The sequence below is a fragment of the Halorussus sp. MSC15.2 genome (genome assembly GCF_010747475.1).
Classification (GTDB): domain Archaea; phylum Halobacteriota; class Halobacteria; order Halobacteriales; family Haladaptataceae; genus Halorussus.
Genome location: NZ_VSLZ01000011.1, coordinates 1 through 49082, shown reverse-complemented (window position 1 = coordinate 49082; position 49082 = coordinate 1). Strand labels below are relative to the sequence as shown.

Annotated in this window: 41 protein-coding genes; 25 read left to right on the top strand and 16 right to left on the bottom strand. The window is 54.2% G+C overall.

The genetic code is table 11. From position 1 onward, the window contains the following. The first annotated feature begins 585 nt into the window (after window positions 1-585). From FXF75_RS21580 to FXF75_RS21560, 5 genes are all read left to right on the top strand, one after another. Entirely contained in the window at window positions 586-948 is a 363-nt protein-coding gene (locus FXF75_RS21580; RefSeq protein WP_163524132.1) for a hypothetical protein, read from the top strand. Window positions 949-1291: 343 nt separating this feature from the next. After that, complete coding sequence (locus FXF75_RS21575) at window positions 1292-2119, top strand: hypothetical protein (protein ID WP_163524131.1); 828 nt, start codon at window positions 1292-1294, stop codon at window positions 2117-2119. A 273-nt stretch (window positions 2120-2392) separates the two neighbouring features. Continuing rightward, window positions 2393-3337, top strand: coding sequence for a hypothetical protein (locus FXF75_RS21570; RefSeq protein WP_163524130.1), 945 nt, complete (start codon window positions 2393-2395; stop codon window positions 3335-3337). 372 nt (window positions 3338-3709) lie between these two features. Continuing rightward, window positions 3710-5596, top strand: coding sequence for an AAA family ATPase (locus FXF75_RS21565; protein ID WP_163524129.1), 1887 nt, complete (start codon window positions 3710-3712; stop codon window positions 5594-5596). Beyond that, the gene (locus tag FXF75_RS21560) at window positions 5593-7125 is read left to right on the top strand and encodes a hypothetical protein (protein WP_163524128.1); all 1533 of its coding nucleotides are present in this window, start codon (window positions 5593-5595) and stop codon (window positions 7123-7125) included. The genes FXF75_RS21565 and FXF75_RS21560 overlap by 4 nt, the downstream gene beginning before the upstream one ends. 73 nt (window positions 7126-7198) lie before the next feature. Here FXF75_RS21560 and FXF75_RS21555 read toward each other — a convergent pair whose 3' ends face one another. Together FXF75_RS21555 and FXF75_RS21550 are read right to left on the bottom strand one after the other, a co-directional pair. Next, a complete protein-coding gene (locus FXF75_RS21555) occupies window positions 7199-8062 on the bottom strand; it encodes a hypothetical protein (protein ID WP_163524127.1) in 864 nt (287 codons plus the stop codon). Between the two features lie 123 nt (window positions 8063-8185). Beyond that, window positions 8186-8875, bottom strand: a complete 690-nt coding sequence (locus FXF75_RS21550) for a ferritin-like domain-containing protein (protein ID WP_163524126.1) — start codon at window positions 8873-8875, stop codon at window positions 8186-8188. A 407-nt stretch (window positions 8876-9282) separates the two neighbouring features. Between FXF75_RS21550 and FXF75_RS21545 the strand changes: the two genes are divergently transcribed. Together FXF75_RS21545 and FXF75_RS21540 are read left to right on the top strand one after the other, a co-directional pair. Then, window positions 9283-10185: a hypothetical protein gene (locus tag FXF75_RS21545; protein WP_163524125.1), complete on the top strand. Its 903-nt coding sequence runs from the start codon at window positions 9283-9285 to the stop codon at window positions 10183-10185. Between the two features lie 692 nt (window positions 10186-10877). Continuing rightward, window positions 10878-13151: a hypothetical protein gene (locus tag FXF75_RS21540; RefSeq protein WP_163524124.1), complete on the top strand. Its 2274-nt coding sequence runs from the start codon at window positions 10878-10880 to the stop codon at window positions 13149-13151. A gap of 64 nt (window positions 13152-13215) precedes the next feature. Here the strand turns inward: FXF75_RS21540 and FXF75_RS21535 are convergent, their stop codons facing one another. Further along, window positions 13216-14085 carry a hypothetical protein gene (locus tag FXF75_RS21535; protein ID WP_163524123.1) on the bottom strand — a complete coding sequence of 290 codons (870 nt, stop codon included), beginning with the start codon at window positions 14083-14085 and terminating at the stop codon, window positions 13216-13218. A 348-nt stretch (window positions 14086-14433) separates the two neighbouring features. Here FXF75_RS21535 and FXF75_RS21530 point away from each other — a divergent pair, with 348 nt between their 5' ends. Next, the gene (locus tag FXF75_RS21530) at window positions 14434-15291 is read left to right on the top strand and encodes a MutH/Sau3AI family endonuclease (RefSeq protein ID WP_163524122.1); all 858 of its coding nucleotides are present in this window, start codon (window positions 14434-14436) and stop codon (window positions 15289-15291) included. Between the two features lie 70 nt (window positions 15292-15361). On the opposite strand, the gene FXF75_RS21525 is transcribed toward FXF75_RS21530, so the two are convergent. After that, window positions 15362-17242: a DNA cytosine methyltransferase gene (locus FXF75_RS21525; RefSeq protein WP_163524121.1), complete on the bottom strand. Its 1881-nt coding sequence runs from the start codon at window positions 17240-17242 to the stop codon at window positions 15362-15364. Window positions 17243-17795: 553 nt separating this feature from the next. Between FXF75_RS21525 and dcm the strand changes: the two genes are divergently transcribed. Beyond that, complete coding sequence (gene dcm, locus FXF75_RS21520; RefSeq protein WP_163524120.1) at window positions 17796-19046, top strand: DNA (cytosine-5-)-methyltransferase; 1251 nt, start codon at window positions 17796-17798, stop codon at window positions 19044-19046. 124 nt (window positions 19047-19170) lie between these two features. Continuing rightward, a complete protein-coding gene (locus FXF75_RS21515; RefSeq protein ID WP_163524119.1) occupies window positions 19171-20019 on the top strand; it encodes a MutH/Sau3AI family endonuclease in 849 nt (282 codons plus the stop codon). Window positions 20020-21408: 1389 nt separating this feature from the next. On the opposite strand, the gene FXF75_RS21510 is transcribed toward FXF75_RS21515, so the two are convergent. Together FXF75_RS21510 and FXF75_RS21505 are read right to left on the bottom strand one after the other, a co-directional pair. Then, window positions 21409-21921 (bottom strand): hypothetical protein, encoded by a 513-nt coding sequence (locus FXF75_RS21510; RefSeq protein ID WP_163524118.1) that lies wholly within the window; start codon window positions 21919-21921, stop codon window positions 21409-21411. Window positions 21922-22135: 214 nt separating this feature from the next. Continuing rightward, entirely contained in the window at window positions 22136-22546 is a 411-nt protein-coding gene (locus FXF75_RS21505) for a hypothetical protein (RefSeq protein ID WP_163524117.1), read from the bottom strand. A 436-nt stretch (window positions 22547-22982) separates the two neighbouring features. Between FXF75_RS21505 and FXF75_RS21500 the strand changes: the two genes are divergently transcribed. Further along, a complete protein-coding gene (locus tag FXF75_RS21500; protein ID WP_163524116.1) occupies window positions 22983-25910 on the top strand; it encodes a UvrD-helicase domain-containing protein in 2928 nt (975 codons plus the stop codon). 212 nt (window positions 25911-26122) lie between these two features. On the opposite strand, the gene FXF75_RS21495 is transcribed toward FXF75_RS21500, so the two are convergent. The 4 genes from FXF75_RS21495 to FXF75_RS21480 form a co-directional block, all read right to left on the bottom strand. Then, window positions 26123-26815, bottom strand: coding sequence for a hypothetical protein (locus FXF75_RS21495; RefSeq protein WP_163524115.1), 693 nt, complete (start codon window positions 26813-26815; stop codon window positions 26123-26125). A gap of 117 nt (window positions 26816-26932) precedes the next feature. Beyond that, the gene (locus FXF75_RS21490) at window positions 26933-27439 is read right to left on the bottom strand and encodes a hypothetical protein (protein ID WP_163524114.1); all 507 of its coding nucleotides are present in this window, start codon (window positions 27437-27439) and stop codon (window positions 26933-26935) included. A gap of 15 nt (window positions 27440-27454) precedes the next feature. Beyond that, on the bottom strand, window positions 27455-28201 hold the full coding sequence (locus tag FXF75_RS21485) for a hypothetical protein (protein ID WP_163524113.1): 747 nt from the start codon (window positions 28199-28201) through the stop codon (window positions 27455-27457). Beyond that, complete coding sequence (locus FXF75_RS21480) at window positions 28167-31616, bottom strand: hypothetical protein (RefSeq protein ID WP_163524112.1); 3450 nt, start codon at window positions 31614-31616, stop codon at window positions 28167-28169. Before FXF75_RS21480 ends, FXF75_RS21485 begins: the two co-directional genes overlap by 35 nt. 333 nt (window positions 31617-31949) lie before the next feature. On the opposite strand from FXF75_RS21480, the gene FXF75_RS21475 reads away from it, so the two are divergent. Then, window positions 31950-32189, top strand: coding sequence for a hypothetical protein (locus FXF75_RS21475; RefSeq protein ID WP_163524111.1), 240 nt, complete (start codon window positions 31950-31952; stop codon window positions 32187-32189). A gap of 1380 nt (window positions 32190-33569) precedes the next feature. Here the strand turns inward: FXF75_RS21475 and FXF75_RS21470 are convergent. From FXF75_RS21470 to FXF75_RS21455, 4 genes are all read right to left on the bottom strand, one after another. Further along, window positions 33570-34469 (bottom strand): hypothetical protein, encoded by a 900-nt coding sequence (locus tag FXF75_RS21470; RefSeq protein WP_163524110.1) that lies wholly within the window; start codon window positions 34467-34469, stop codon window positions 33570-33572. Between the two features lie 90 nt (window positions 34470-34559). Then, window positions 34560-34955 (bottom strand): helix-turn-helix transcriptional regulator, encoded by a 396-nt coding sequence (locus tag FXF75_RS21465; protein ID WP_163524109.1) that lies wholly within the window; start codon window positions 34953-34955, stop codon window positions 34560-34562. 148 nt (window positions 34956-35103) lie between these two features. After that, window positions 35104-35496 (bottom strand): hypothetical protein, encoded by a 393-nt coding sequence (locus FXF75_RS21460; RefSeq protein ID WP_163524108.1) that lies wholly within the window; start codon window positions 35494-35496, stop codon window positions 35104-35106. Continuing rightward, complete coding sequence (locus FXF75_RS21455; protein WP_163524107.1) at window positions 35493-35942, bottom strand: helix-turn-helix transcriptional regulator; 450 nt, start codon at window positions 35940-35942, stop codon at window positions 35493-35495. The genes FXF75_RS21460 and FXF75_RS21455 overlap by 4 nt, the downstream gene beginning before the upstream one ends. Window positions 35943-36295: 353 nt before the next feature. On the opposite strand from FXF75_RS21455, the gene FXF75_RS21450 reads away from it, so the two are divergent. Further along, window positions 36296-36553: a winged helix-turn-helix domain-containing protein gene (locus FXF75_RS21450; protein WP_163524106.1), complete on the top strand. Its 258-nt coding sequence runs from the start codon at window positions 36296-36298 to the stop codon at window positions 36551-36553. 464 nt (window positions 36554-37017) lie between these two features. Further along, window positions 37018-38172 (top strand): hypothetical protein, encoded by a 1155-nt coding sequence (locus FXF75_RS21445; protein ID WP_163524105.1) that lies wholly within the window; start codon window positions 37018-37020, stop codon window positions 38170-38172. 376 nt (window positions 38173-38548) lie between these two features. Here FXF75_RS21445 and FXF75_RS21440 read toward each other — a convergent pair whose 3' ends face one another. Next, complete coding sequence (locus tag FXF75_RS21440) at window positions 38549-39280, bottom strand: hypothetical protein (RefSeq protein ID WP_163524104.1); 732 nt, start codon at window positions 39278-39280, stop codon at window positions 38549-38551. A 412-nt stretch (window positions 39281-39692) separates the two neighbouring features. On the opposite strand from FXF75_RS21440, the gene FXF75_RS21435 reads away from it, so the two are divergent. From FXF75_RS21435 to FXF75_RS21425, 3 genes are all read left to right on the top strand, one after another. Continuing rightward, entirely contained in the window at window positions 39693-40130 is a 438-nt protein-coding gene (locus FXF75_RS21435; RefSeq protein WP_163524103.1) for a hypothetical protein, read from the top strand. A gap of 582 nt (window positions 40131-40712) precedes the next feature. Beyond that, window positions 40713-41693 carry an LVIVD repeat-containing protein gene (locus FXF75_RS21430; protein WP_163524102.1) on the top strand — a complete coding sequence of 327 codons (981 nt, stop codon included), beginning with the start codon at window positions 40713-40715 and terminating at the stop codon, window positions 41691-41693. A gap of 2 nt (window positions 41694-41695) precedes the next feature. After that, window positions 41696-42934 (top strand): LVIVD repeat-containing protein, encoded by a 1239-nt coding sequence (locus FXF75_RS21425; protein ID WP_163524101.1) that lies wholly within the window; start codon window positions 41696-41698, stop codon window positions 42932-42934. Between the two features lie 562 nt (window positions 42935-43496). On the opposite strand, the gene FXF75_RS21420 is transcribed toward FXF75_RS21425, so the two are convergent. Beyond that, window positions 43497-43730 carry a hypothetical protein gene (locus FXF75_RS21420; protein WP_163524100.1) on the bottom strand — a complete coding sequence of 78 codons (234 nt, stop codon included), beginning with the start codon at window positions 43728-43730 and terminating at the stop codon, window positions 43497-43499. 240 nt (window positions 43731-43970) lie between these two features. Here FXF75_RS21420 and FXF75_RS21415 point away from each other — a divergent pair, with 240 nt between their 5' ends. The 8 genes from FXF75_RS21415 to FXF75_RS21380 all read left to right on the top strand — a co-directional run. After that, entirely contained in the window at window positions 43971-44225 is a 255-nt protein-coding gene (locus FXF75_RS21415) for a hypothetical protein (RefSeq protein ID WP_163524099.1), read from the top strand. A gap of 226 nt (window positions 44226-44451) precedes the next feature. Then, entirely contained in the window at window positions 44452-44817 is a 366-nt protein-coding gene (locus tag FXF75_RS21410; RefSeq protein ID WP_163524098.1) for a hypothetical protein, read from the top strand. A gap of 127 nt (window positions 44818-44944) precedes the next feature. Then, window positions 44945-45499 carry a hypothetical protein gene (locus tag FXF75_RS21405; RefSeq protein WP_163524097.1) on the top strand — a complete coding sequence of 185 codons (555 nt, stop codon included), beginning with the start codon at window positions 44945-44947 and terminating at the stop codon, window positions 45497-45499. Window positions 45500-45803: 304 nt separating this feature from the next. After that, entirely contained in the window at window positions 45804-47171 is a 1368-nt protein-coding gene (locus tag FXF75_RS21400) for a DUF3383 domain-containing protein (RefSeq protein WP_163524096.1), read from the top strand. A 13-nt stretch (window positions 47172-47184) separates the two neighbouring features. After that, on the top strand, window positions 47185-47574 hold the full coding sequence (locus FXF75_RS21395; RefSeq protein ID WP_163524095.1) for a hypothetical protein: 390 nt from the start codon (window positions 47185-47187) through the stop codon (window positions 47572-47574). Window positions 47575-47595: 21 nt separating this feature from the next. Further along, complete coding sequence (locus tag FXF75_RS21390; RefSeq protein WP_163524094.1) at window positions 47596-48057, top strand: hypothetical protein; 462 nt, start codon at window positions 47596-47598, stop codon at window positions 48055-48057. 29 nt (window positions 48058-48086) lie between these two features. Next, window positions 48087-48341, top strand: a complete 255-nt coding sequence (locus FXF75_RS21385) for a hypothetical protein (RefSeq protein WP_163524093.1) — start codon at window positions 48087-48089, stop codon at window positions 48339-48341. 18 nt (window positions 48342-48359) lie between these two features. After that, on the top strand, window positions 48360-49082 hold a 723-nt coding region (locus FXF75_RS21380), incomplete at its 3' end, for a hypothetical protein (protein ID WP_163524092.1).

Below are 49082 nucleotides of genomic sequence, written 5' to 3'. Positions count from 1 at the left end.
TTCCAGATGCACCCTTGTGGGGTTGAAGCAGCGGCACCGCGGCCTACGAAGGCTCGAAGACCGTGTTCCAGATGCACCCTTGTGGGGTTGAAGCGGCCGCAACGGCGTGAGAAACAGCGAATAGTCGAAAGTTCCAGATGCACCCTTGTGGGGTTGAAGCAAGGCGAACCAGAAACGCTCGGATTGCCCGGCCGAGTTCCAGATGCACCCTTGTGGGGTTGAAGCACCCCAGCGAGATATTCCGCGTCAACCGCCGCGTTCCAGATGCACCCTTGTGGGGTTGAAGCAAAGGCGATAGGACAATCCATGAATCTCGTACCTAGTTCCAGATGCACCGTTGTGAGGTTGAAGCACGAACAACATGGGGACGACCGTACGAGACACGTGGTTCCAGCACGCGCTGGAACTGACGACCCTCACGCCCGAGGAGGGACGACCGTACGAGACACGTGGTTCCAGGTGTATTCTGGTGAGGTTGAAGCAGATAGTTGTCTGTTACAGTTGTCTGTAACGACTGTTCCAGACGAACCTCCTATAGGTTAAAGCTCAAGAAGCTTATCTCCAAGCTTAAGCAGAAGTATGAGAATGGTGTTCCGGTCAAACTGGAAGCTCTGCGACGAAGCTATAGATGGCTACTTCGGAGTGTCTGAGCAGTCAACTGAACCAGCTGAACCGACTGACGATGTCAGTAACACGGGTCAGTTTAACCGGTCAGACTTACTATTCAAACTTCGTCGTGACAAGGTAAAAGACGAACGGGAGAACGTCCACCAATTGTTCGTTCAAAATGAGACTGAAGCGGACGAGCAGGATGCTCGTCGCAATCTCGATGACCGATTCGATGAAAGTATCTACAAACTCGACGCCCGCGAGGCAATTTATCTCGCCGGAATGCAGAATCCCGACGACGCCGAAGACATCCTCCGTGATTGGGGATACGACCTGTAGCCCTCTCCTGCTAACCAATGCTGAGTTAATTTTTCGCGCTTCCATTAGTTAGTGGTAGTTCGTAGTCGGTCCCCTTGTTTCTGTGAGCCGGGTGGTTTGGTCAAGAACGGAGAGTACTCGTCATCCACTCGCGCAAGATATCGGTACTTGGTTTTTGGGTGTTGCAACGAGGCAGGTGGGCCGGACCCGGCCAGAAGTCGAGGTAAACCCATAGTGACCGTTGTTGTCTGGTGTGGACGGGCTATGGTGGAGAAACAATTGTCTAGCAGCCTCAATAACCTTAATAATCCATCATCTCGTATGGTGGTGGATAGTCAAACACAACGAGTAGAATAACTAACTCATGGCTCGACCAGTACCCAGGATTGGCGTGTATCTGCTTGCACTTGTCTTACTAACTGGCTTCACAGGCATTGCGACGGCGACAACACAAGACTCGCTAAACGAGTGTGAATCAACTGGCTTCGATGAACAACAGGCCATACAAAGACTGAATACGCAGGACCGAATCGTCTTGAAAATCGTGCCGGAGGAGACCGCAATCGCCACCGGAAACAGGACGATGTTCCTCGTCTGCGTGGTGAATCCACCGGAGAACAAGGCGCCCTTCGATCCCTATCTGCAAATCTGGCATTCTGTGACCCCGGACGACCAAGGTCCAGCAATGGAGCTGATTCACCGCACCATCAACGACAGCTCACGCACAAATGCACTTCACGTCAAACAACTTGATAAGCCGGTCAAAGATGGGCGTGGAACACGTCCTCCAATAGATGTTCTCGAACCGGGGGAAGCAGCGCAATTCCCCGTTTTTGTCACCAATTCCTCAGCACCAGCAGAGTACACACTCCACGCTGAAATACTCGTAATCAACGGAGAACACCCATCCTTCCCAAAGCGGGAAAGAGAAGCATCGCTAATTGTTACAACCCCACCAACTCCGCCATGTGGTATCAGCTGTGAGCTTGCACTACTGCTTCAGGAGGTCCTAAACGCTCTGAAGACGCCTCCTGCCGTAGCAAGTGTTATCATTGCCGCATTAAGTCTCATAGCGTATCTGCTTGGGCCGGAGAACATTCGACGCCGTATCCATCGTCTCTTCACTCAAATTCAGCACCACGTCTCGCGGGAATCTACCCAAACACCGAAACAAGACGAAGAAAACGAGTAACCTGAATCCCCAGCAGAACACCTGCACAGATTCTTACCGGCCGAAGTGAACCCTCCCATCTACTCAAGGTCAAGAATCTCGATTCCGGATAGCCCGGAGTCTCACAATCACCCCAACACATTACCGGGGTGTGATGGAGAGTCTCTCGGCTCAGAATCTGTGGAAGAGAATCTTCAAACGAGGGAATCCTGCAGTTGCTCCGTCATGTTTCGCCAACGATTTGTTCATTCCTACCGCAATACATTTATATAACTAAATTAGCAGTGAATTGTAATGCCAGCCGTTTCGACGCAGTTACTTCAGGAACTGGAATCACGGCTCCCTGACATTCCAGAAGGTGTGTATCAAACGTTCACCCATGAAACTGACTTCATCGATATCGCCGTCCAGCAGTTAGACTACATCCACTGTTCTACGGGGACTCAATCTGCGCGAATCCAAGTCAAGGAGTTGCACCAATCCCCGTATATTCGCTACCCTCGACCATCATACATCCGCGATACAAACCCGGAGCTAGGTGATATCCTCTACATCGTGAACTATTTCGAATCTGGCCAAGTTGTCGAACGCCGTGCGTCGATTGCACAAGCGAAGTTCACCAAGGGCAGCTACGACAATCGGAAAGACCGTGTCTGGAAGACCCAGATGCATCAGTTCCATCTTCTTGATACACTCCGAAACTTCAGATTCGACTGGAAGGATGCCGATAAGCGATTCACCATCACGGATAAGAACAAGAGCCTGACCACCTACATCTTCGCGAGCAATTTTCTCCCCCCATTCTTCCAGACGGTCGACCGATCGAAGTGGTACCTCTACGACAAGGAATCAGACCCAACCAAATACACACTCCCTCGTCAAGAACCGTGGGACGTGAACAAATACACCAATCAAGTACTCAGCTTGATTCGACGCCAGTATGGCCAAGCCTTCGAACAAGGCGATACACTCCATGAACTGATTACGTACATGTTCGACCACCAGCGGCCAAAGACATTCACCTCCGGGCGCAGCTCAAATAGCCTCGTGAACCAATCCGGAGACCCAATTCCCGATGGTGGAGAAACAGAATCTGCAAGTAATCCGATGAAGGTGGTTCTTATCGATGTGGGACTCGATACCACAAGCTTCGATTCAGACACCCCCAACGATATCAATGAAGAGGAGTTGAAGGGATTGTACGACCTCGGGCGGAGACAGCTACGCGACATCGAATAATCGAATCCCCTAGACAGCACCGTTTCGCTGATTCTTGGGAAGCATCTCTCTCCAGACGCATCCCTGCAAGGGTTGAAACGACTCGCTTGTTCTGTTGGCAGCCACACCGTCTCCTTTGTTAACCTTGACAGTAGACTCGCTCGAAATTCCACCTATCATACCCGACGATTGGTCCAAGTATACCGTAATACGAAATCTGTCCAGGGATTCTCGGCCATAACAGCAGTCCCTTCATAATGAGACCGACCTGCAGGCCAGTGAGGACCCGCTCAACATTGGACTTAACTCGTACCCAAAAGTACGAATATTATCGCCAAAGGAACCGTCATATTATATAATAGGTTTAATGTGCACTCAAAAGAGAACCCCAGTATGCCTTCTTCACCAACTAAAACATTTGAAGAAGAAATAAACGGGCTTCTTTCGAATCGAGATGTATATAAAATCGACTGGGGAGAAAATAATCTTTGGAGAATATGGAGAAGACACAGTATCGTCTCCTATGAAGGTGATTCTGATACCAGCAATAGTTCCTGGAGGGTGTTTTCCGAATCGATAGAAGAAGGAGATATTCTAGTCGCACAAACCAAAAATCAGGGTTCATACCTTACGTACGGAATTGGAATTGCCCTCGCCGGTTACGAATCCTTGAACCAAAGGGTAATCACAACCGAGAAAACAGAATCACAACTTGATATCTCTACCCATCGAATTCCAGTAAATTGGGTACCAATTGCATCAAATGGAGAAATAGTCGAGGCTCTTCCCTCTGAAAATTTCCCAAATGGCTCAGTTACTAAATACGGGAACGAGAGATTTAAAGCGTTTCTGAATGGTCTTGAACAAGAATCCTATGATATTGGAGATATTCTGCAATCACTGGAATATAATCTCGTCTTGGGAGATATAGATAGCATCATCAACCAGCACTTTCCTGAGGAATGGAAGAGCAGTAGCAGTCGAGAGCAACAAATCAGGGCTGTCGTTACTAAGTTCCTGACCGAAACGAACGAAGATACGACGCGAGAACGTAGGTTAACAGCCCAGAAAAGAGTTGCAAATGAAAACGGTATAGAAATGAATACTGTTCAGAGTAAGTGCGGCCGTGAAATCTGGGACACCCCGGCCGAGGGTGAAGGCTACCAGAAAGGCAGGGTTGACCCCGCACTTGAACAGATTGAAGCTGATTTCGAGGAAAGAATAGAGATTCTACGCAAGGGCTCGCAAAGCACCAAAGCACAGAAATGGGTTCAGCCAGCAAACCCCCTAAAAGAAACCAACGAAGTTGCATCGCTTGATAGTTTATATTTCCCCGATGGGCTTGTCGGCAATCGGTCGCTCACCGCTCAGATTGATGATGCTCTACGAAGTGGGAAGCACATCATCTTGACTGGGCCGCCTGGTTCCGGGAAGACTGAGATAGCGCAAGCAATCGCTGACCACTACGTTGGGGATGAGTACGAGTTGGCAACAGCGACCGATGATTGGTCTACGTTCCACACCATCGGCGGATACCAGCCGAGCCGGGAGCAGGATGACGCGCTCGATTTCAAGCCGGGAGTGTTCCTGCAGCGATTCCTCGACCCAGCAGAACCAGCCGCGAAGAACGAATGGCTGATTATCGACGAACTGAACCGGGCAGATATCGACAAAGCGTTCGGCTCGTTACTCTCCGCACTCACCGAAAACACCGTCACACTCCCCTTCGAGAACGACGATGGGTCGATAGTACTCGTGGGCGACCCAAGTTCAGCAGACGACCGTCCACTCACTTCGCGACACTACTACATCCCGGACTCCTGGCGTCTGATTGCGACGATGAACACCCAGGATAAAGCCTCCCTCTACAAGATGAGTTACGCGTTCATGCGGCGATTCGCATTCATTTCCGTCCCCGTCCCGGACACAGACACTATCTCTTCTGAACTGGTCTCGAACTATGCGGAGACCTGGGGGTGCGACTTCGACGACGATGCAATCCAGAACATCACGAACCTGTGGAAAGCAGTGCAGCCACACAAGGAGATTGGTCCTGCACTCATCAAGGACATCATGGGCCACATTCAGAACCAAACGGATTCTGGAGAAATAGACTATGCTTATCCAGTCCGGATGTACATCGTCCCTCAATTGGAAGGACTTCCTGAAGGACGAATCAACGGGATGCTCAATACAATGGCGAGCGATATCGATGGTTTTGACCGGGAGTTAGTTGCACAGTTCGTCGAGGAGTATCAGAACGTCTCGGTCGAAGGATGAGTAAACCGGAACACGAGGAACTCGTCGAAGCGAGTGCGGATTTCCTCGCGACATATATCGGGGACGTCTCTGTTGACCCGGTGATTCAGGAAGCAGACCCGAATATAGAGATTGAGAACCTTCAGGAACTCCTCGAATACTATTTCCTTCTAACTGGCGAGCAGATTGACTCGCCCGCGGAAGATCGAAGCAATCTCAATCTCACCGCGACTGATACTGGTGGGATAACAAATAGGTACGACGAGCCAATCGGCGTGCTCGATTTTGTCTCGTTACTCCCGGCGAGACTTCGCACGGTCGATCCGGCGACGAGAAAGCAGATAGAAATCTTCGATGGTGAGGTTCGCGGCGCGATAGATTGGAACAAGACCATCGAGCATCGCTGGTCAACCGGCGATACTGTCGGGCAACGGTTTGCTTGCCGGACACGCCAGCGAACAGTCGACACAGCAAAGAACCGCGTTCTTATCGAACTCCTCTCGACCATCACGGAGATTCTCGACCGATTCGATACGGAGATGGCCCCCAACGATGATTCAAAACTGGGCTGGTTCAAGCCATGGGAAGTAGCGGAGTCACGCCCTCGTCGAATCCTCCAAACGAAACTGAACAACGTTTATCTATCCCAACTCTCAACAGGAGACACCGCAGTCGATTCTCGCGACCTCGCTGCAGTAGAGCAGTCACGAGACCCCTTATATAGTGAGGCGGCAATCTTACTCCGGAACTACCGTCGAATCCGTCACGGAGACCTCAACAACCAGGAGATTAAGAACCTGCTCCGATTGAATCTGTTCGCCCCGCCTGAAGACGGTGGAACCTCCGACTTATTCGAATTGTACTGGATTTTCGAGTTGTTGGACCAGTTCGATGACGTGCAGTTCAAGCAGATTACCGACGAAAGAGGCCAAATCGTTGCCGCCTGGGAATCTGATGGGTCGGAGTATCTCTTGTTCCACGACTGGGACGGCCAGCATCACTGGAACGACGACCGCGGCTACGTCGACTACTTGGATATCAGCTGGGACCTAGAAGAGATTCAAGCCTCTACATTTGGGACTCCCTCTCCCGATGGTTTCGCACGCCGACAGTACGCAGTCCACGAACAGAAACATCGACTAAGTCAGTCAGTCTTTGAATCTAGCTTCGGTCGGAAGACACCCGACATCGTCTTGCTGAAACTTGATGCAGACGCAGAAACATACCGGCTTGAAGGATTGTTCATCGCTGAAGTCAAGTGGAGCACCGGGAACAGCTATCTGAAGGAGGGGCTTGAGCAACTTCTTGAATACGGGGCTCACGCTAAATTCGGTGACGACCTCGAGTGGGCAGGGAGATTACCAGCCGACTATATTGCGGCTGATCCTGATATCCTCGAATCGGTGGACTTCGAGTTAGGGTATTTTGTCGGTCACTCGGATGAAATCGCTAATCCATCCCCCTCAGGGATACAGATTAGTGGCTTCGGCGACACTCCTGAACGACCGTTCGCTGAATCCGATGACCAATCGCCAAACGGCCTTGATTAAATCGAGCACTCTCAGGGGCGTCCCACAATCAGTGCTGGAACCTATAGAATAGAGAGTCTCGTTCTCTGTATCTTTAATCCGTTTCTTCGTCGGGGTTCTCAGTAAGATATCGCTGTCCCTCTTCCGTGAGTTCGTAACTCGTGCTGTTTGGTCCAGTTGTCTGGATGAATCCTTCATTTTCTAACTCTACGAGACCACGTAGGACGTCGTGATATGAGACTGGTGTGCAACCGTGATGTTGGAGATACCCCATGACCGCTGTTGCCGTAACTAAATTCCCGGTCTCTTCAAGCGATTCCAAGATTCGCTCTTGCACCCCGTCTTCGATAGTATCGTTATCTGAATCGTCCGCAGCAATCTTCCGCTCGATTCGATTGTATAACGTGACAGCCAGGTTTGCACCAACGAAAAGCACACCTACGATAGCTACACCCTCGAAAAGAACGATAAGCTGTCGAAACAGCACCGCTACGACTCGCCTGGAGTCATAGACATGGATAGGTCTTTTATTGGTTTCGTCCCGCCATTGCTCTGGCGTGGCTCCTCCGTCAAGAGCCGGTGTGAGACCAGCGGTCATCTCGTATCGACCAGCCTCCGATGGCGCGTAAATCGGGAATGTTCCGTTCAGATATTGATCTCTTCCCAACGCTTTCTCGATATTTACTCGGTGAGCTTGTCGCCGTTGATTGATGACAGTACCGTCGGATATCCGCAGCCATTGGATTCTGATTAACTCACGGGAGATGTTGAGTTTCCGTTCAAGATTGGTTACGTTGGAGGAATTATAGTGGCAGTCGTAGACACGAGTGTCTGTAGCGATATACGAGTTTTCTGGCGTGCAGTCAAGATGAAGTATCAACTCTTCTCCATCGATTCGTATGGATGTGGTCGATGTATATCCCTGGTTGTTCGAATCTAAAGTTAGGCTGTCTATCATTGCGGACGGAAGTAGAAACCCAAGACCGACAAAACCAATCAGGACAACAATCAAGATAGATGGGATGAGCCAGAATTCCCAAGTGAAAACTATATCTTTGCATTTTTGTCTCATCTGCCTCTCCTAACAATCTTGATATTCTTCATATCGATTTCTGACTTCCTCTTTACTGAGACTTATATCGAACACATTGGGGAAGCGGTCTTCCGCGTTAAGGAATCGGGTGTATGTAGAATGACGGGATTCAACACTATGTATCGACCGTGCATCCGATTCATGAGCCCCTAAATCAGCAAGGGCACCTGCGTAACCCGCTGTTCCAACCGTCTCTACTTCTGCAGCTGTATCATAGAATTGTTTGTCGTCAACACCGTTCTTCGTCACAAAGTCGAACGTGTACTCGCATTCCTCGACAGGCTCACCGCCAAGGTCCTTGATGATGTTTCGGAGCCGCCAAACATGTGCATCTTCGTGATTGAACAACTCTTCGATTGATTCGTAGAGACTATCCTGTTGAACCTGACTGAAACGTTGGGCATACTCTGAGGTCTCGATTTTTCCCTCATCGGCATTTTCTAAGAAAAGACGGTACATCGCCCGATGCAGCAACTCAACCTCCAGTAGGAAATTGAGAGTCTCGATATCCTCGTTGTCCTGCTTCCGTTTGGTTAGCGGGATGATTGACGGGGTTGTCGTTCCAAGTAATCCGATTCCGTAGAGATACTGTCGCCGTGTCGGGTGACTGGATTGTTCTATCGGTTCAGATAACGAACTCGAGGTTTCACCCGTGTCGTTTGGCTTTGAGTGTTGCATCGTTCCAATTCCAGAGAACCATTTTCAGAATACTACCACTTTCGACCGTTCATCTCCCAATCAGTGAATAGACCACACTAACATCGATTAAAAAAGGAATGAGCAGATGGAACAACAAACAGAACACGTGAAACTAGAAAAATACTGTAGACCGATTCAATCGGTTATCATACTTGAATAGCACTCCCCAATCATGTCATCAGCAATCAACACCGATATAATCGAAAGCACGCGGAACGAGTTTGCACCTACTCGAACCGTCGGTATGACCCTCAAATAAAAGAGTATAGAAGGCTGGTTCCGGCATTCTACACGTATGCGTATTCAGTCTGTGAATTCCCGATATCAATCGACGAACCTACGCTCTCTCCACCGATTTCCCAGGCTCAGGGACAGGAGGCGAGCCGATGAGTAATCGAGACTACGACCATAAGAATGAGCGGAAGGTCGGTCGCTTCCTCGATGAGTATCTGTACGAGAATCTGGATTGGCGGACAGAACGGCAGACGGAGACAGATATACAGCGGCAAGGCTCAGACATCATCGCATCCATTCCCGGCATCGGGTCTAAAATTCATATCGACGAGAAGGCACAGACCGACTATCTTAATAACCCACTCCCGACATTCGCGCTCGAAATCGACTCCATCCAGAACGGTACAAAACGCAAAGGATGGTTATTCAAACCAGACAAGAACACCGATTACTATCTCTTCATCTGGATGGTGGACGTCTACGCATTCAGGCGAAAGCAGACAAGATACGGTGAGAAGATACTCATCGAGCGAGGCGACCACAAACAGCTCAAGATTGACGCTGATGCTCTCCCTCGTGATACAACCAGCGTGATGTGGCGGGATGAAGCCAGCCTCAGAGCCGACGACGATGTAGATAATGATGATTTGCCTGGACCACGCGTGGAAATCGACGCCTCATCTGAAAGTATCGATGCCTTCGAGTCGAACATCGTATCTATCCCAGGAAGGATTACGTCTGGTGGAACGGTCGACCGCCGAGCATTCGAAGCTGAACACATCAACGAGATAGAGTGCCTGCTCGTTGACCGAGACACATTACAAGACTACCTCGCCGCGGCAGGATTCGATAGAACAACAGCGAACGACAAAGCCACTGAACTCCGAAACAGAAACAACTACGGGAAAACCGACGTGAACGCCCCCGATTTCTACTTCTACTACACATCACCACGCCAGAAGAACGAAGAACCGATTAACATCGTCATGTACCGACGACAACTCGAACAACTTGCCGAAGAAACCTACACAGTCACCCAGAACGGAATCCAGTGACGGATTCTCTTGAAACCCAAGTAGCGTGCGGAGCAGCTGAATCACTGGTGTTGTCCTCCGACATGGCGTCAACAATATACGCCCGAAAGTCTTCTCCCTTCCGCCGAGACAAAAATTGAGATACACGCTTCGAGAACTCGATGAATTCGCTGTTCTCCTGGAATGCATCAACCTCGAAGACTTTGAGATCCTCGACATCCTGTGAGCGTATTTTGGGTGGAGTGTCGGGGTGTCGCTGACACCATGTCGTGGTGGCTATGCTAACCCATCGATGAGTTAGCATGGTTACTCGCCGCGGATACCACCCTCCATGAGTTGTACCGTCAGGAGGTGTTCGCCGTTTCGTGTCTTGTCCTTACAAACTGTACGGGAATGGGGGTCGTGGAGAAGCCATCGCCAACAGCGTCTGTGGCTGGGAGCGAAACGCACCTCAAGTAGGAATAGAATGGTGCGTCGAAGTGAATCGGTAGGATTGAAGTCTATGGGTGTGCTTGGCCGTGAGAACGGTCGTCTCTCGGTCGGCGGTGAGAACCACGTCACACTCACCCCACTAACCGGAACCGCCACACCACTCGACACCAACCCGGAGTCAGTACTGGAATATCTCGAACTCCTGTTCGCCAACGGCTACCCCGTAGGAACCACTCTTGTCTTTCAGATGGATTTATTGGGATTTATTCATATGGTGTGGTATGGATGAACTGACCGCGAACATCTCATTCGACAGATTCGCGGACATGCCGGAATTCTACGGATCGGGCGCAGCCAAATACCGTTTGGCGATGGTGAAAGACCGAGACGATTTCCTCGACCTCTTCGAAGGGGCCCGCCATGTAGACGCAGTAACGTACGCAGAAACCCCCGATTTGATGGTGAAGATGCTCACCGACTACGATATCGGGTCATTAGACGTACTCATCGGGAATGCTGACGACTACGCCGACCAAGTCGATGCCGTCTCAACCGCTCGGTCGCTAGTGCAACTCCGGCAAGACGACCGACTGACAGTGCGACTGAAGAATCGAAAGATAGTCCACTCGAAAATCTACCGTGTCGTAATGCCAGACGATACAGTGAAGCTCGTGCAGGGATCTGCGAATCTCTCACGGAACTCCTGGGACTACCACACAAACCAGATTTCAGTCTTCACAACCGAAACCGGGACAGAACTAGACACAGAGTTCAAGAGATTCATCGATGAATACCGCGAGGAATACAGCGACCAGACACTCCTAGAAGGCTTGGTCGAAGCACTTGAGGCGGCCGACTCACCGGAAGAGCGAGAGAACCGAATCGAGTACTGGGTCGGTGCGGGAGACCTTGACGTGAGCGACACAGCCGCCTTGAACCAGGATGCCGTCGAGGATTTAAAAGATGTCGCAGACAAAGTCACCGCCGTCGTTGATAATCCAGACGAAGCCGATGAAACGGTCGCGTTCGTCGAAGATCCCGAGAATGCCAACCGGACCGTCATTGAACCTGGTGAGTCGACAGCCAACGAGGACTCAGACCAGAGTGAAGACGATGATGAGTCGCCGGATGTTGGACTCGTCGAATCAGACCACGAGACGGATTTGACGGACACGCTTGACCGGCCGCGCGTTCGAGCACCTGACGAGAAGATTCGAATGGGGACAAGCAAGGTGGACAAAGATTCCGCTGACGAATTCGGGAGGAGTCTTCGAAACCGCGGCGCGACCGTTGAAGACCACAGCATCACCGCGCCACTAAGCGCGTACACCACCCAAGTCAAGGAATCGACATCCATCCCAACGATGTCTGTCCTTCCTGAAGCCGAACAGATTGTTATTGGCGAAGACGATGAGATGATTCTGGTCGCCACTGAGGAACCGACACCCGAAGTCTTGAATCATTGTCTGGAAACCATCGAAGACTACATCCAGACGGTCGATGACCACGGCCACACCCAATCGGAGACCGCGGTGATGGCACAGATGTATGAAGCATTCCTCTACGGATTTTGGGCTCCATTCGCCAACCAGTACGCTGAGTCATTGTCGTCGCCGTCACGGACACTCGATAACGTCCTCCAGCATCTCTACATCGAAGGAAAGAGTGACGCCGGGAAGGACAAACTCACCGAGTACATTCTCCGACTCGTCTCTGACAACACGGTTATTTCTGGGGTTGACGCAGACGATGTCGGTGTCAAGGAGGTACGTGGCGTCCGCGAATGGGACACAAGCTTCCCATACGCAATCATCGACGCGGAGAAGGAGAAAATCCAGCGATGGAGCCCAATCCGGAATTATTGGGGTGACTGGACGCCGACCAGCGTCGACCAGCCCTGCTTGATTTTCACCACGAACGACGCACTGCCAAAATCGGAATTCCGGAATCGCATGAAGATTCTGAGCATGGACGTCTCATTCCCCTCGAACCCCGAGGACCCAGGGTTCCGTGAAGCCCAACAAGACCTTTCGGATGTGTTGGAGCGACAGAATCCAATCTTCAGTTATGTTGCCCGACGGATGCTCACCGAGGAACCGTGGACTGACGGAACGGGGACAATCGAGGACGTGCGCCGTATCTTCCGCGAGTTCTACGACAAAGCCAATCGAGAACAACCAGAGTACTTCCCCGCTGAGGAACCCGCCGAGAAAACATACGACACGGGACGGATGAAATGGCAGCGCGACATACAGGGCGGTCGCGTCACATTCGAGTCTGAACCCAACGCAATCACCGCCAATTTCGACCGCGAAGACTACGAAGTATACGACTATGAGAAACGTCTACCCAAGCGATTCATGTCTGAAAAATCCTCGAGCAGCGTCTATATCGGTGCTCCCGAGGAATTCGCCGAGTGGATTGGGTACTCCGTCGACGAACTACTCAGCGGTGTCGATGAAACCGGGATGGACACCGCACCGTCAGCCGAAGCACAAGACGCGTCTGACGAAGACAGCTCCGGTGGATTCTTCTCCCGATTGCTGAGTGATTAGCCTTCATCACATCCAACGGTGAACAATCACAGCAACCCTCTATATGTGTTCGAGGTCGAACTTCTTATTCTGCGCCAAGTATACCGTCAGTGATTGCTTCAGCTTCGCTCCGAGTGATTGGTCCGACACCTCTCCCTCTTTGGAACTTGTTGAGCACCCCCGACAGATTGAGGTCGCCAGTGATGATTCCAAGGATGGAGATATGCGTCAGAAGGGTGTTGATTCGTCCAGTGCGCGGCCAGTCCCAGTCTGTTTCTCCACCATCAGTTTTCCCATAGTAGTATTTACAGTCCTCATTCCACGCCATCAAATCGTTATAATGCAGGAATGCTTCCAAGCTCATTCCGCCTAATTCCGGGACGACCTCCGACAGAGCTTGAACCACATCCACTGGTGGCTCGTATCGAAGCATAGTCGGATGCTGCTCCCCCCAGAACTCGCTCAGAGGTTCGTCTGCACCGTTGATTCGACGAGTCTGCGTTTCGACGTCATAGTCTCGTCTATGATCGACCATGAAGGCCATCCGGTAGAAGAGAGCTGCAAGGGCGCGGGCGGGTTCGATACCCTCTTCTCCGAGTGCTTCGAATTTCTCGAAGAGTGTATCCCAAACATCCCTGAAAGAGAGGTCCGGCCCATAGGAGCCATTCGGGAATAATGTACGTGGACGGAAATCCCACGGGCGGTGGTCATCTTCATCCCGAATAGCTTCCTTCCCGGGATATTGGATGAGGAGTCGCTCTCCTTCTTTTGTCTCCACCATTTCGATTTGTTTCTCTCGCTGGTTGTGTTCTAGGTTTTCGCGAGATAATTGGCCAATCCAATTGATGTTGGCCTCGCGTTTCTTCCGCACAGGGCCAGTCTTTCCAGAACTCCAGTGTTTCGTCTGTAGCTGGTTCCGATACTCGTCTAGACGGAAGTCTCCTTCACTGCTCATCAGTTTTCTCAATTGCAATGTACTGGTTTAACATTTCGAAAAGCTAGCCAGTCCGACGAGATAAATTTCAGTACATCGGACAAATTGGTGGGTGCAGGTTTTTCCACTGTGAACCCTATTTAGGAAGACACTGTACGGTTTCCCGTCCGATACGCCAACCAACAAACAATATACGCCCATCGAAATTGGTTGTTTTCCTTGTCTTTGTCTATGGTCGAAGGGTCTCGAGATAGAGTTTGGTGACTAGAGAAGAGGCTTTCAGTCTCTATTCATTCTCCATCAAAGAGGGAACTGCCAACTTGAGGTAATTAGGTATCTATAACTATCGGCCGTGGTCCACGCCATGTTATGGACGCAACCCCTATCGGCCGGGACGCATCACGTGCCGAAATAGAACGCGCCTCAAACGCGTTACTCGGCCATACCACCGGTGAAATCGCTCAAACAGACGTCACCGATGTCGACCCTGTCAAAGTAAAAGGCCAATTCGGAGAACTGCTCGAAGCCTACTACGGGATGGAGTTAGACAACGACCCCGAACCAGACTTTCGAAAAGCTGAACTCGAACTCAAATGCAAACCACTCAACATATCCTACAACGATTATTTCTATCCCAAGGAACCGCTCAGCGTCGGAATGATAGACTACGAGGAAGTCGCACAAACAGAACACTGGCGAGATATCGAGAAACTCCAGCGAAAATTCCTGAACCTCCTCATCGTCTGGTTCGTCCACGACGATGGCAAACGAGATGACTTCCCATTCGTGTGGTGGCAAATCTGGTCCCCATCGGAAGAACTGGACGAACAAATCCAAGCAGAGTATGAAGCTATCCGACAACAAATACTCGACGGAGAAGACCTCAGCCAAGAAGAAGCGGGGAATGATATCCTCCAAACGTGCCCGAAGCATAACTATGACTTTGCAAACCGGGAACCCGGTTCCTTTGTGGTCTCAAGCGGCCATCCACATCTAGAGAAACCGGAACGACGGAGTTGGCGAATCCCATGCCGATTCTTGATTAAGATGCTTGCCGATTCCGCTGGTATCGACACCGTCGACTACGGACGCTCAGAGAAGGTCGAAAGAGAAGCTCTCTGGGAGCGTGCTCGGGAACGCGCTGAAGATTCTGCACCAATCGAAGCCTTCCTACCGGACGACACCGCCCCAACGCAGGCCGAACTGAACGACTTCTCAGAGAAGTAAGGAAGGTAACGTCCGCCACCCATAACCAGACTGTTCCGGTCTCAGAACAGATGTACGTACACTTGCTTTGTTAATCGCTTTCTGCTGGAATCTTCCCGCCAGCCTGCATCACCATCGATTGTAGTTGGTCGTCCACCCATTCGTCAACGCAGTCGTAATCGTTACTTTCAGCGACTCTCGAATCGTCGAATCGGCAGGGCGCGGACTCGAACGCTGCCGCAGTAATCGCGTCCTCATCCGAGAGGTACGCGTCCTCAGGATGCGTGCGAAGCCACTTCGCACAATGGTTGAGCTTCACCGAAAGGTAGGCCGCTCCGACTGTCTTCATGAGAACACGAACCGGAAGGTCGGTCCCATCGAACACCTCCGGCAGCGACACCGTCACAGATTCGTACTCGTCCTTCGGGAATGCGGAATCGACAACGCCAGATCCATCGTAGGCGGAGATAGTCGATAGCAGGTCAAATTCTAACGGCTCATCGCGTTCATGGCGTCGCGATCGAATCGCCTGTAGGGTGGTGCAATCTGGAATATTTGGCCCGAGTTCTGTGACGAATCCGTCGAGGCACGAGGCAACTTGGGCGGCGAGGTCGGGGTGCTGGCTGACCATCGACTCGACGAACTCCGTCGCCTCTGGGAGAGAAATCGGTTTCGAGACAACGTCACTCGAATATCCGCGATACAAGATGACGCCGTATTCGACAGGATGCGCAACAGCGTCATCTATATCGGCTGCAGTCGGCCGTTCTGGGGTGGCGTCTTTGTCCGTTTCAACGTCGACACGGAACGCTTGCTTGTTGTCGAGCGGGACGTGATGGCGGAAGTTTCGGGCGATACTCAGACTGCGACGTCCCTTCCAGGATGTGTCACGGTCGTTCAGGTTCGTCTCGATAGGTGGGCATTCCTGGCTGACCTCCGGTTGCTCGGCCACATCGACTCCTGCATCCCGTTGGATGGCCTGGGCGAGATGGAAGGCCATGGTGGGTGGGACGGCATCACCGACTCGTCGCCATTTCTGGGCTTGCGAAGTACCCGTGAACTGGTACGTAATCGGGAACCCCTGGATGGTCGCAATCTCTCGAATCGTCGGCTTACGGAATCTGCTCAACCCATCCGGTGCGGTCTCTTCTTCCATCACCAGCGTCTCGCGTGCAACACGACGATTTGTTGCTAACACAGTCCGCGAGGGGACATCCGGGTCGTCCGGGAAGCTCATCTTGCCGTAGAAGGAGTGGTCTTCCTTCCGGCGTCGAATCTCTTCCGCCTCGCGGTTCGTGACGTGGCTGTTGTAGAAATGGTCGGTCAGTTCGTTCTCCTGGAGTTCGATGTCGTAGTTCGGGTCAGTGATGGTACTCTCGGGGGCTGGACTGTCCGTGGGACGCGGGAAGTGCTCGCGAATTTCACCGAAGCTGAAGACTGGTTCGTCGGATGGCTCGGGACACGGGAACTGGCCGGAGAACAGACGGCTACGTCGCTGCGGGGTTCCGTAGTCATCACCGTCGAGGATGTGCTTCTCGAGGTCGAGCGAGCCCTCACGGTCGAGCCACGGGATATCAGCGTATTCGACGTGTTCCGGCAGATAGTTATCCAGTCGGGGAACGTTCTCCATGACCCAGTAATCAGGGTCAAGTTCCGCAACGAAGTAGAGGAACCGTTTGACCAGCCGCATCCCTTCATCGATGTCACCACCACCGCCTTGCTTGGCCCACGAGAACTCACTGCAGGGCGGAGAACCGATGAGGAGGTCGATGTCTGATGGGAGGTCCTCGGGTTCGATATCACAGACGTCCGCTTCGATTACCTCGGTCTCAGGGTGGTTCAGTCGGTGGGTCTCACAGGCTCCTTCATCGATGTCGACCGCATGTGTTATCTCGACACCAGCTTGCCGAAATCCTTCGCTCAATCCGCCGCCGCCACAGAAGAGGTCGACCGCGGTCAGGGACTTGGACATGGTACGGCTTCCTCACTCCCTTGATAAAGAGCTTTCGATCCCCTCGTCTGGAGGATGGCTGATACATCCATTCATGGAGGACCATCTCCCGAATATTCCCTCATGGTTTCCCCGATTACAAGACGATATCTCGGGATCTTAGGGTACAACAGGGGGACGGAAGTCACTACTTCGGAGCGTAATATAGGCAGAATGCGCTTGACCGAACAAAGGGGTTTGCAGCAGAGTACTCCTTGCCGCCGAAGTGCCACGCCGAGGAACATGCGGAGTACAGCCAGCAGCAGGCTGAACTGAAAGAGAAGGTGAAGTTTCGTCGCGATAGGTCAAAGCGCCGGGTTGACCAAATTATCTCGGACGAGATGCTTTGGTTTTCGCATCTGAGTGAGCACGAAGACCCCGTAGAAGGTATACTAACAGCATGGACCAACGCCGCTCGTCGGAAATTCGAGGAGATGGCCTTGTATTGGCATATTGGGGAACAGTTCATGCTTCAGATACCCTGGTGGAAGAATGCGATAGATTCAATTCCCGGTCTCACATTGGCCCATCCAGAATGGGACTTGAGGTCGTCGAACTGTTCGCTGGCGTTGGGGGTTTCCGACTTGGACTTGAGGAGGCTGGGCACGAGGTCATCTGGAGTAACCAGTGGGAGCCTAGCATCCAGGCCCAGCACGCCTCCAACTGTTATGCCAGTCAATTTGGTGATGATAACCACACCAACGTGGACATCAAGGAGATTGACGAGACCGAGGTCCCGGACCATGAGTTGCTGGTCGGTGGGTTCCCCTGCCAGGACTACTCGGTGGCCCAAACCGGGGCGGAGGGTATCGAAGGGGAGAAGGGTGCGCTCTGGTGGGATATAGAACGTATCGCGCGGCAGAAACGCCCACGGTATCTCCTCCTGGAGAATGTGAATCGACTCCTTCGGTCACCGACCGAACAGCGTGGTCGCGACTTCGGTGTTCTTCTTCACTGCCTCCACGATATCGGCTACAACGTCGAATGGCGGGTCATCAACGCCGCCGACTACGGGTACCCGACGAAAAGACGACGCGTCTTCATCTTCGGTGCGCGTCGAGACACCGAGTGGGGAGGTTGGCTGGAATCACACGGTGACCAGCCGAACTACTTCACCCGTCGGGGGTTCTTCCCCCGGGAGTTTCCGGTAGACAACCGCCAGCAACAACAGTTCCCGGTCGCGCGGAACCCTGACGCCTCCCTGCTCGGTGACCCGAAGGAGACGAGCGAGAGCTTCGAGTTCCACTTCAAGAAGTCCGGTGCGATGGTCGATGGTGATGTTTGGACACGGGATGTCGACCCTGAGAGTGAGTGGGAGACGACGCTCGGTGACGTTCTCGAGACTGGCGGTGTCCCTGAGAAGTACTACCTCTCAGAGGATGAGATTGAACGATGGGAGTACATGAAGGGTTCGAAGGAGGAGGAACGGGTGACCGACGAGGGATACGAGTACACGTTTAGCGAGGGGGCGATTCCGTTCCCCGATCCGCTCGATCGCCCATCCCGGACTCTCTTGACCAGCGAAGGAACGACCTCGCCAGGACGAGAGAAACACGTCGTTGAGGACCCGGCGACTGGCGACCTCCGTATCCTAACCCCTATCGAGGTCGAACGTCTCATGGACTTCCCCGATGGATGGACGGACACAGGAATGCCCGAGAACTGGCGATATACCTGCATGGGGAACGCGTTGGTGGTGGGGCTGATTGAGCAGATGGGGAGGACGCTCAACCAGGACCCCGAGATGGAGACCTCCCACGCCTTCGCCCAGATGAATTCTGGATAAGCCCTCTTACTCATCAGTACCTACAGTTTACGTCCAGGATTTAATGCAAGTGATACAATTGTTCAGGTCTATCACCTAGGGGTTCAAAACCCGGTGATGAGACCGGTACGATGGGTCAAAGAAGATGGACTTCGAACCTATCGGCCAAGATGCAACAGAAGAAGAGATTAGCGAAGCCGCGAAGGTACTCTTAGGAGAGACGTTCGGGGAGATTAGCGAAGACATCCTCGGGATGGCAGATGACGAGCGCGCTCGGTCGAAACACGGTGCTGCTAATGTCATCGAGGAGGGCTACTTCGGGATTCCCATCAACAGTTCTCCGAAGCCGGACTTCCCAGATGCAGGAATCGAGCTCAAGGTGACGCCGCTCAAGCTCACCGGCGACGATGATTTGGTTCGTCCGAAGGAGCGACTCGTCCTCAGCATGGTCGACTATAACGCCATCGCTGAGGCCGACCATTGGACGGACGTCCCCGCACTCCGGAAGAAGCTCTCGAAGATGCTCATCATCTGGTACGTTCACGTGGTCGGCGAAGACCGCGCCGACTACCCTGTCGTCTGGGTCGATATCTGGGAACCGGATGAGACGTGGTCACAGCGGTTGCAGGATGACTTCGAGACGGTCAAGGAGAAGGTGCTCGCCGGTGAGGTGCCGAGTGAACGCCACGTAGACTATCTGGGAACCTGTCCGAAGCATGGCGGCGGCTATATCAAGGAGAACCCGTCGGAGTCTCCACGCAGTTCGAAGGTTGCACCAGACGCCCATCCGGTCCTTGACCATGCAGAGAAACGGGGATGGTCCATCGCCCTCGGAGGGATGATGGATGTCCTGTTGGATTCAACCGGCCTCGAGAAATCGAAAAGCGGTCGTTCAAGAGGTGTCGACCTTGAGGAACTCGAAGAGCGGGCTGCCGAGCGGAGTGTCGATGGCTTCGATGGATTCGATCTCGAGGGTGGACGGTTGGTCATCTGACCTTCAAGCCTTCCGTCTACTGGGTGTGACGGGATAGCGAAGAGTCATCATCTACGTCTCAGGATTCCGTATCTTTATACGTCGATATCTATTTTATTATGGTTCTATACGGAGTTGTATTAGGAGCGTCAGATGGGGGCCATTATCTTACCCGAAACGGGATGCTTACTATGATAGCTCTCGGGGTTTTTCTATACCTATGCGTAGGACCCATATATTATGAAATCGGACGAGACAAGAGTAATCGACGGAGATAATTGATGTCCTCCTCCGCGTAGCTCACCCCGTCCGTGTCTACCGCTGGAACTGAGAGACCGACAGGTAGCCATAGGATGTCACCGCCACCAGGGGCCACCCAAAGGGCTAGCCAACACCTCGAATGAAACCAGCGGTTCTCTGAGGTCGTGTCCCAGCCAGATTATGCGCCGAGTTCCGTCGTGGCAGAGTACGATATGGGGTACTTCCGGCGGCTATCGACCGGGCGTATCTCCAGATTCGGTGGTACGAAACAGACGAGTTCACCGTCCACTACTCCGTGCAGTTCACCGATGGTGACCACGGGGAATGTCGATGGGACCGCCATTCGAACAGCCACAACACCCGCTCGCACTTTCATCCACCGCTAGATGCAACGACGCCTGGTGACGATGCAGAGGACGCAAGCAACTAGTGGGATGTACTCCCAAGCGTTCTTGAGAACTTAGCCGACCGAATTAAAGCGTTCTGAGGGTGAATGTCAAACGTCGTCTTATCTTCTCTTGGGTGCAGAACAGTTACGCAGTCAGTGAACCCCGTGATGGAGTGACCGCGTGAGTTTTACACTCCCTGAGAGGTGCGGGGGACTCGAAGTCGTCCCTCGAATACAACTCGTTTTCTCGTGCAGCGACCGAGTCGAAATCGACCAATGACGAATTGTCACCGACGGAGTCCATCGAGCGGCGCGACGTCGGTTTTTCGCTCACGGTGAAACTCAAGCGGGGAACCGGAACATGGGATGAAGACCAGATTAAGGCGAAGATGAAAGCGAAAACGCTCGACGACGCTCGTGACGAGATGGACGCACTTCAAGCGTATATTCGTGACCTTGCCGAGGAAACTCGTCAGATTCAACCGGCGGAGTGGGACGGGGCGGAAGGCTCTGTTGAAAGCCGTTGGGTGGTTATACATTCCGGCGGTAGTGAAGTCGACTGTGGAAGCCTTCGAGGTTGCAGAACGACAGTCTGGTGATGCTCACCACTTCGGTGAAGTGCGGTGATTGAGCAACCCTCATATTTTGATTTTCTACGAAGCACCGACTACGACCGTGGACCGTCAAGATAATCTTATAACGCTAATTGAGACTTCCACCACACATCTATTCCAATTTTCATTTATGAACACATTATATATTCAATTAATATCGGATAATTTTTCTTTGGCGTTCTGTATGAGGTCACGTAATGTCCGCATCTGTTCACTATCCTCTAGGTCTGGATTCACCTCAATAACTTTCTCGTGGAATTCCTCAGCTGCATTAACGACACCCTCAATAAAGGCTCTCATCGTGATTGGGACACCATCTTCGGGTACGGCATCGTTTTTGGGTTCACCGGATGACTTCACTAGCGACACGAAGATAGTCGCATTTTCAGGGTCAAGAATAAGGTCATTAGGAATATTATAAAATGTCAACTCGTTCCTATTTCCGGCGAGGATAGACTCAATCGCATCCAATTGTTTTCGTAGGTTGAAATATACATAATCATCAAGATAAAACCTATCACCGGATGCACCAGTCAGGTCATACTCACCGGCTCTAATTGTGAGGTCCGCTAATGGGTTTGGGTCCCCACTTTGGACCTGTTCGTGGAACTGTTCGTCGTAATCAATGACCAGCTCGAACATATTCTCTTTGTCAGTCATCTTCCCATGCGTTATCCCATTTCGGGACATTTTGACCTGGGGGATACGCTGGTATCACTTGTCCGTTGTGACCGATAACGACCCCCACTTTCTCAATATCGTACTATAATTTAGTGGCTCTACAATTGTGCTTTTACTAACTATTTGTCTACGTCTGCTCGTTCTTTTACGCCGGTAATTCGCTTTTGGGGATGTTTCGATTGGGATTCCCACTTTACTGAGCGCTCTTTATTTCTTGCAGATGCTCTCGGAATTCCCGTATTTGATTGTGGTTCGTTACATTGGGGTCCAAGCTAATAATCTTGTTTATCGCCTCAGTAGAGAAGCGGAGTATCTCTTCAATTAGAGCCTGCTTGCTGACAACGACTTCAGGCTCGATGGAGAGTCGTTCCTCCGACTCTTCTGCACCCGATTTGGTGAAACACTTGGCGAAGACCACTTCGTTCTCATTTTTCGATTCGAATACAATATAGGTAGGACCATCACCAGTCATGATGATTTTCTTCTCATCCTGTCTTATCTTTTTGACTGCATCAAGTGCTTCCCCAAGGAAGTTTAAGAGATAGACGCCCGTGTATCCCTTTTCAGGACCGGAGATAGCTGTGTCCCCAGCTCTTATTTTCAAATTCGCTAGAGGATTGTACGAACGACCATTTCCGGTAACCTGTTATTCGAAGTCTTCGTCATACTTGATGCTCAGTTCGATGAGGCCCTGAATGTCGTCAGTCATTCTTGATGTTCTCAAGCCAGTCCTGTTTATCGCTAATCCATTTCACGAAGCTCGATTCGCCATCGGGAATCACCGCCGTGATTTTTCCGGTATCCGATTAATTTCGGACATGCTAATTACTCAGTTCATTGAAGCTGATAAATTCTATGTCTATGTGAACCCGCGAAGAAGAACGTTTAGGAACGTGTATAGTGCGTTCTACCGACGTTCACGCGAGGGATTGTTCCCATGACCTCGTCAACAGAACACAGTTTCTCGATTTCCCAACTTGACCGAACGCGGATGAGTTGTAAGGGAACATTTATCTAAAATTGTACCATCGTACGCGGATATGTCGAGTATCATGGAGTACCTTCGCGGACTGTTTTCCTCAAGCGGAACCGAGAATCAATCCAAGACCAAACCGGTCGAGAATCTTGACCCGGACGATGTTCTCCTCGATGCAGACGATTCGCCGGGTGCCATCACTATCAGCGAACAACTCATTGAGTGGCAAGAGAACTACAATGAGGAGTATACTGACTTCCTAACCGTTCAAGAAGCCCTGCAACAATACGAGCAGGCAACACAAACTCACGACCGTCTCCAACCATTCCTCAACCACAAAGAGGGGCTCAACGAAACCGACAGGGAAGCCGTAGAGACCGTCGCCGAACGCCTCGAAACGGTTATCGATTTCATCGAAACCCGTGACGCATTCAACCAGGAATGGGTCGAACGGATGAAACAAAACCACGCAGACGACCTGAATAGTTACTTCGACAATCCCGCGCACGAGCATACCGATAATCAGTTCCAGGCAATATTCCGGAACGACAACTTCAATCGGGTGAACGCCGCAGCAGGCACGGGGAAGACGACAACCTTCGGACGCCGCGTCCACTTTCTTCTCAAAGAATTCGACGACGTGAGCGAGGACGATTTGCTTGCGTTCACGTTCACTCGGAACGGGGCAAACGAGATGGAGACAGAACTGGATGAAACGTTCGACATTACCGGTGTTGATGTCCGAACCATGGACTCGTATGCCAAAAGCGTGGCAGAGTCCCATTACCCCGATATCGAACTGCTTGTCGAGGAAGCCAAACAGACTGAACTGGCCAATATCTGGCGCGACATCAAAGCTAACCCCTCCCATGAAGGGACCTATGAGGAGTTCATGGAGGTTTGGAAGCGCGATAACTACAACCCCGACGACATCGACGCAGTTGAACAAAAATACAACTCGGTCACGGGCAAATCGAAATTGGTCGGCGGGGAATCCATTGACACCGATTCGATACCGGAAGAGAACCTCGCTCACCAAGCAATTGCACAATACCTGACTTCACTCGAACTCGACTACGATTACCAAGTCCATCTCGACTGGGCACCATCCTCCACTGGCGCATACGTCCTCGACTTCCAACTCGTCGAACCCGCCAAAGGGAACACCATCTACATCGAGTATTGCACGTCCGAAGAAACACGGAGTGAACGTCCCTTTTATCGGAATCTCAATAGCGAACGAGCAGAAACTATCGAGCGCCTGTTCACACCGAATCCGGAGCAGACGTTTGACCCGGACGGAAAAGAAGGGGTGGTATTAGACGGTGAGGAACTGTTGGAGGCACCGAGCGACACTATCGCCTGGAATAAAACGACGAGAGACCAGTTCAAAAACAAGGTTACGAACGAACTCGAACGCCAACTGGAAGACCTCGGAGTCGATACTTCCTCGCGTCTCACCGGCCAAGACTTCAAAGACCACGTCTATGACCTGAACGTTCTTGAGCGGGAAGTTGTCGACAAAGTGGAGGACTTCATCCAACATGCACGCGTCCGCGAATGGACGCCTGAGGAAACAGAAGAGAAAGTCGAGGAATTCCTCGACGAAATCGACGACGACGAGGAAATCCCGGAGGGAGTTCCGGAATTCGCAGACTTAGCCATCGCCGCCTATCGCCAATTCGAGAAAGTCTTCGACAAAGTCGAAAAAATGGACTTCCACGCTGCAACCGTCCTTACACGCGACCTCTTGGAAGAAGAGAAAGTCGAAAGCGAACACCTCTACACACACGTCTTCGTAGACGAAATGCAGGACCTGAATCCTGTGCAATTCAGCATGGTCAAACAACTCGCTCAGCAACCCCATGAGGTTCGCGTGTTCGGAGTGGGCGACGACTGGCAGAGCATCTTCGGATTCCGTGGTGCCCGGCCAAACCTGTTCATCGACTTCGGGGAACACTTAGAGGCCGACAACTACGAGGAAGCTGCCGCCACTCCGATTGAGGTCTTCAGCGATAAGAACCCCAAATTGGACAACTACGAGGCATACGCAGACAGCACGCTCGAATCCAATCATCGGTGCCCAGATACTGTTGTCAAGGCCAGCAACGTTGTCATCAAGAATAACGAGATTCGAACGGAGAAAGACCCGAAAGGACATCCCGGTGGTGATCCGCTTACCGTCCACCACCTTGGTTGCGACCTCTTCGACAACAAGCTAAACGATTCGATGATTCGGAAAATCAAGAACCTCATGCGGCACTCGCCATACGCCGCCGATGAGACGCAAGTCCTGCTCCGACAGATGGGCGGTGACCCCATCTTCTATTCTAAACTCAAGCGGGAACTTCCGAACGAAGTTGATATTCGAACTGTTCACGATGCAAAGGGTTCCGAGGCAGAGCACGTTATCATCCCGAAGATGATCGAAGGCCATTTCCCGAGCTTCCGTCCAGACAAATGGACAGACCCGGTGAACCACCCCCCGAAGAAGTACCAAGAGGAAAATGCAGACTACCTTCTCGAGGAGGAACGCCGACTGTTCTACGTGGCGTTGACTCGAGCAGTAACGCAATTAGATATCATCACTGTTCAAGGGGCGGAGTCACTGTTCGTGGCTGAACTCCCGAATGACGAAGATATCTGCGTCCACAAGCGCCCGCTCTCGGAAGAAGAACTGAACGAAATCAAAACGGAACGCGAAACCCGGCGAAACATCACTGGCGTCGTCGACCGGCGGCAGGCGGCAAACTACGCCACGCTTGACTGGGACGACCGTGGACTCATCGGGATTAACATGTACGACGCAACCGATGAGCAGATACAACAAATCGACGAGCTCGCAGAAACGGACACCACCATCAGTTTGGAGAACTGCGGCATCCAGTATCGGTCACCAAGTAGTGAACGATACGACGACGCTCTCAAACTCGAACTCCAGTTAGATGAGGACGTAACGATTCTGACGAAGGCCTACCAATCGACGACCTAATTGAGGTGAAAACGTTTTTGCACTGTTAACGGCACTACTATTCCTCGTAGTCGTGGCGTATGGGATTGGTGTGGACTTACTCAGTTCCAGTCGGTTCGGCATTTTATTAGCTTAAAGAACATCTTCCAATATTTGATTGTGGTCTCGTCTTACTGACTACTACCGAAGTGGCAATATGACTGAGGTATTAGAGGGAATTGACGAGGTTATATTTAGTCTTGTAGACCGAGATACTCGTTTAGTTCTTGAGTTCGGCCACCGTCTTGGAGTGGGCCCGAAGTGGTAACGAGCACCACTCCTTCGTCAGCAAACTCTACGGTGCGTTCGGTCGGCGCTGAGAGTATTTTACGACGACCAATTTCATCAACGAGTTCAGCCGATAAGAATGTGACTCGCCGTAGTCGTTCTTGAAGGAACGCTTCAGTTGTTGTCGGCAACCAATTGTCGTATTCGCCTCTAAATGACCCGTAAGGGAGATCAACGCGCTGGAACACACCCGCACAAAGATCGACAAACGACTGAAATCGGTCGTCCGTTTGGACCTCAGTCCCGACAACAGACAACTGGATTCGGCATCCTGACTCGTCAGTTGGTACGAGACCAAGATTGAAATGAATCGGATTTGTGGTTTGCATATATGTAAGGTCGATTCCCATCTCGGTTGTTGATGGGTCAAAGTCAGTGTAGAGGTTCACAATGTCTGCGAGTCGCTCGGTATACTCTTGTTCGCCAGATGCTTTTTGAGCAATCTCCTCATTTGGATTAATAGGAATGATTCTGTACTTCCCTGGGTACTTTCCGGTGTTGTACCGGACTCCTTGCACGACGAGTGCGTAAAGAAATCGATGTATGAATCGACAGTTAGGGATAGTTGGCGAATAAAACTGGATTTCCCAGTCTTGCATATTTTGTCGATTACGTGCCAGACCTATAAACAACGTAGTCGATGTCGTTCGTCTTCATATACTGCTTCAATTCAGGGGACGGTTCGAATCTAAAGTCCACCATTTTTTATATATATACTATTGGTACTCCAATTTCACATCACTTATCGATTGCTGTAGTCTTTCGAACCATTCTACGGTCTCAATGTCGGGATTTACGTCAAGTGCGTCGTCTCGCCATTCCTCAGTAATACGGATGATTTCAGAGATTACATCATCCTTTGTTACCACAAAGGGATCAAAATGACGTTCACTCTGATCTTCGACAGCAGTCGGGCTAAAACACTTAGTAAGAGTAACCATCCCTTCCTCATGCGGTTCAATAACGAGGTACGTCCCACTATCGAGTAGCTCAACATCGCCGCTGAAACCTGCTAAAGTGTTCTCTGCTGCTTTCAGCAAGTCAACCAGCGTTAATCCCGTCATGATACTTTCAACATAATGGTCCTCACCACCAATGAGGTACTCGTCATTAACCCGGATTTTGATTCGACCGTCTGGCATCTTGCCATCCGCGATGAGTTTCTCAAACTCAGGATCGTACTTCAGTTGTATTTGGAACTTGTTATCTATCTTGGAGACCATTCTTTCGATTCCTCTTTAATTGCTCTCTAGTTCGTCTTCCCATTTACCGAGTTGTTGAATCCACTTATGAACGGCGTCCCCCGTTTTCGGATATACTTGCCGGATATGACCATTTCGAATGACAACTCGAATTTTACTTACACCAGTCCTAGATTCGAGTTTAGGACCAAGGTCATAGGTTATCCGGTCTTGCCGATCTGTATCTGAGTTTTTCACAGCTTGGTATGCCATCCTCTTAATATCCTTCTTCTTCATCTCGTTAGCAGGCTCTAAGTTTCGACCTTTTATTTCCTGTCCCATCGGGAAGAAGTCCGTAGCCCCCTTTTTAGGGTCATCCATTTGCTCGCCGTGAATGTGCCTACCCTTGATATACACCCAACCACTATCCTTCGTAGTATCGTCCGGGTTGTAACGACCTTGAAGTAGCGGTCGCACGTCTCCATCAGTATCTTTGACGACAACGTGGACATCGTCCAAGTCATTTTTATCCGCGATATCAAGAAGTTCATTGATAGTAATATCGCCACTAGAAATATATTCTTTGTTAGTATTATCCAACAGCTTTGAGGCTCGCCGAAGGTCGTTTCCGTCGATATCGCCATTCTTGTAGGCTCGAACAAGTGGGGTGACGTCCTCACCGGCACGTTCGATTTTATTCAATCGTCTAGCAGTTTCAGGATTAATATCGTCAAGGTCAGCAAGCAGATTGACGTAGTTTTGACCGCCGTCACCGACCTTTTTTTGGACTGTCGCTACGTACAAGAACTTGGCCGAGTTTCTCCTGAACCCTTTCGTTGTACCGGTTGAATTTCGAGAGTGTGCCACCTTCCGCATTACTAAGTTTCTGACGAACGTCGTATTTCACACTCGCCGTTTTCACGCCTGACAGAACCCGCCGTCCACTCTTTCTGCTCAAGTGTACGCTACCCTTTGCAGCCCTCGCGCCCAACTTGAATGTCACCCGTTTTGCTTTCCCAGTCGTCCGGTCTTCGACCGTATCTAGATACTTACTCGCCGTCCTCAACCGACCGTTCCGGTCAAGTGTATCGACGATTTTCCCGAACGTCTTGGTGCTCTTCGCGGCTTTCGTCGCCTGACCGCCGACCACCATCGAAACGAGCGTGTAAGAAATATACCCCCCGTACCAGGCCACGCGGTACTCCGTGTACAATTCTGCTTCCGTATCCTCATCGTAGGGATTGTTGCGCTTCTGGTTCTCCTCAATTTGCTTCGGGAAAGCCTTGATGAGGTCGTCAAGAAGTCCGAGATTTCGGAGGATGGTGACGACCTGCGTAATAGAATCGAGGAAACTGAACGAGTTCTCGGCGACGGCCCTCACCATTTCGACGGTGCTACCTGCGCCCGTCGAGAAACCAGAGAGATAGCCGAGGTCGTCTGCAACCTTCTTCGCGTAGATGTCGTCCGAGCCGAGTTCGTCTGCAACTTCCCCGTAGAAGTTCGTGCGCTCCAGTGCGACGACTTGCCGGCTATTGTCGTTGCCGTCGGTCGCCTTCACGTCAACGGTCGTCCCACCGAGTGCACTGTCGATTGATTCGACAGGACCAGTCGTGAACTCTCTCGTTCCACTCACACCATCTGGTGCATCCGAGAACGTGGAATCTATCTTCGTCTCGCCTTCCTTGACGTATTGGACTCTCGTTACACCGCTTGGGTCACTCGCACTATACCCGATTCGATACGTCGTCTCGGGTGGGTTGGCGGTCGTCTCGAAAATCGCCTGTAGGATACTGATTTCCGGCCCTTCATAGTCGTGAAGCGTCGGATCGGTATCGTAGTCAAGTTCATCGTTGTCGGGAATCCCATCGTCGTCGGTGTCCGCCCGCGATGGGTCAGTTCCGAGTTCGAGTTCATTCCCATCTCGAATCCCGTCGTCGTCGGAGTCTGCCAGTATCGGATCGGGGTGGGCTGTCCGCGGCGTAAGATGGTTCCCCGGGTCACTATTGTCGTCGTAAAGGGCTGCAAGGAATGCCTTCGAATCCTCGCTCGACTTCGTGTATCTGACAGTCCATTTTTCGTTCGTTTCCTCGTAGTCGTCAAGTCCATCCCCATCGGAATCAACTTTGGCCGGGTTACTGTTCAGCAAATAGTAGTCACGTTCGACCTCTTCGCTGTCGACCTTCTGACCGACTTCTTCGCCGTCCGTTAGGCCATCTCCATCCGTATCAGTGTCGTACGGGTCTGTATGAACACGGTCTTGATTGCCAGTCAGGATACCGAGTTGCTCGATTGAGTTCGAGAGGCCGTCGCCGTCGCTATCCCGAGTAATCTCGACATCGAAGTACTCTACTTCGATATTCGACATGTTCAGCGCTAAAATTCGGACAGTCAGAGTCTCTCCCGCGGCATGAGTTAGGTCCTTCTCGATAGATTTAGATTTACTAACCCACTCACCATCCTTACCGTCAACGTCGAATACGGTGTACTTGTCTGAGTCCGTGATTAGCAGAACTTGGGCAGTCGCATTCCGTTCTTTTGCAGATCCCTCGAACGAGGCATTAACTACAATCTCCGATGAATCAGTCGGAAGCTCGACCGATCGAGTGAGCTTCGATGGCGGAATCGGTTCACCGCCCCCTCGGCCCGGAATCGACGTTCCAGTTGGTGGGTCCGACGGATCCTTCGTCGTCGTTGTTGTTGTCGACGTTGGAATCGGGTTACTACAGTTCGGCTCTGTAGGCTCACAGAACTTTTCAGTTCCAATCCGTCCGGTCCCCGTCTTCGAATCTTGAATGGCTTGATAGAGTGAACGCGTAGATGATTCATTTTCATCCGTAAACGAGTCTGAGCCATCTGCCTGTGTCGGTGCATTGATGCCAGACGCGTCGAACGATTGGCTACTATCTGAGCCAGCACCAACGACCACGCCGTTACCGCCGTCACAGTCGCCGGTACAGTTCCAATCGTCCAAGTTTTTGAAGCTCTCGTTAATGACGTACTTGGGTCGTGGGTCGACCTGTTTCTGTCTCTCCCACTGGCTCTCGTTCAAGACGGTAAATGTGGAGAAGTGGGGCGTCGTTCCTGTCACCGTGTTGTTCGCACTATCGACTGTCGACGGGAGTTTCACGTACGTCTGGAGCATCCGATTATAGGTGTAGACCGCAAGCTCGCGTTCATCACTGACTTGCTTCTCGTTGTAGTCGATAGAGAGGTTCGCGCTCTCGAACTCGCTTTCGGCCTCGAAATGTAGGATTTCAGAAGCTGAAGCATTTCGTACAGGGCCAGACTTGAGGTTTTCGTTGGTCTCGTTCTGGATGGTGACTGTGTCGGCCACGTTGCCTTTGCCCGAGATATTGACCGCCGCGCCGACCGTCTCATTTTTCGTCTCGGTCGAGAACGTCTCGTTGCCGTCCAGCACCCCATTCCCGTCGGTGTCGGCCACAGTCGGGTCCGTTCCGACCTCGTACTCGTCGGGGTCGGGCAGTCCATCAGAGTCAGTATCGGGCGCAAGGGGATCCGTTCCGTTCGCCAGTTCTTCCGAGTCGTTCAGACCGTCAATATCGGTGTCCGCTCGAACTGGATTTGTACTCGTGTTCTGTTCACGGTAGTTCGACAGCGTGTCGTTGTCGAGGTCCTCCGCGGCGTCCAAGACCGAATCGGTGTCGGTATCATTGCTTACAGGATCGATACCTTGGACCTGTAACTCGAAGCCGTCAAGCAGACGGTCGGCGTCAGTATCGTTGTCAAGCGGGTCGAGGTTGAATCGATATGCTTCGTAGATGGTTTCGCCGTCGCCATCGAGATCCTCCACGCCATCGGTGATGTTGTTCGAAGATTCGTTCTGGGCGGTCCGTGTCGCGTTGCTGTCGGGGTCCAGCGGGTCGGTGCCGACGACGTTCTGCTCGTAGGTGTCGGGGAGGCCGTCGCCGTCAAGGCGGAGCACGTCTCGTCCAGTCGTCGCGTTCACGTCTGAAGAGTCGGGTGCCCACCGCCGGTTCGGGTCGGTCGCATGGACCTCGATGACGTTGACCTGCTTCGAGAGGGTAAGATTCGTCTGGAAGGTAGCGACCGCGCCGGGGGTCGTCTCGGGCGTGGCGTTCACGTCAAGCACGAGCGTCCGGTTCGCGCCGTTCAGCGAGACGACCGCGGTGAGTTCGTGGCCCCGCACGTCGAACACCCGACCACGGAGTTCGTAGGTGGTGTTCGCCTCGTAAGGCATGTCTTCGCGGGTAGTGATCGTAACGTTCGGAGTCGTGGCGAGGTCTAGTATGTCCAGCGCCTGCTGGGCGTGAATCCACGCGACCCGATATTGGGTGATCGCAGTGTGGTGCTGGCCGCGATTGCGGAATCGCTCGGCGCGCTCGACCGCGGCTTTGGCGGTACTGATGTTCTCTGCGACCGCTGATTCGTTGAACGAAACGTTGCGGGCGCGGAGCGTCTCGCGGACGCGCTCGGCGTCCGCAATGGCAGTCGTGGTGAGTTGTTCGTCAGAACGGACCAGCAGTTTCGTGACGTTCGGTGCGAACTGCGGTGGAGTGCTGGCCTTCTTGTCGTGTTCGAAGAGGACCGCCGACGTAGTGCGGTTCGCGTCGAGGACGTACTGGAGGGACTTGTTGAGGGCTTTGAGCGCGGCAGTGCGGTGGCGCTGGGCCGACCGGCCGGGACCGTCGAAGTCGGCCTGCTGGAGCGCGGCAATCGCCGCCAGTCGGTAGTCCGCGGCCGAAGCGTCGTCGCTGAGAGTTACGTTGACCGAGGCGTTGGCGAGTGGCCTGCTCTTGTTGGCGAGTGCTGAGCGGTTGTGCTCGACGCTCGGCGGTGTCTCCGGGTTCTGCGCCCACTCAGGCGGGCCGCGTTCTTCGGGAGGACCGCCGCCACGGTCTTCGGGAGGTCCTCGATCTTCCGGCGGACCGGGGTCTTCCGGCGGACCTTGCGTCTTGTTGTCCGGTGGACCAGGGTCTTCCGGTGGACCTCGCGTCTTATTTCCTGGCGGACCTTGGGTTTTGTTACCGGGTGGCCCTGCGTCTTGTTGCCCGGAGGACCTTGCGTTTTGTTGTGGGTGGTTGTTGGCGGGCCTTCCGGTGGTTTTGCGGTGGTGGTTTCGGGCGGTGTCGTCGTGGCTGTGGTCGGCGTCTGCGAGGTGTTTGTACCTTTTCCCTTGCCGTTCCCATTTCCGTTGCCGTTGTCTGCGCCGAGTATCGCGGGAAGTACGTCGAACTCAACGAGCGAATTCGTGAATGAGTCGGTGAGCGAACTGGCAGTCTGCGATTGGTTCGGTGTGGCGAGAGCGGCGCTGGCAGGAGTGAGTGTCGCCGTGACGAGGAGGATAGAGAAAATGATGGCGAGGGTGCGTTGCGTGTGACGATTCATTGATTGAATCTCGATAGAAATTCAGTTATAAAATTGTTTTTGGTATTATTAAATAGAAGTGAGAGAGATAGATTTAAGCAGTGACGGTCAACCGAGCCTGATATACCTACGCAACTAAATACGACTATCAGGTTTTGTGACAAGAAACAGTTGGGAGCGGAAAATCCGTCTCATATCAGCCCGTCGGTCAAATGAGACCTCCATTTCTCAAAATCCAGCTGTCAGGTAGTCGCCACACCAAAATAGCATCTCAGTCGGAGTTGTCTCGCGGATTTGAACGTCGACTAGCTAGCCCGGTGGAAGGTCACTCTCGACTAAAATATGCAGGAGCGTCTGTCCCTCCCCACTCAACGCTCGTGCTGTCACAGTTTCAGTCGCATCTTCGGCGTTAAGCTTCAACTTGATAGCGTCCAACCGAGTCAACACTGTCGAATCGAACGAGACCGTCTCCCGTTGGTATCAAGGTCGGTGGTACAGAGCCAGTCGGAGTCACGTGGTCGAGTGGATACAACGAGCACTCGCTCGTCCGAAGACACATCCATCCCCGTTCGCAGATAACGTACCTCTGCAGATTTGTCTGGCCACAAACGCTGTTGGCGTCCCTCCTCCAGTGCATCCCGTCCGTGTCTACCGCTGGATGCCACTGGAATTGAGAGACCGACAGGTAGCCATAGGGTGTCACCGCCACGAGGACCCACCGTTGGGGGTGGTCTACACGTCGTGACGGATTCAGACCGCCGCCGATTACGGTCGGTTGTGGGAGAGAGGTGTCCCTCTCGGGGTGTGTTTGGGTCCGGCCAGTCCGTTATCCGGCCACCTCGTCTGTGGCCGGACCGTCAGTTCCACCAAGTGATGGTTCACCCGGCAGCTCGGCGTCCTCGGTCAACACTATGACGTTCTCTTTGTAGGTGAGGCCGTCTGCGGTGCGTTTCTTCTGGGTCGTGATGAGTCGATGGTTGCTCAGTTCACGCATGGCGTCGAGCGTCCGCCGCGCCAATTCTTGGGCGTAGTTTTTCGACACACCCTCCTCGTGGCGCATAATCCAATCAGCAAGGTCGGAGGATTTGAGGTAGACACGCCACCCGCTACTCCCGGTGGTCCAGAGTTGGTAGCGGCCAGGGTTATCGCGTTCTCGCCATGCTTTGGCGGCAAGTTCGTCAGGCTTGCGGTTGGTAACGCTCGCGAGCATTTCGTCGTCGTAGCGAGCGAGTCGCTGAATTGGGAGTAAATCCGCAGTGGAGTGGGCGACGGTGCCGCCCCGGTTGAGGGCGTCCTCTTCGCCGGGAAGCCGGGCGTACTGGTTGTCGTCGTCTTTGGTGATGCGTTCGACGCGGTCACCATCCACGTCGAGCAACTCGTCCATGATGTTCGCTTCGACGTTGTCGTAGGCGAGGTGTGCGCCTTTTTCGAGTTCGCGAGATTGGAGTTCCGCAATCATCGACCGCGTCCCATTCGCTTTTGCTTCAAGGGCGCTCAGTCGCGCGTCGTGTTCGCCTTCGACCGTCTCCTCTAGCGCTGCAAGTCGGGCTTCGGCCTCGCGGCGCGCGTCGCGCTCTTGGAAGAGTTGAGTGCGGAGGTCCTCAACCTCGCGTTCAAGGTCAGCAATCTGTTCTCGGAGGTCGGCGGTTGCTTCGTGGACGCGTTGTTCGACGAGTTCGGCGAGCTGTTCGGGGAGAGCTTGTTCGGTGAGGGTGTCGGTGGTCATCAGTTCTCGGGAGTGTGGGTTGTGTGGCTGGTGAGCGATACCGCTAAACGTACGCGTGAGCGCAACGGGCGACTAAAGGGGATGTCTGGGCTATCCGCGAGGTCGCCCGTGGAGTCGGAGACCGGGCCGCGGCGGCTCTGCAGGTAAGTCGGATTCGGGAACGTCGATGTCGAGCGAGATGGCGTTCCGCACAAACAACTGCGTGAGTACGGTTTTCCCCTCGTCGGTGAGGTCGCAGGTGAATCCGCGGGCGTCGTCCGGATGGTCGCTCTTGGTAACGAGGTCTTGGTCAACTAGCTCATTGAGCCGTGGATAGAACTGACCGCCCGCGGTGTTGGTCTGGCCGAGCGCTTCCAGTTCCCGCTTGACGTCCGCGCCGACAGGTATCTCGGTAGCTTCGTTCGCGCGGTAGACTGCGAGCAAGAGGTCGCGTTTGTAGCTGGTGAGGTTGGCCGCCGTCTGCTTGACCGAGCGAGACTGCGTCATCGACCCTCACCTCCGGAACTGGGAGTGACACCCTTGGGGATGATACAGCCACACGGCTGGATTGTGCACTCGGTGGGACTGTTGGCGGCAATGGCGCGAATCGGCGTCTTGCACGCGGGACACTCGCCGTCCTCCAGCGTCGTAGTGCTCATTGGCCGGTCACCCCCTCGTTCGCGCGGCGAATCCGCTGGCAGAACTGGCAGGGTCCGTATCGCTGGTCTTGGGCTTCGCGACGGGCGAGTTCCGTGAGTCCGTCGTGGTTGACCGGGCAGAGTGGTTCTCCCGAATCAGTGGTTTCGTGGTAGGCGTACGACCGCTGGCCCGTCGTCTCGATAACGAGGACCGTCTCCTGTGCTGGGTAGGTATCGTTATCAATTCGCGCGTCAAGGTCCTCACGCGTCGGCTCTTGGACGGTGTCCGGGTCCGGACACGTATGCGACGAGAGTTGAATCGTCGGCGTCCCACAGTCGCCGCACACGTCGAAGGTTTCGGGGATTGCCTCGTCTAGGTCCGGGCCGAATCCCTCCGTGGCTTGGGTCATGACTCGCCCTCCTGTTCGGACATATTGGCGTCCGTCTGGTCCGGAGCAGATTCCGTCTGCTCGGACGCATCCGCATGGTCTGGGCCGATTTGATTCGGAGCAGATTCGGTCTCGGCGTTGGCGTCGGCTTCGAGTTCGACGCCGGTTTGTCGAGCGCGTCGGCACGCAAACGCCTCCAGCAGGGCACGTGTTCGCTCCGTGGTTGCGTACTCGTTGGTGCGGCCGTCGCGCTCACGTTTCTGAATGTAGTTGTCTGCGGCGAGAGAATCGAGGTTCTGGTAGAGCCGACTATGGTTCACGTCCTCGTACGGTCCGGCTTCGAGACGTTGTTTGATTGTGAGGCCCTTCGGCGGGCTATCGTCGCGTTCGAGCGCCCGGATTGCAAACAAGAGGTCACGCTCGAACGCTCGAAGGTTCTCGACTGACGTAGGGGTGTCCGCGCTCATGCCCGGTCACCTCCCGTCCTGCAGGCGATTGATAGACTATCCGCTCCTCGTGCGGGACATTCAAGTCCCGTGTGCTGTAAGGCTTGCATGGCTTCCGTACTCCAGTTACGGAGGCTCACGCGGACCCGCTGGCACCAACAGCGGGGTCCGCTTTCTGAATGGACCCATCGGCGAGCGACGAGTCCGCGATTTTGTCTCCGTGAGAAGTCTCTCTAAACGCCAACCATTTAGTTCTAACTCATTGTACTGTTATCTATGGCTAACAGATTAGTTGTTTGTTGCCTGTATACCGGGGTGACTATAGCATTAGACCGGAGAAAGGCGGTCAAATGCGCCGACCCCGGGTGTCGTGGATGACGAACGCAGATGACTACATCTTAGAGTTTCTTCTCAATGAAGGAAACAAAGAAATTGTCGCCACGCCATCTGTAATCGCCGAAAACATCGATTTCAATTCGGGGTACGTCCGACAGCGTATCTCGAAGCTCCTTGATGCAGGGTTAATCGAATACCATAGTGAACCACAAGGAATGTACCAAATCACGCAGAAAGGCCGTGACTACTTAGCTGGCGACCTTGACGCAGAAGAACTGGAAAAGGACAAGGAGTAGACCGATGTCTGGTTCGTCAGTCCATCGCTGGACGCGACTCCTACTGTTTCTGGTCTGTTTCGTCGCCGCGACCGTTGGCTTCGTGGTTTGGATGGCCTCGCTGGCGTAGCGCGGCCGCGTTAGTCGGCTGGTTTGCGCTCTACTCCGAATTCGGTTCTGTCTCAATCTGCTCGCGTCCGGGCCGCGGTTTGGTTGCATACTCGGCGCGAGACAGGCCGACTAAACGGGTGTATGGCGAGCGTGAACGAATAAACCCCGATTTTGACGGTAGAGGGCTTGAGTTGTTGGTAAGTAGCCAGTATAAGCGATGAATTAAAGTGAACAAATGCCGACGCCCTCACCGAGTTAGTAGTAAGGACGGAAGAATCTCTGAGTGGAAAAATGTAGTTTTAGGCCATTTTCCCTTGGACCAATGACAGAATGATTTACCATTGTGCGCAGTCTTTATTGTTGGGGGAATTGGGATGGCTGAAGGCCCTGATGAACGACAATATCTTACTCTACAAAAGGAGTGTGAATCTGCAGAAAAGCGGTTAGACAACCAATCGGACACTATTGAGGAATTAGGAAATAATGCGACCAAAATGTTTCGTGTGCTACTGGTATCTTCTGCAGCTATTATTGCTGGTCTCTTTCAATTTCGTGGACCAAATATGAGCTTAAGGGAAGCTATCCAGCCACATTCATGTATTCTATCAATAGTGGCTGGTGGATTTTTCCTCTCCATCTTCTTTTTAGTGAGTGCAACATTAGGTGTTGGCACAGCAATAAAACACACATCAGGAGAAATTGAAGAAATTCATACAGCAAAGAGGGCAACACCTCATGTCTACTTTATACGAAAATTAGACATTCTATATCAAAAAATATCATATAATGAAGGTGTTATCAAGGGGCAGCGGCGGATAATGGTAATGGCTGATGCATTCGTTTCAATTAGTTTCGTTGCTCTAGTCTTATTTGGAGCGAAATTATACATAGGTAGTTTATCTCAATATATTGTATATTTAGTTATATTGGTGATAAGCGGATGTGGAGCTTATATTGATGTGAAATATCCACCAGGGCATCCAGCGAAGATACTTCCCTCAACCAATGCCGATTGGGGATATAGATTGAGGAGTCCAACAACGATTCCAGCGCAACTTAAACAGTCATGTCATAAATTGGCAGGAAAACCTATTGTTGACATTCTAAAAGCTATTATTGATATCCTAAAACCTCTATTGGTTATCTCCATAATTATTTTGATTGCTTCTCAGCTGCCAAATTGTCAATCTCCAACCGATTTAATACCTATGGAAAATACACTCCGTAGAATATTACAATTTATACCCTATATCTTATGTATTGGGTCTATCAGTTACTGCTTTTCACTTATGAAGAAGTGTATCGGTCCTGGTCCTGCAGACCTTAACGTTGGAAATACCGATAGCAGGTCCCTCGCGTCCGTCCGACCTGCTCCACCAACTCGTACCGCTCCAACGACTGGAGATACCGCTGTCGCGTCGACTTCGACTTCGGAGTCCCCACACGGTGCTCGTACTCGTCGTGCAACTCGCCCGCCGCGACCTCGCCGTCCTCCCGAACAATGTCGAGTAGAATCCGCTGGTGAGTAGACAACCGCGGGACGTTCCGCTCGTATACCTCCGTCTCGGCGTCGCCCGCGATGTCCTCAACTAACCCCGGACTGAGTGAATGACGGTCTTCTATCTCCGCATCCTCGGCAGTCGGGCGAAGCAACGCAATGCCGAAGTGCACGTCCCCCGCAGCGAGGTGAGCAATGCGCGCTATTGTCGCATCGTCGGCCGCGCTGTGCTACAGGCCCGCCTCAACACGCCCTCAGATGATGTCCACGAGTTCGTGGTTGCGGTACTTATCGAGGCGGATCTTCGTCGCGGTCCGCACCCGCGACTGTACACGGCTTTCCGCGCCGCGAGGAAGTCGTCTTCGTCCACCCATACCATGGGCAACGTATCTGAGTAGGGACTCTAGTTAGAGTACGTCTTTTCCGGTTCCTGCTGTCACTGTTTGCAGTATCTCTACAGCGTCGGAGAGTTCCGCTGTCGATTCAAAGCGGAGCGTGTCTGGTCGTGACAAACCAATCTTTGAAGCAGCCCAACTGATTGCCTGCCCGAGTTGGCCTTGTTCTGGCTCGTACCATCGTAGTTCGATTTCCAACTGCTCCGGACGCGGTTCAACCGACGCAAGTCGAGAAAGGCCATAACAGACGTTTCCAATACAGAGTGATGGTGGAGAGATGCTACATTCCGTACCGGTGACTTCCCATTCCACCAGTAGGTGATTTGGGAGGACCACTGCCGGTTCGACGTCAATGGCGTTTTGGACCGCATCAATGATGTCACCGGACGAATCGCCATTCATCGTGAAATCTTCGTGGTCGGGAACGTACCGAAGACACGTTTCGGAGTCGCGGACGAGTTCAATTTTCCGTATGCCAAAGACGCGAGCACCCCCAGTCATCTCCAGAAGTGATTTAATCACTTCTAATGAACTCTCAGATACGTGAGCTTCGTACCTTACAGCACCACTACCACTGGTTTGCGAGAAGTTGTCGTCCAACTCTTGGATAATCGAAGGGTAGTCGTCGGCTACTATTCCCGTCTCAATCGATAGGACGAATCGGTCTGCGAAGGACGACGCTGCTTGGATGACCTCAAACAGTACTTCCTCATGGTGTGGTGTACCTTCTATCGGATAGCTCACGACGAGAGTGTGAGTGGGATGGTACTGAGTCAAGATATCTATTAGACAGGAAGGCCGACTGGAGGCTTAATAGTTAATCTTCCCAAGATGTAGGCGAGCGCTCGACGCCGCCGACTACTACCTCAAGATACACGCCGACACGACCGCCGTTTCGACCGGCCGCCACGAGTAGTTCATGGAACGCGCCGTCGACCAAGGGTCAGTCACACTCGAAGAAGTCGCTGAGATTCTCACTACTGATGAACTCTCGTTTGAGGCGGAGACCAGTTGGTCGGTTGGGGCCGAATAGCGGAGACGTACTCAGCGACCCATCTCCTCGGCAGTCAGGTGAACGCTTGGCGGAGCGCGTCACAGTCTCAGTGGGAACTGCCGAAGACTTTACATTCCGGGCAGTTACCCATACTCAACGACGATGAAGGCGGTTTCAATTGGTCATCGTAGTCGAGTCCGGAACGCCACTTTGACGGGAGTAATTGTCGTCGTCGGCTATGTACTCCCGTTCATCGCGGAGCACTTGGGCGGTCCCCGGGGGGTCGGTGAAACGCTGCGATTCCTCATCGGACACACGTATTTCCACTTCTACTTGCTCTGTGTGGCCCTGACGGTGGCTGTAATGGGGGTGTCGTGGTACTACCTTGAGACACCGTCGGTCCGCAACTACGTAATTGCTGGACTCGGATACGGACTCGTTACTGGGATTGTCTTCTCTGCGGTCTATCTGGTGCTGGGCACGCAGGTTTACTCGTTCACGATGGTCGGGATTTACGTGGCGATACTGCTAGGAATTGGAGTCGTCGTCGGAACGGTCGCTGGGGTGTTGCGCCACTACGCAATCGGCTATCGGTCCTAAGGCCGTGTCTCTGTCAGCAATGCATCCGTCTCGGAGTGGCAACTATATCGAGTTCGAGATAGAGCGGAAGTCGCTAGCGAATAACTATAGGTTCACTATTAAATAGAATCGTTTCAGGGTCTCTTTGAGTAATCCCCTTCTGGGGATTTTGATAATCTCGAAGCGAACCTAACCGGAGATTCTGTAAATATATGTGGTTGTAACCTAATGAATCCAGGGTATTGTTGAGTATTGTTACGGTCTTTAATGGCTAATTAACTACAGTTAGTCCCGAATGAATACTGAGATGGTCACTCCATGACCCAAACGAGGCGAACACTGCTCCAACTGCTAGGCAGCACGGTTGCAATCGGAAGTACAGGACTGGCAGCGGCACGCAAAAAGTCGAAAAAAGGACGAATCAGGAAGCTCGGACACTCGCTCCTCGAGGACCCACCGGGCGGATACACAGAAGGGGACGTACGTGACGACGGCAAGTACGCTCTCACGGGAAGCTTCTTCGGCACAGGCGGGAGCTTCCTCGTCGATATCAGCAACCCGACGAACCCCACTCAGGTACACCAAGTACCCTCATCCGAGAACGTGCGCAATGCAGACGTGAAGTTCGGCCGCCGCGATGGCCTCTACTACAGGTCACAGGAGCCGAATCCCGATGAATACGACGATTTCGCCGGTGTCGAAATCATCGACTACGGTTACGCAGACGGGACGCCCGAGAACCCGGCCATTCTCGGGACGCTCGACTCTGGGTCGACGCACAACCTCTTCCCACACCCGACCGAGCCGTACGTGTACACCACCGAACATCACGGCATGGGCGTCTTCGACGTGAGCGACCCGACCGATACCTCGTTCGTCGGGACGTTCGGCCCCGAAGCCGACCTCCACGACATCGTCGTCGACCCCGAAAACGACCTCGCGCACTTGGCGTTCATCGGCGACGGGTTCGACGGCTACGTCATCATGGACGTCAGCGACCCCGCGAACCCCGAGATGGCCGGGAGCTTCAGCTACGAAGGCCGACCGGACTACGCGGATGTCCCGCTGGGTGAGGAAGCGTTCGAGAACTGCCACTACGCCGACTACGACCCCGGACGTGGCATCGCCGTCGTCGGCGACGAAATTGGCCACGGCAAACCCGGCGGCAAACACATCTTCGACATCGGCTGGGGCGACGGCTCCGTCTCGAACCCCAAACCCATCGGATACACACCGTCTCCGAACGCGGAGTATCAGGGCGACGACCCATTGGAAACCTACGACTGGACGACGCACAACCACGACATCATCTCGAAGGGGAACAATTCTCTCCTCGTCGACGGCGCGTACCACGAAGGAACGGTCGTCTGGGACATCAGCGACCCGACAGACCCCACGTTCACCGACCGCTACGCGACCGACGACATGGCCGACCAAGCCCAAGGTCCGGGGTGGCTAGGCGAGGCTCCGATGGCGTGGGGTGCGAACTACAACGCGACGCGCGACCTCACGGTTGTGTCCGACATGGTCACCGGCATCTACGTCTTCAAAGTCACACCCGCCGCGGAGAAGGGAGGACAGTGACCATGCACCGTTCCACCAGACGCAACCTCCTGAAGGCGACCGGCGTGCTCGGCCTCGCCAGCGTCGCGGACCTCAGCAGTGCCAGCGTCCCCGGAGACGCGCAGAGGTCCACCGACGACACGCTCCGTCTGTTTAGCGAGCAGGCGGTCGACGGGTCGCTCGAAGTCTCCACGCAAGGCAACTACGCGTACGTCGCAACGGGCGACGGTCTCGCCGTCGTCGACTGGCATAACCCGACCCGGCCGAAACTCGTCGGGTCGATGACCGCATCCGATCCGGCAGGCGGCATTCTCGATGCCAAGGTCGACGGTGACCTCGTGAGCCTGGCGAGCAACGGTGGGCCGGGTGTCACGCTCGTGGACGTGAGCAATCCGACTGACCCGACCGAAATCGAGTTTGTGAACGTCGGCCATCACATCCATAATAACTTCCTCGCTGACGGCTACGCCTACCTCACCGTCAACGAGTCTGGCGAGGCGGCGTTCAGCGAGGCTCGCACCACCATCGTCGACGTACACGACCCGACGAACCCGCACGTCGTCGGCGAGTACCGCCTCAAAGACGACTTCCCCGAGTTCGCGATGGGCGGGGTCAGCCCGTGTCACGACATCTACGTCCAAGACGACCTCCTCTATCAGGCGTTCTGGGACGCGGGCATCGTCGTCGCGGACGTCAGCGACCCGACCAATCCGCAACTGGTGGCGCAGTTCGGCGACGCGCCCGGTGCGGACAAACCGGGTTACAATCTGGAGCGCTACCTCACACGGCCCGGGAACGCGCACTACGTCCAGCCGTCGCCAGACGGCGACTACGTCTACGTCGGCGCTGAGACGTTCCCCGGCGAAGTCGGTGTCGAGAACCCCGACAACGACGATTACGGTGGAATCAAAATCTGGGACGTCTCGAACCCTAGCAACCCCCGGAAACTCGTCCGCATCGAACCGCCGAACGTCGATGCGTTCCGCACATCGCACAACTTCGACGTCACCTCGAACCGACTCCACGCCTCGTGGTACAACGGCGGCGTGACGGTCCACGACGTGAGCGACCCGTCGAACCCCGAGACCATCGCCAGCTACCACACCGACGATACGTCGTTCTGGGGTGCCGACGCCGCACGCGGATTCACCGTTGCGAGCGACATCGGCGGCGGTCTCGTGTTCCTTCACAGTGACCGCGGCCGCAGGGACTCGCCGGGCTTCGATGGTACTGGCCGACCCGACTCACCGGGGATGCGGTGAGTGTCGGCACCTAGTCTGTGGACTTTACGGGCTAGTACCCGTGGCACTGCCACATCCTCGGACACGAGGATGAGTCGATGATGTGACCGTTTGAGGTCGTCGCTGGCAACGCAGACGACCCAGACCGGAATGTCGGGGAGACCAATAATATGAACTGGTGACTATGCGCCGTGTATTCACCACGCCTGCCGAACCAATCACGGACTGAAGATTTTAACAGAGGCCGCCACGTCGAGTCTCCGCTCCGCGGCCTCCGCCGCCTTCGCCGTCGACGTGAAACAGACGAGAGTACCATCGGACGTTCGGCGGGTCAACTAACAAAACCAATATAATGAAATGATATCAATTATCTGGTATGCCAGGTGGTTTCATCGAGCGGATGGAACACATCGCCGACCACCTGGGAGACGGATGGGTTATCGAAAGCCTCACCGTCGAACCCGGCGAGGTCGGTGCGACCGTACAGTACGCTCACTGCTCCAAACGCAGAATCCGATGGACGGCCGGTACCGACGGACAGTGTATCACTCTTCGGGGTACTGAAGAGGGCGTGCAGACGTGGCTAGACGCAGACTGCGTCCACGTTGGTCGTGCTGCCGACGTAATTCAGGGTTGTGCGTGGTTCGTCGAGCGCGCCGCAGCGTCGTCGGGTTCGGCGGTCGCGGGCGGTACGGGAGAGGCGCTCGAACCGGCCGCTCACGGCGAGGCGCTTCGAGATGACGGTCACTCGCCGTCCGGCGACGGCGTTCATCTGTCGCTCGACGCCGCCCCTCGACCGTCGCCTGACGACTATCATCGCCCATTGCCGACCAATGGCCTTCGACCGGCAGGTGAAAGGGGTCTCTAACGATTGTCCAGTATGCCACCCCCAAACAAATCATAAAATTTAAATTGTAACAGCTAGGTAAAAGTAATATCGGCGGGTTCTAGCGCGCTCAGAGTACCGAATGACCCGTCGCTGAATCGCACGACAGCCATCGACCGACCGAATCTCGTCCGACGGCGGGGTCGGTCGGAAATCCATCAGCCACCACACATGCCGAACAAACAGCTACGCGACTGGCAGAAGGTCGTAATCATGGCCTGCGCTCCGTTCTTCGGGAACCGGGCCATCGCCAAGAAGGCCAACTGCTCGGTCTGGTCCGTCCGAAAGTACCGCAACCGAATGAAGGAACGCGAAAGTACGCTCGACGTCGACGAGGACGCCGACGCGGTCGTCACGCCCGAGGGCATGGACGTCCTCGACGACATCGTGCAGGCCGGCCTCGAAGAGAAGAGAGGTCGCGTCTAAGCGCAACTCCCCCTCAACCTGCTTTCGCGCACAGTGACCGCCAGCGGGCATTCGCGGTGACTGTCGGGGTCACCTGTCGAACTGTCCGAACACCGTACGGATTTTTTGTCCGCGGCCCGAGTAGTTCCGCCACGAGTCCCAGCAGAGTCGAATCGAGTCGGACTGCGCGAGGTCGGAGTTACTTCGCGGAAAACTAGTTTATAATCCCGTCTGCGTTGAGTGTGATATGTCGATTAGCAGTTCCCCCGACCCGAATCGAACTACGACCTACGCGGTTCAGTTCGTCCTTGAAGTGGACGACCGCGCGTTCGCCGACACCCTCCTCGACGCGGTGCCCGACCGGGACGCCGCCCGCATCGACGCCGAGGGTTACAAGACCTACGTGGACGAGACAGCGCTCGGGAACCCTGCCGTGGGCGCGTCCGTTCCGTTCTACGACCTGACGGCCGCCGAAGCGCTCTACGTGTCGCTGCAGGAGGTCGATGGCCTCGAACACTGCGTCGAGTCCGGTACGCTTGCCATCCGCGAGCACGCAGGTGTCATCGAGAAGGGCCACGAACCGCCGGTCGTCGCGCGAACCGCGTACCCCTGATTACAGACCGCCCCGACCAAACCACATTTAGATAACACGAGCCGTAGGAGTTCGTGATGTCTGTCATCGAACCTACACACCGGACCGGAGGGACGCGCCCGTGCTGACCTTCGACGAGCGGTCTAGAGTGGAGAGTAGCCTTCCGGGGTCCTACGACGTGACGTGGAGCGGAACGACGTACACGTACAGCATCGAGACATGGTGGGAGAACGAGAATCACACGCGAAGCTATCCCGAAGTGATTCTGGGCTGGAACGAGCGCAACGTCGAGAAACAAGACGCCCAGTCGATGGGTCGTGTCGTCGCCGTGAACGAGCGCCCGGGCGAGAACGTCTACGAGTACACCTACGCGACGCGACTGTACGACGAACTCACAGTAACGTGCCTCGTAGAAGACGCCACCAACGCCGATAGCGTGCCGCCGAAACCCCGCGTGGAGTCGTTCGCCGAGACGCTCTGGAGTCACTTCCGGTACGACTTCGACCAGAATTCGACGGGGTCGAACGGGGAACGGCCGGTCGTCGCCCGCATCTCCAGCGACCAGATTCACGAGGCCCACACAGACTCTGCAGGGACCGACGTTCAGGAGTACGAGTTCCGGGTCCGGCTACACTACACCGACAGGCACACCGAGACCGTAGACTCGACCGAGGACGTCGAGTACACCGTCACGACGAACTGACTCTTCCGCTGTTCTTCGCCCGCCGACTACGTTCGGCTTCCCCGCTGACCGCGTTCGCCCTTCCGTAACTGCGCCGCTCGCACGCGTTTCGGCCGTCGGAGTCGCCCTTGTCCTCGCCAATGGACTCCCCTCTTCTCGGTTCCGTCGTCCGTCGCGTCGCTCGCCGTTTCGCGCCAGTTTTCGAGGGCTTCCCGGTGGTAGAGACGCTGTTTTGACGTCGTTCCCGCCCCGAAGCACTCGTTTCGCTTTTATTATCTGAAAACTGATATATATCATCCCGGCAGTACGAACAGTTGCCAGTCCCATGCCAGTTTCAGTAGTCGACATCAATCTGTCGGCCTCGACCGGAGCGACGGCGAAGCCGACGTACAACGACATTGCACTGATCGGCCACGCGACGACTGCACCCTCCGTCGGGTTCAACAACGGGAAACGGTACTCCAACCCCGACGACGTCGCCAACAACTTCGGCGACGGAAGCGACGTTCACGTCGCGTCGCAGGCGCTCACGGAGATGGGCGTCGAATCGTGGGTCGTCGCAGTCGCCGAAGAACTGACCGAGTCGAGCGTGTCTCTGGGTGGTGACACCACGAGTACGGACCGAGTCAACATCAAGGACACCAACTCCAACCACCTGCCGCTTCACGACGACCTGAGCGCCACCAGCGTCTACGTGGACGGTACCGAGAAGACGGTGGTGCCCAAGACGGAAAGCCCGCCGGACGTGAACGAGACGCCCGCCAACGACGAGGCGTTCGTCAACTTCGACACCGGCGAAATCGTCACCGGGACGACCACGAGCGGTAGCGGACCCGGTATCACGGCTGACTATCACCACCTCGACTGGTCGTCTCTCGAGACCGAACTCGAACCGCTCGGCATCGACCTGTTCACCCTCGCAGATACGCGCTGTAAGCGCGAACACATCGGCAACCTCAACGAGCTCGTGACGTTCGCCAGCAGCATCGACGCCGCGGTCGTCGGCGCGCACATGAACGGGGCCGAAGCCGCCACCGACGCTGAGGCGATGGAACTCGCTCACGAGGTGGCCGGTTACGTCCCTAGCGGCGACCTGATGATGATTGCGCACAAGTCTAGCGAGGACGTCGCGTCCTACGTCGCGGGCCAACTCGGCGTCAACCCCGCCTGGTTCGATCCGTTCTGGGACGGTGAGGGCTATCCGTTCAGCACGGACTTCTACCGGCGCACCCTCGTCGGGGACCCCGGTACGACGGAGACGTTCGAGGGTGGCGACTCCGACGGCAACGGTCCGTCGAACGCCATCATCTCGGTGGACGGGACGCTCGTACTGTCTAACTCGTTGACGACCGCAGGTTCCTCGTCGGACTACCAGTACTTGGACGTCGGCCGCACCGAGTCGTTCATCGGTAGCGAGGTCGAGGAAGCTCTCAAGAGTCTGCGTCTCGACAACGACCAAGTTCCGTTCACGAACAACGGTCGCTCCCAGCTTCTCGGTGCGATTCGTGGCCGACTCCAGCAGTACGTCGGCTCGAACAACGCGCCGCTGTCTGAACTCGAGGTAACCGCACCGACTATCGACCAACTCTCGGACGCAGACAAGGCCAACCGCGTCTTCAGCGGCATCACCGTCGAAGGGACGCTGGCCAACAACATCCACGAGTTCGGCGTCGAGCTGAACGTCCGAGTCTAAGGAGTAACTACAGATGCCAACCAAGGAATACGACGCCCGTGAGATATCCATCACGGTCAACGACGAACAGATTGCAGACATCGACAGCTTCGGCTACGACCAGTCGAAGGCCCACGAACTGGAGCGAACGCTCGACGGCGGTAGCGTCTGGGTCAAAGGGACTGGCGAGTTCACTGGGTCGTTCGCGGTCAAGGCAACGTCGGACGACGTCCCCATGTTGGAGGACCTCTTTCAGGAGAGCTCTGTCTTCAACATCACCATCTCCTACGCCGAGGGCGAACCGCGGTCGGAGAGTACGTTCGTCGACTGCGTGCTGACTGATTTCGGCCCCTCCGACTACGAACTCGACGGCGTCCCGACGGTCGAAGGCTCGTGGGAAGCCGCCGAAGTTACTCACCAATAACGTTCTACACCATCAGCCACCATGACAGACGACACCGTACTCGAACGACGTGACGCGACCGGTCTCGAAACGAACGACGAAGTCGAGCGGACCGTAGACGAGATGCTCGACACAGACGACCTCGAAGCCGAGGACGTCGGAGCCGCGGGTGGAACGGACGCGCCCGACGCTGACCCCGAGAGCTTCGACTTCGAAGGGCAGGAGTGGACGCTCGACGAGCGCCGTGAGCCCACGGTGTTCGAACTCCGCGACATGAAGTTCCTGCTGGAGGAACCCGAGAACGACGACGCCGTCCTGAACAAACTCGAAGAAGTCGCCGAAGCGGACCGTGCCGCACAGATGCGCGCGCTCGTCCAACTCGCAGTCGCCAAGCCCGACGTCTCGGACGAACGCTGGGAGCAAATGGCGTTCTCCGCCAAGCTCGCGCTCGCTAGTCGGGCCGCCGAGTTCCTCGGACTCGACGGGGGTTTTCTCGACGAGTAACCGAGTGGGCAGCGTCACCTGCAGGTCGGATGACCGTGAGCATCGCGCTCCGGTTCAACGAACCTATCGAGGACGTGGCGGGCTGGCCGTGGAAGAAGCGGTACGCCTACGCCATCGCGCTCTCGGAACACCAGCGCGCACAGCGTGAGGCCCAACAGGCCGCGCAGAACGTTGGCGCTCGGTCGGCTGGTGGTGACGTACCGACTCCGCCGTCGAACGCGCCGCGCGGAGTTCACCCCTCGGTTGCGAAGCACGAACACGTCGTCCGCGTCAAGGACGACTGATACGTTATTCTTTACACAATGGCATTCGGACTCGGAAAGGTACAGAACCTCAGTTCATCGTTGAATAGCCTCGGCTCCGCGTTCAGGAACGCTGGAAGCACTGCGAAGACGGCGAGCAATCAGTTCCGGAGCGCGAATCAGGACATCGGTGCTATCCAGAACCACGTCAAAACCGCTCAGATGTCCTTGAAGTACCTCCGGAGCGCATGGAGTTTCCTCGTCGCGGGGGCCGCGAGAGACAGCAAGAGCCTGCGAAACGACATCGACTCGCTGACGAAGGCCTACAAGCGACTTCAGGAGAACATGGGTTCGGGGCTCGCCCCGGCGTTCGAACTCGTCGCAGAGGTACTTACCGGCGTGTTCAAATTTCTCAACAAGAACAAGACGGTTGCGACGGCGCTCGGAATCGTGATGGGCGGGTTGCTCTCGGTACTGTCCGTGGTCGTCGCCGAGTACGCCGCGTTGACCGCGTACTTGGTCCTCACCGAGGCACTCCTCGCCAACACGACGACCGGAATCTACCTGAACGCCGCCGCTCAACATGTCTGGGCGAAAGCGACGGGCGCGGTCACGAAGGCCAAGAAGTTCCTCGTGAGTACGTTGACGAAGGAGAACGCGGTGAAAGCAGCGAGCGCGGTGAAGTCTGCGGCGGTCAGCGCTGCTGAATTCGTTTGGGCGAAAGCGACGGGCGCGGTCACGAAGGCCAAGAAGTTCCTCGTGAATACGTTGACGAAGGAGAAC

Bases quoted from the DNA above. Each gene is read 5' to 3' on its own strand.
- FXF75_RS21580 (WP_163524132.1), top strand. From the start codon at position 586: ATGGTGTTCCGGTCAAACTGGAAGCTCTGCGACGAAGCTATAGATGGC.
- FXF75_RS21575 (WP_163524131.1), top strand. From the start codon at position 1,292: ATGGCTCGACCAGTACCCAGGATTGGCGTGTATCTGCTTGCACTTGTC.
- FXF75_RS21570 (WP_163524130.1), top strand. From the start codon at position 2,393: ATGCCAGCCGTTTCGACGCAGTTACTTCAGGAACTGGAATCACGGCTC.
- FXF75_RS21565 (WP_163524129.1), top strand. From the start codon at position 3,710: ATGCCTTCTTCACCAACTAAAACATTTGAAGAAGAAATAAACGGGCTT.
- FXF75_RS21560 (WP_163524128.1), top strand. From the start codon at position 5,593: ATGAGTAAACCGGAACACGAGGAACTCGTCGAAGCGAGTGCGGATTTC.
- FXF75_RS21555 (WP_163524127.1), bottom strand. From the start codon at position 8,062: ATGATAGACAGCCTAACTTTAGATTCGAACAACCAGGGATATACATCG.
- FXF75_RS21550 (WP_163524126.1), bottom strand. From the start codon at position 8,875: ATGCAACACTCAAAGCCAAACGACACGGGTGAAACCTCGAGTTCGTTA.
- FXF75_RS21545 (WP_163524125.1), top strand. From the start codon at position 9,283: ATGAGTAATCGAGACTACGACCATAAGAATGAGCGGAAGGTCGGTCGC.
- FXF75_RS21540 (WP_163524124.1), top strand. From the start codon at position 10,878: ATGGATGAACTGACCGCGAACATCTCATTCGACAGATTCGCGGACATG.
- FXF75_RS21535 (WP_163524123.1), bottom strand. From the start codon at position 14,085: ATGAGCAGTGAAGGAGACTTCCGTCTAGACGAGTATCGGAACCAGCTA.
- FXF75_RS21530 (WP_163524122.1), top strand. From the start codon at position 14,434: ATGGACGCAACCCCTATCGGCCGGGACGCATCACGTGCCGAAATAGAA.
- FXF75_RS21525 (WP_163524121.1), bottom strand. From the start codon at position 17,242: ATGTCCAAGTCCCTGACCGCGGTCGACCTCTTCTGTGGCGGCGGCGGA.
- dcm (WP_163524120.1), top strand. From the start codon at position 17,796: ATGGGACTTGAGGTCGTCGAACTGTTCGCTGGCGTTGGGGGTTTCCGA.
- FXF75_RS21515 (WP_163524119.1), top strand. From the start codon at position 19,171: ATGGACTTCGAACCTATCGGCCAAGATGCAACAGAAGAAGAGATTAGC.
- FXF75_RS21510 (WP_163524118.1), bottom strand. From the start codon at position 21,921: ATGACTGACAAAGAGAATATGTTCGAGCTGGTCATTGATTACGACGAA.
- FXF75_RS21500 (WP_163524116.1), top strand. From the start codon at position 22,983: ATGTCGAGTATCATGGAGTACCTTCGCGGACTGTTTTCCTCAAGCGGA.
- FXF75_RS21495 (WP_163524115.1), bottom strand. From the start codon at position 26,815: ATGCAAGACTGGGAAATCCAGTTTTATTCGCCAACTATCCCTAACTGT.
- FXF75_RS21490 (WP_163524114.1), bottom strand. From the start codon at position 27,439: ATGGTCTCCAAGATAGATAACAAGTTCCAAATACAACTGAAGTACGAT.
- FXF75_RS21480 (WP_163524112.1), bottom strand. From the start codon at position 31,616: ATGCCTTACGAGGCGAACACCACCTACGAACTCCGTGGTCGGGTGTTC.
- FXF75_RS21470 (WP_163524110.1), bottom strand. From the start codon at position 34,469: ATGACCACCGACACCCTCACCGAACAAGCTCTCCCCGAACAGCTCGCC.
- FXF75_RS21465 (WP_163524109.1), bottom strand. From the start codon at position 34,955: ATGACGCAGTCTCGCTCGGTCAAGCAGACGGCGGCCAACCTCACCAGC.
- FXF75_RS21460 (WP_163524108.1), bottom strand. From the start codon at position 35,496: ATGACCCAAGCCACGGAGGGATTCGGCCCGGACCTAGACGAGGCAATC.
- FXF75_RS21455 (WP_163524107.1), bottom strand. From the start codon at position 35,942: ATGAGCGCGGACACCCCTACGTCAGTCGAGAACCTTCGAGCGTTCGAG.
- FXF75_RS21450 (WP_163524106.1), top strand. From the start codon at position 36,296: ATGACGAACGCAGATGACTACATCTTAGAGTTTCTTCTCAATGAAGGA.
- FXF75_RS21445 (WP_163524105.1), top strand. From the start codon at position 37,018: ATGGCTGAAGGCCCTGATGAACGACAATATCTTACTCTACAAAAGGAG.
- FXF75_RS21435 (WP_163524103.1), top strand. From the start codon at position 39,693: ATGAAGGCGGTTTCAATTGGTCATCGTAGTCGAGTCCGGAACGCCACT.
- FXF75_RS21425 (WP_163524101.1), top strand. From the start codon at position 41,696: ATGCACCGTTCCACCAGACGCAACCTCCTGAAGGCGACCGGCGTGCTC.
- FXF75_RS21420 (WP_163524100.1), bottom strand. From the start codon at position 43,730: ATGATAGTCGTCAGGCGACGGTCGAGGGGCGGCGTCGAGCGACAGATG.
- FXF75_RS21415 (WP_163524099.1), top strand. From the start codon at position 43,971: ATGCCGAACAAACAGCTACGCGACTGGCAGAAGGTCGTAATCATGGCC.
- FXF75_RS21410 (WP_163524098.1), top strand. From the start codon at position 44,452: ATGTCGATTAGCAGTTCCCCCGACCCGAATCGAACTACGACCTACGCG.
- FXF75_RS21400 (WP_163524096.1), top strand. From the start codon at position 45,804: ATGCCAGTTTCAGTAGTCGACATCAATCTGTCGGCCTCGACCGGAGCG.
- FXF75_RS21395 (WP_163524095.1), top strand. From the start codon at position 47,185: ATGCCAACCAAGGAATACGACGCCCGTGAGATATCCATCACGGTCAAC.
- FXF75_RS21390 (WP_163524094.1), top strand. From the start codon at position 47,596: ATGACAGACGACACCGTACTCGAACGACGTGACGCGACCGGTCTCGAA.
- FXF75_RS21385 (WP_163524093.1), top strand. From the start codon at position 48,087: ATGACCGTGAGCATCGCGCTCCGGTTCAACGAACCTATCGAGGACGTG.